33 protein-coding genes and 3 pseudogenes (2 of these 36 running past the window's edge) are annotated in these 57671 nt (G+C 35.2%); 22 read left to right on the forward strand and 14 right to left on the reverse strand.

Going from position 1 to position 57671, the window contains the following annotated elements; translation table 11 throughout:
- The 7 genes in view from UABHE_RS11315 to UABHE_RS11345 are tightly spaced (at most 47 nt apart) and all read left to right on the forward strand, a layout consistent with a single transcriptional unit that may run on beyond the window.
- Positions 1–1504, forward strand: partial view of a transglutaminase family protein gene (locus UABHE_RS11315; RefSeq protein WP_372370390.1) — the 3' portion only. Its footprint begins 221 nt before the window's first position; only the last 1504 of its 1725 coding nucleotides appear in the window; its start codon lies beyond the left edge, outside the window; it ends in the stop codon at positions 1502–1504.
- Between the two features lie 3 nt (positions 1505–1507).
- Positions 1508–6538 carry a protein kinase gene (locus tag UABHE_RS11320; RefSeq protein WP_372370391.1) on the forward strand — a complete coding sequence of 1677 codons (5031 nt, stop codon included), beginning with the start codon at positions 1508–1510 and terminating at the stop codon, positions 6536–6538.
- Positions 6535–8442: an ATP-dependent helicase gene (locus tag UABHE_RS11325; protein WP_372370393.1), complete on the forward strand. Its 1908-nt coding sequence runs from the start codon at positions 6535–6537 to the stop codon at positions 8440–8442. Before UABHE_RS11320 ends, UABHE_RS11325 begins: the two co-directional genes overlap by 4 nt.
- Positions 8429–11071 (forward strand): DEAD/DEAH box helicase, encoded by a 2643-nt coding sequence (locus UABHE_RS11330; protein ID WP_372370394.1) that lies wholly within the window; start codon positions 8429–8431, stop codon positions 11069–11071. The genes UABHE_RS11325 and UABHE_RS11330 overlap by 14 nt, the downstream gene beginning before the upstream one ends.
- 6 nt (positions 11072–11077) lie before the next feature.
- A complete protein-coding gene (locus UABHE_RS11335) occupies positions 11078–14479 on the forward strand; it encodes a protein kinase (protein ID WP_372370395.1) in 3402 nt (1133 codons plus the stop codon).
- Between the two features lie 47 nt (positions 14480–14526).
- The gene (locus UABHE_RS11340) at positions 14527–15744 is read left to right on the forward strand and encodes a metallophosphoesterase (RefSeq protein WP_372370396.1); all 1218 of its coding nucleotides are present in this window, start codon (positions 14527–14529) and stop codon (positions 15742–15744) included.
- A complete protein-coding gene (locus UABHE_RS11345; RefSeq protein WP_372370397.1) occupies positions 15741–16817 on the forward strand; it encodes a hypothetical protein in 1077 nt (358 codons plus the stop codon). Before UABHE_RS11340 ends, UABHE_RS11345 begins: the two co-directional genes overlap by 4 nt.
- A gap of 90 nt (positions 16818–16907) precedes the next feature.
- Here UABHE_RS11345 and UABHE_RS11350 read toward each other — a convergent pair whose 3' ends face one another.
- A complete protein-coding gene (locus UABHE_RS11350; protein ID WP_372370398.1) occupies positions 16908–17513 on the reverse strand; it encodes a leucine-rich repeat domain-containing protein in 606 nt (201 codons plus the stop codon).
- Positions 17514–18625: 1112 nt separating this feature from the next.
- Between UABHE_RS11350 and UABHE_RS11355 the strand changes: the two genes are divergently transcribed.
- Positions 18626–19225, forward strand: a complete 600-nt coding sequence (locus UABHE_RS11355) for a hypothetical protein (RefSeq protein ID WP_372370399.1) — start codon at positions 18626–18628, stop codon at positions 19223–19225.
- Positions 19226–19596: 371 nt separating this feature from the next.
- On the opposite strand, the gene UABHE_RS11360 is transcribed toward UABHE_RS11355, so the two are convergent.
- Positions 19597–20550: a hypothetical protein gene (locus UABHE_RS11360; RefSeq protein ID WP_372370400.1), complete on the reverse strand. Its 954-nt coding sequence runs from the start codon at positions 20548–20550 to the stop codon at positions 19597–19599.
- A gap of 873 nt (positions 20551–21423) precedes the next feature.
- On the opposite strand from UABHE_RS11360, the gene UABHE_RS11365 reads away from it, so the two are divergent.
- The 7 genes and pseudogenes from UABHE_RS11365 (at position 21424) to UABHE_RS11395 (ending at position 31157) form a co-directional block, all read left to right on the forward strand.
- Positions 21424–23796, forward strand: coding sequence for an adenylate/guanylate cyclase domain-containing protein (locus UABHE_RS11365; RefSeq protein WP_372370401.1), 2373 nt, complete (start codon positions 21424–21426; stop codon positions 23794–23796).
- Positions 23796–24887, forward strand: a complete 1092-nt coding sequence (locus UABHE_RS11370) for an ABC transporter substrate-binding protein (RefSeq protein WP_372370402.1) — start codon at positions 23796–23798, stop codon at positions 24885–24887. The genes UABHE_RS11365 and UABHE_RS11370 overlap by 1 nt, the downstream gene beginning before the upstream one ends.
- 1419 nt (positions 24888–26306) lie before the next feature.
- Entirely contained in the window at positions 26307–27131 is an 825-nt protein-coding gene (locus tag UABHE_RS11375) for a hypothetical protein (protein ID WP_372370403.1), read from the forward strand.
- A 294-nt stretch (positions 27132–27425) separates the two neighbouring features.
- On the forward strand, positions 27426–28142 hold the full coding sequence (locus tag UABHE_RS11380; protein ID WP_372370404.1) for a pentapeptide repeat-containing protein: 717 nt from the start codon (positions 27426–27428) through the stop codon (positions 28140–28142).
- 658 nt (positions 28143–28800) lie between these two features.
- Positions 28801–29517, forward strand: coding sequence for a transposase (locus tag UABHE_RS11385; RefSeq protein ID WP_372370405.1), 717 nt, complete (start codon positions 28801–28803; stop codon positions 29515–29517).
- A gap of 330 nt (positions 29518–29847) precedes the next feature.
- Positions 29848–30690: pseudogene (locus UABHE_RS11390) on the forward strand (RHS repeat-associated core domain-containing protein); the annotation flags it as partial.
- A gap of 104 nt (positions 30691–30794) precedes the next feature.
- Positions 30795–31157, forward strand: a complete 363-nt coding sequence (locus UABHE_RS11395; protein WP_372370406.1) for a hypothetical protein — start codon at positions 30795–30797, stop codon at positions 31155–31157.
- Between the two features lie 619 nt (positions 31158–31776).
- Here UABHE_RS11395 and UABHE_RS11400 read toward each other — a convergent pair.
- The 6 genes from UABHE_RS11400 to UABHE_RS11425 form a co-directional block, all read right to left on the reverse strand.
- Positions 31777–32790, reverse strand: coding sequence for a leucine-rich repeat domain-containing protein (locus UABHE_RS11400; RefSeq protein ID WP_372370407.1), 1014 nt, complete (start codon positions 32788–32790; stop codon positions 31777–31779).
- The gene (locus UABHE_RS11405) at positions 32787–33848 is read right to left on the reverse strand and encodes an RHS repeat domain-containing protein (RefSeq protein WP_372370408.1); all 1062 of its coding nucleotides are present in this window, start codon (positions 33846–33848) and stop codon (positions 32787–32789) included. The genes UABHE_RS11400 and UABHE_RS11405 overlap by 4 nt, the downstream gene beginning before the upstream one ends.
- Before the next feature lie 152 nt (positions 33849–34000).
- Complete coding sequence (locus UABHE_RS11410; protein WP_372370409.1) at positions 34001–34897, reverse strand: tyrosine-type recombinase/integrase; 897 nt, start codon at positions 34895–34897, stop codon at positions 34001–34003.
- Positions 34882–35817 (reverse strand): tyrosine-type recombinase/integrase, encoded by a 936-nt coding sequence (locus UABHE_RS11415; RefSeq protein ID WP_372370410.1) that lies wholly within the window; start codon positions 35815–35817, stop codon positions 34882–34884. Before UABHE_RS11415 ends, UABHE_RS11410 begins: the two co-directional genes overlap by 16 nt.
- Before the next feature lie 344 nt (positions 35818–36161).
- Positions 36162–39215, reverse strand: coding sequence for a CHC2 zinc finger domain-containing protein (locus UABHE_RS11420; RefSeq protein ID WP_372370411.1), 3054 nt, complete (start codon positions 39213–39215; stop codon positions 36162–36164).
- 4 nt (positions 39216–39219) lie between these two features.
- Positions 39220–39483: a hypothetical protein gene (locus UABHE_RS11425; protein ID WP_372370412.1), complete on the reverse strand. Its 264-nt coding sequence runs from the start codon at positions 39481–39483 to the stop codon at positions 39220–39222.
- A gap of 191 nt (positions 39484–39674) precedes the next feature.
- Between UABHE_RS11425 and UABHE_RS11430 the strand changes: the two genes are divergently transcribed.
- Complete coding sequence (locus UABHE_RS11430) at positions 39675–39962, forward strand: helix-turn-helix domain-containing protein (protein ID WP_372370413.1); 288 nt, start codon at positions 39675–39677, stop codon at positions 39960–39962.
- A 147-nt stretch (positions 39963–40109) separates the two neighbouring features.
- Here the strand turns inward: UABHE_RS11430 and UABHE_RS11435 are convergent.
- Positions 40110–40346: pseudogene (locus tag UABHE_RS11435) on the reverse strand (IS6 family transposase); the annotation flags it as partial.
- 47 nt (positions 40347–40393) lie between these two features.
- On the opposite strand from UABHE_RS11435, the pseudogene UABHE_RS11440 reads away from it, so the two are divergent.
- Both UABHE_RS11440 and UABHE_RS11445 read left to right on the forward strand, forming a co-directional pair.
- Positions 40394–40772, forward strand: a pseudogene (locus tag UABHE_RS11440) (Tn3 family transposase).
- On the forward strand, positions 40685–41128 hold the full coding sequence (locus tag UABHE_RS11445) for a Tn3 family transposase (protein ID WP_372371604.1): 444 nt from the start codon (positions 40685–40687) through the stop codon (positions 41126–41128). Before UABHE_RS11440 ends, UABHE_RS11445 begins: the two are co-directional and overlap by 88 nt.
- A gap of 324 nt (positions 41129–41452) precedes the next feature.
- On the opposite strand, the gene UABHE_RS11450 is transcribed toward UABHE_RS11445, so the two are convergent.
- The 4 genes from UABHE_RS11450 to UABHE_RS11465 form a co-directional block, all read right to left on the reverse strand.
- Complete coding sequence (locus UABHE_RS11450; RefSeq protein ID WP_372370414.1) at positions 41453–42202, reverse strand: metallophosphoesterase; 750 nt, start codon at positions 42200–42202, stop codon at positions 41453–41455.
- A gap of 482 nt (positions 42203–42684) precedes the next feature.
- Entirely contained in the window at positions 42685–50514 is a 7830-nt protein-coding gene (locus tag UABHE_RS11455) for an RHS repeat-associated core domain-containing protein (RefSeq protein ID WP_372370415.1), read from the reverse strand.
- A complete protein-coding gene (locus UABHE_RS11460) occupies positions 50501–51181 on the reverse strand; it encodes a tetratricopeptide repeat protein (protein WP_372370416.1) in 681 nt (226 codons plus the stop codon). The genes UABHE_RS11455 and UABHE_RS11460 overlap by 14 nt, the downstream gene beginning before the upstream one ends.
- A complete protein-coding gene (locus UABHE_RS11465; protein WP_372370417.1) occupies positions 51178–51582 on the reverse strand; it encodes a tetratricopeptide repeat protein in 405 nt (134 codons plus the stop codon). The genes UABHE_RS11460 and UABHE_RS11465 overlap by 4 nt, the downstream gene beginning before the upstream one ends.
- A gap of 365 nt (positions 51583–51947) precedes the next feature.
- Between UABHE_RS11465 and UABHE_RS11470 the strand changes: the two genes are divergently transcribed.
- The 4 genes from UABHE_RS11470 (at position 51948) to UABHE_RS11485 (ending at position 57328) form a co-directional block, all read left to right on the forward strand.
- Positions 51948–53009 (forward strand): NAD-dependent epimerase/dehydratase family protein, encoded by a 1062-nt coding sequence (locus UABHE_RS11470; protein WP_372370418.1) that lies wholly within the window; start codon positions 51948–51950, stop codon positions 53007–53009.
- Positions 53010–53030: 21 nt separating this feature from the next.
- On the forward strand, positions 53031–53678 hold the full coding sequence (locus UABHE_RS11475; protein ID WP_372370419.1) for a TetR family transcriptional regulator: 648 nt from the start codon (positions 53031–53033) through the stop codon (positions 53676–53678).
- A gap of 591 nt (positions 53679–54269) precedes the next feature.
- Positions 54270–55667, forward strand: coding sequence for a protein kinase (locus tag UABHE_RS11480; protein WP_372370420.1), 1398 nt, complete (start codon positions 54270–54272; stop codon positions 55665–55667).
- Positions 55668–55762: 95 nt separating this feature from the next.
- Complete coding sequence (locus tag UABHE_RS11485) at positions 55763–57328, forward strand: alpha/beta fold hydrolase (protein WP_372370421.1); 1566 nt, start codon at positions 55763–55765, stop codon at positions 57326–57328.
- Positions 57329–57396: 68 nt separating this feature from the next.
- On the opposite strand, the gene UABHE_RS11490 is transcribed toward UABHE_RS11485, so the two are convergent.
- Positions 57397–57671, reverse strand: the final stretch of a protein-coding gene (locus tag UABHE_RS11490; RefSeq protein WP_372370423.1) for a metallophosphatase domain-containing protein. It continues 388 nt past the right edge of the window; the window shows 275 of its 663 coding nt (coding positions 389–663); the start codon falls outside the window, past its right edge; the stop codon is at positions 57397–57399.

Below are 57671 nucleotides of genomic sequence, written 5' to 3' on the forward strand. Positions count from 1 at the left end.
TTATACAGTAAGATCTCTGTATCTTTCAACAAAACAACAAAACGAAAAAAAACTAGACCAACATTTTATCATTATTAATGTTGGTGAACAAATTACGATACAAACAGCAACAAAAGTTTATACATACCCCAAGAAAAGATTTTATTTACACTTAGAAGATTTTATCAAGTTCTTAGTAAAACGTTCACCTAAAGTGGGTACTTACTACCAAACAGCACTTCTCTCTTCTGATCACTTGCGTCTTATAAAAGCAACAGCAAGGTATAAAGGAATTACCACCATTTATAATGGTACAAAAGTACATGAATTCGAAGTAACTAGCGATGAACTACAAAAAAATTGGTCTATCGCTCGGCTTTCACTTCGCGGCGCTTTACTCAGTTATCGCATTGCAAATTTATCCGTAATGCGTACTACAGAAAATAGCGCATTAGGTTTGTTTCGTAAAGGCAAACGCATTCTAGCACCTTATATCCAAGACGTAAATAAAATTGACTTTATGAAGATTTTATATAAATATACTGATGAGACAGGTAAAGATCAAACTCAGCAGCAATCTGTTAGCAAAATTTCTTTGCCTCAGAAATTAAAATTTTCGCAAATAAAAAAACAGTTTTCTTACACAGAAAATACCGAGCTATACCCTCTAAATCATAACTACATCAAGCAATATGCAGTTACTGCGCGCTATGGCGCAGATGAACCAGTTAGCATAGTTAGGAATATTGCACGATGGACTCACTACCACTTGAATAGTTCTACAAGTGAGTATGGCAATATACTACGTCAAATATGGAAGATGCGTAAAGATGCAGCGGCATTTTCGGTAGCAACTCTATGTCGTAGAAATAATATTCCTGCAAGAGTAGTTAGTGGATGGGTGTATCATTCCGGCTTTTTCGAGTTTAAAAGTTGGTGTGAGGTATATTTGCAAAATTGGTTTCCGATATACAATGGAAAAATAAATACCGGAGCTCGTTTTTTTCCTGGCAACAAAAAAAATAACACGTCATTACATATCATAAATTTAACAAAAAATACAAAAAAAATTACCTTAAGTGATGCAAAAAGCTATTTATACTACAATCAAAATACGATTGAAGATCATTTACTTGGGATAAAAGCTGTGAGGCCAAATGACTGGGTTTTGCTACCCAAGAATACATTTACAAATATTTTAGTACTGCGCTCTTTAAAAGGAAAAGGGCCAGCTATTTTAATAAAAGTACTGCATTCTTCTAAAAAGCTAGAAGATATTTTACAGAGTCTGCCGTCAAAGCTTGTGAATGATCGCCTGCAAATTTTATGGACAAAAAAGAGAAAATTTCAAAATATCCACGGATTAGAAGGAGCTTTACAGTCAAAAGAATTTATCTACCGAGCTTTTATTGGTCAGAGGCAGGATAAATTTATACTAGTACTTCTTTTTGTCCCTAAAACTGAATTTTCAAATATAGAAAAAGAATTTTTTGCATTTATATCCTCCTTGAAATTTACGGAGTAAAATATGTCTGATAAGAATATACAAACACAAAACACTCGTTTAGCACAAGTTTTAGTAGACAAGGGACACTTGTCAGAAGAGCAAGTTCAGTTTGCCCTCAAAGACGCCAAGCGTAGTGGTGCTCAACATTTAGCACAGTATCTTATAAAAAATAAATGGGTAGATACACAAGTTGTTATAGGGGAAATGCAAAGCATAAATAGTGGCAACCCTTCTACACAACGCAACTATAAAACAACAATAAATAAATCAAAATCGTCACAAAATACAGCACCTAATTTGCCTAGTGTTGGTCCAGGGCAACATTTTGGTAACTGTGTCATTATCCGAGAAATTGCGCGCGGTGGAATGGGAATTGTGTACTTAGCTCAAGATGCAAGCAAACGCAACTTTGCTCTTAAGATATTGCTCTCAGCAAATGCCGGCGAAACAGATAATCGTCGCTTTTTGCGCGAAGGTAAAGCCATTTCAGAGTTAAACCACCCAAATATTGTTAAAATTTACGCAATGGGAGAAGAAAATAGCTGCCGCTTTTTTACTATGGATTATATTGATGGTGGCACATTTTCAGATACGATTGAAAATAAAAGTACACGTGAATGTATAAGTATCTTAGCCAAAATTGCGCGAGCGCTTGCCGCAGCACATAGCAAAAAAATTATCCACCGCGATATAAAACCTGCCAATATTCTTATGGACAAAGACAACGAACCATATATCACTGACTTCGGGTTAGCTAAAATTGTAGGTGACAAAACAATGACGCGTAGTGGCGCAACATTAGGTACTCCGCAATATATGGCTCCAGAACAGGCGATGGGGGAAACGAGAAAGATAGACTATCGCACTGATATTTATGCTTTAGGTGTTATACTCTACAAGTGTTTAACAAAGCAATTACCTTTTGAAAGCGATACTTTGATGTCGCTATACAAAAAAATAGCTTTAGACGCACCGGTCTTGCCAAGAAAAATCAACGAAAAAATCCCTAAATACTTAGAACGTGTATGTTTACGTGCCATGGAAAAAGATCGTAAACATCGCTACCAAAACGCAATGGAGTTTGCTCGTGATTTAGAAAAATTCGTGCAAGGTCGCCACGGGAAAGCAAAAAAGAAAACATTTTATATTCAAAATACCAGTAAATGGTTGACAAAAAATGCGCTACTGCTTTTCGGAGTTATTGGTGGTGTGGTCTTGTTACTAGCACTCAAAACTGTGTTTTTTCCTTCAACGCAAAAAGTAGTGCGTAGTGAGAACTACCAACAAGCAAACAATATTTATCGCAAAGCCCATACATTCTTGGAAAACGGCGAGTGGCAGCAAGCGATTATTTTATACAAAAAAGCGCTTAACACTGACAAAGGATTCACAAAAGCGTATATTGGGTATGCAAAAGCGCTCATTGAAACCAAAAAATTTACAGCAGCCCAAAAATTGCTTGATAAAGCAATTATAAATTCGAAAGAAGATAAACGCGATATCAATATGCAAAAAGTTCGTCTGCTTATAGCACAACAAAAATTCACACCCGCACTCAAATTAATGAATACAACGATCAAAGAAAATAAGTCGTACGCACCGAGTTATCGTTTACGCGCTTCTATTTTCAAAAAATTACAAAACTATATTCAAGCAAACAGAGACGAAAAAAAAGCAGAAAAGATAGAGTCTTCTAATGAAATTAATATGCAAATTGTAGAAGATTTTCTATCTAGTCACAAGTATACAGAAGCATTTTCAGCCCTAGAAAATTTACAAAGTCAGTATGGTTTCTCGGCGCAAATACTTTACATGCGTAGTAGAATTTATCACATACAACAAAATTTACCAGAAGCTCTGTCTGATATCTCGCAAGCCATTGCTAAAAATCCTTCCGCGAAATATTATTTGCATAAAGCAAAAATTTCTTTTGACGCACGTTACTACGATGATACTCAGCAAATCTTAGATGCAATGTTACTTGTAGGCGATATTCCCAAAAAGCACGAAGAGGAATACCATGCGATTAAAGCTAAACTAGCACTCGCTCGTAAAGATTATGCACAAGCATATCAATACTACCGTCTGGTGCTAAATAACTCTTCTACAGCAGAAAATAATTTGTATTTTGCGCAGTCAGCGTATTATTTACAAAAATACGAAACAGCGCTTAAATTTCTAGATGAGGCACTAACAAAAAAGACGGTATTTAGTACAGTAATCGCTAAAAGCTATTTGTATAAAGGAATTGTCTTTCGCGACCTAGGCAAACAGCGCAAGGCTCTTTCTCAATTCAAAAAAGCCTTGCAAACAAATCAATCTCTACACTCAGCTCTAATGTATTTAGGAGCCTCTCATATAGATTTGCAAAACTATGACGAAGGATTTTCTTATTTACAAAAAGCCAAAAAACACCTTACAAACGAACCTCTTTTATATGAGTATCTAGCAAAATATTACTTACAGCAAAACAAAGTCGATACTGCATTGGTAAATCTCAACGCTTGTTTAAAGATAGTCCCATGGGAAGCCCGCTATTACTACTTATACGGAAAAGCTCTCATAAAAAGTGGTAAACATGACCAAGCGGAAAACTATCTAATTCGATCGTTGGAATTGCAACCCGGTAACTTACAAGCGTTTACTCCTCTACTTATCAACTTAATGGACCAAAGCAAGTTAGAAAAAACAATTCTTGTTCCAGGTTACTATAACTCTTATACGGCACATTTTTGGAGCAATGGCGAACCAAAAGATTTATTTCGCGATCAGTACAATGCTCTCACTCTGCAATATCGTACAATCGTACAACGAAAAAAAGGAAACTATAGTAATTTTGTTGCTATTCTCGATAACAATGACCAACATAAACTGCACGACATTGCCATCAACGCACTTTCTTATAACTACGATGATAAAAAACTGCAGCAGATGGTAAAAAAACGTATGCAAACAAGTAAACCTTGGGCCCAGTTGTCTGCGAAATTACAGCAACAAAAACAAAAAGCATACAAAGACTACATTAGACGTCTTATTGTAAGACTTCTCGTTGCGCGCGATCCTCTAACTTTTGGGATTCTCGACAAAGAAGGTGCAGCAGCAGAATCATGTATAAAAGAAATTTTATTGTCTTCTAGGGAAAACATGCTTATGCGTTTCCTTGCTTGCCGAACACTGCTTGCATTAGGAACTCCAAGTGGATACACTATTGTTCAAGATTATGTAAGACAAGAAGAAAACGACGATGTCGCAATCCTGGCAACAGTGGCTTTAAAAGAAAAAAAGTTTAGAGTAAAAGACCAAGTTCTCCACCAAGGGCTACAAAATGCGAACCCTTTGTTACGTTCATTGTGCACGCAACATATCTCTAACTCTAATATCTTATTACCTCTCCTAGAAGACCCTGATGAACGCGTTAAGGTTTATACTGCGAAGCAACTTATTAGTATTGTTGGCGATACCCAAATTCGCGAGCGTTGTTATAACATTTTGGCCGATGCAACCAAAAGTGAAAACCCTTTTGTCAAAATATATGGTTGTATGACGTTGTGGCCGAAAAAAATACACCGCGAGTATGCCGCCACACCTTCAAAAAGCTTTATAAATAAATACCAACACACTCTTATTCGTTGTATAGAAGATACACATCCTACAGTAAAAAGAGTCGCTGCTACGCGAATTGGTGCTTATTTTTTATATCATTTGGAGCCATATTTAATCAAGCTAGCCAAAGAACAGGATTCTACTGCGCGCTACCAAGCACTTATCTCTTTAGGGTGGATGGGAAAAGGCCATGACCTTATTAAGAAACTTTCTGCCAATCCAAATGAATCACTGTTAATACGTTCGACAATTATTCCAGTTCTCCATTCACAAAGAGGTGCAAAATTACCATTTGAGCTAAATGATTTAATTGCGGAAGAAGGCAAAGAAGCGGCACGCTTCGTGATGTCATTTATCGGTATTGTCGCTGGTCCATTTGGGCCATTTTTGTTAATGCCATACGTTAAACACAAAGATCCAGACATCCAAGCCAGCGCCATTTGCGGACTTATCTTTCACGGTCAATCTTCGGTAATTCCTATTTTGCAAAAACAAATCAAAAAAACTAAGTCAAAAAAAGTACGCACTTTATCTTATGCAACAATGTTGGGAATTATGTCGCGCGAACAACGCAATAAAATAAAAGTTTTTCATCGTTCACTTAAGAAAAAAAAGAGCAGCATACGTGAATCGGCAGCTTTTGGATATTATTTTTTAATATACTTCGAAACTCTTGAGAATACCGTTACCCAGATAATTAATCCCAAAGAAATTCAACAATACGATATATTTACCTACGGTAACATTTTTAAATTTTTATATGAGAAACTCTATTTAGCACAGTTTCGCAGAGCTATAAGCAATGACAAGAAACGCAAAGAGTATATGTGGCGATTATCACAGGCAATAGATTTGTTTCCTAATACTAGATACCACTACGAAAGAGCACTAATTTATCAACACGAAAAAAAGTGGCAAAAGGCTATTAGCGATATGCTTGAAGTTATACGTTTAGAACCAAAACAAAGTCGATACTATCCAGTACTTCTTGAACTTTGTCATCAAGCACAAGATGCTAAAAAAATACTTGAAATTAGCCACAAGTTTACAAAATTAAATCCGCGCTTAATTGAAGGTTGGAAATACCAAGCTGAAGTTTTACTCAAAATGAAAAGATACCCCGAAGCGTTAAATGCATACACGCGTTCTTTTGTTTTAGAACCAACTAACTGGACGTACTATATACAGATTGGTATTTGCAATTTCAATCTAAATGAATATGCACAAGCTCTTAATATTTTTCTATACGTATCAAATTACATATACCCTACATCTAAAGAACAAGTATTAAACGTTCTTCTTTGTTACGCGCGTTTAAAGAAGTACAACAAAGCAGTAGCATTTTTAAAAAGAAAATACAAACAAGTTCCCATTACAATAGCTGAGTTACGCAGGTATAAAGATCTAGATCCTCTTTTTAAAGATAACTGGATGCGTAGTTTAAAATGAAAACGCTAAATGATGAACAAAAATACGCGATCTCTCTAAACGAAAACACTATTTTAGTAAAATCTGCTGTTGGCAGTGGAAAAACAACGGTGTTAGCGCATAAAATTGAACAACTGTGCGCGACGTGTGATCCTCAGAATATTATTGTTCTTACCTTTACTCGTAGGGCTGCACGCGAAATTAATAAACGGTTATCACACACTAATTCGCAAATAGAAAAAACACCTTGTTGTGGTACTTTTCACAGCGTTGCCAATCGATTACTTCGAGATTATTTTGATATAACTGCTTTAGGATTTGATCGACATTTTTCAATCATAGAAGATAGACAACGATGCGAAATCTTAGAAGAATTGTGCTTCGATCTCAACATACGTATTAGCAAAAGAGAACTACGTAGCTTCACAGGTAACAGTGATAGTCCCAAAAAAAAACAACTCGCGGAGGAGTACCAAGCGTATAAAAAACGCACAAATATACTAGACTTCGATGATTTGATGATATATTTAAATGAAATATTATCTTTGCAGAAATCGCTATTTTCTTGGATTATCGTAGATGAATTTCAAGATTGCGATGCGATTCAATCGCAAATACTACAAAAATTTATTTCTCATGGAGCACATCTTTTTGCCGTAGGCGACCCTTACCAAACTATATATCACTGGCGAGGTAGTGACCCAATTATTTTTGATAATTTTGCAAAGTTACCAAACTGCATTACTACCGAGTTATCTCTGAACTATCGTTCTAATGCCAATATAATAAACGCTGCTAAAGAGTTATTTTCTCCTCACAATCAAGTTCGCGCACATCGTTCTCCTAGTGCACTTGTTGAAGTTAAAAAGCATCATAATGCGTTTCACGAAGCCACTCATTTAGCCTTTTCCATAAAAGCTTTAGCAACGGAAAGTATTAATTACAATGAGATAGCTATTCTATATCGTCGCCAAGTTCAGAAAGATACGATTATAAAAGTTTTTCAAGAGCACAATATCCCTTTTACCGTACAACGACAAGTGCAAATACACTCTATTCCCGTTCTCGATTGGCTTTATAATTTATTTATTCTTTGTTTAAACAAAAAAAACTTATTCGCCAAACGCATGGTATTTTCACATAAAAAATACGGAGCGAAAAAGCAAAAACGAGATTTCCTTAAAGATAAAATCGCTAATTTTAGTCAATTTGCTAAAAAAGGTATTAGTTCTCAACAAATATGGGACTATTTTACCATGGAGAAATTTTTATTGCCGACAAACGCTTCTTTCGATAAAGATCAAAAATTTGTAATGACTTTTCTTGAGGAAATTTTGCCAGAGATTTCTCGCCAAGATTTTTACGACTCTTTACAAAACAATATATTGTGCCGCGATTTCAATCTTGAGGCGATTGTTGATATTGTCGATGGTTGTTGCACAGATGGTGTTCAATTGATGACAATACACAGCTCTAAAGGACTAGAATTTTCTCATGTGTTCATTGTTGGTGCTAATGCTGGGAATATTCCCTTACAAAGGCAAAATAGCGACGAAGAAAAACGTTTATTTTATGTAGCAATAACACGTGCCAAGGAATACGTAGAAATTTCTTATACAAATACCGCGGAATTATACGGAACGACTGCTGATCCATCTCCCTACTTATTAGAATTAAATACCAGTGCTGTACACTGGCCTAAAGAACAGTTAGAGCAAGTCGATTTAAAAGAGCTAGCTCATCAATTAAAAGACCAAACAATAAAAAGCTCAGATCAACGTCGTGCTTCTCATGAAAAATATGGAACAGGTATTATTGTCAGCGAAGATCAGGATTCGATTGTCGTTGATTTCCCTGGCTATGGAGAAAAGTCATTTTCTAAAGTTTTTTGCCCTTTGAAAATAGAGGCAAATGATGAAAGCTAAACTAGACAAATATAAACACAAAATTATCAAAACTATCGACTGCAAAGGTCACCCAGGAGACCTTTGTTCTTTGCCCGAAGACTTACATACAGATTTGAAATTATTTTTGATATCGCAAAATATCAAAAAGCTATACAGTCATCAACTACAAATGTACCGCGTCGGAAAAAATGGGCAAAATGCAATTATCACTACCGCAACTGCTAGTGGTAAAACAATCTCTTTTTTACTTCCTATCTTACAAAGAATTATTGAGAATCCTGGAATACGCGTCCTTCTTTTGTATCCGACAAAAGCCCTCGCACAAGATCAAATGCGTAATCTCGAACCTATTCTAGATTATTTTGGTCGCGAGCGTATTGAGGCAGGAGTTTATGATGGAGATACGCCTCCGAATGAACGTACACGCATTAGGCAACGCGCTAACTTAATACTAACAAATCCAGAAATGGTCCATGGTTCATTTCTACCAAATCATTCGCGCTATGGATTTAATAATATTTTTAGTAAATTAACATTTGTAGTTATTGATGAACTGCATGTTTACCGAGGTGCATTTGGTTCGCATATGGCAAACGTCATGCGGCGCTTGCATCGCGTTTGTAAGTATTACAAATCAGCTCCGCAATTTTTATTGAGCTCTGCTACTATAGCGAACCCTCTGGAATTAGCAAAAAATGTTTGTCATCGTAACTTTGTTCTTATTGATAAAGATGGCTCCCCATCTTACCAACGCAAAATTTTACTCTGGCAACCACCTTTTGTTGGCGATTCACCTTATCGTAAAAAGCCCGAGGAAGAAGCAGCTACTCTAATTCCAGATCTCGTGTGTAAAGGTGATCGCTTTATTACTTTTTGCCAAAGTCGACGTCAAGTAGAGGTTGTATTAAAAGAAACGCGGGATCAGTTGCTGGCCGTTGAGGATAAGCCTTCTTTGATGAAAGATCTTGGTAGCAAAGTTTCAGGGTATCGCGGAGGTTATACAAAAAAAGAACGCAAACAAATAGAAAAAAAGCTTGCAACAGGACATCTTTACGGAGTAATTTCAACCAATGCTTTAGAGTTAGGGATAGATATTGGTGATTTAGAGGTGGTCTTGTTATGCGGTTTTCCTTCAACAAAAGCCTCTTTTTGGCAACAAGTTGGGCGTGCTGGGAGAAAAAGTAATTCCGTAGCTATTTTATTTTTAGATGTCGGTTCCGTAGATCAGTATATTGCCTTAAACAGTGATTACCTAACAGACCGCGAAGTTGAAAATGCCATCATTGATAAAAATAATTTATTTATTCAACTCGCGCATATTCGTGCAGCGGCGGCAGAGCTACCTATTACTCTTGAAGATGCTGCTATTTTTCCCGATTTGGGAGAATCTATTCCTGTGCTTTTGAAAGCACAAGAGCTAAAAAATGAACACGGAAACTTCCACTGGAATGGTAAAGAGTATCCTGCTGGAGATTTTAGTCTACGTAACACTTCACAGCACACTTATAAAGTGGTTCACCGCGACCACGGTATAATGATCACAGAGATGGACGAATCACAAGCTTTCCGCGAAGCATACCCCAAAGCAATATATATTCATGATGGTTTACAATATATGGTAGAAGATCTTGATCTCGAAAATCGCATCGTCCGCGTTTTTTCCATTGATGTTAATTACTTTACGGTACCATTTGTTGAAACAGATGTGGCTATTATAAAAGATTTTCGCAGCCTAGACTTAGCGCACACTTCTATTACTTTTGGGGATGTAAAAGTTACGGAAACAGTTGTTGCTTATAAAATGGTCCAATTTCATAACCACCAAAATTTAGGATATGAAAGTATTGATTTGCGGTTAGTCCAAGAATTAGAGACCGAAGCCATTTGGTATAAAATTCCTCAACAAGTAGTAACAATATTTGAAACACATCGTGAATTTAATTTCTATCGCGGCTTGCAACATGCACTGTTAACAGCAGCACGTATGCGTACAATGGCAACAACTGAGGATATGAGTGCCACTTTCTTCACCAACGTAAAAAACTATGGTTGCGATCAATATTCATATATATTATTGTATGATTTATACCCAAGTGGTTTAGGGTTTACAGAAAAAGCTTTTGATTTTGCAAAAGAAATACTTCTTGATGCTATTTCACTAGTTCAGAGCTGTCGTTGTGAACACGGTTGCCCAGCTTGCGTCGGTGATTATTTTCTTGATAGGGACGTTGTTTGTTGGGGTTTGAACAGTATGCAAAAACAAACGACACCTCCGGTAAAAATTAGTGGTTATGATTTACCTCCTATCCCTAAAGAAAAAAAACAATTTCAGTTAGAAGAACTTTCAGGTAAATGGCAAGAGTTTGTAGAGGTACTTTCAACTAAAGGTGAAAAACTTGGCGAATTTTTAGCACATATTAATACCATAAAAGTTGAAGGCAATGTTTTGAAGTTGAGCATTACTTCAGAGTTTCTAGCACAATGGATTTTAGAAAAAGAAAACAAGAAAAAAATTGAAAAAACTATCAGTTATTACGTAGTAGTGCCACAAAAATTTTGTATAGATGTTTTTGATGTAAAAAGCCAAGACCGTACTATTGAGAAAATTATGCGCCGCTATGACAATCTCAAGAAAATAGAAAATTGAGGAAACATGAACTGGTATGTAAAATCATCTAAGGATGGTCGTGTATTTGGTCCTTATCCCAAACAACAATTAATCGAGAAGATAAATACAAATAGTATAAATCAAAAAGAGTACTTGTTTTCTCAGGACCAGGTTCGTTGGTATGAAACCTTTTTAGAAAAAAAGCAAAGCATGCTCGGAAAGTACAAGATTCTTAGAGAATTAGGCCGAGGCGGTATGGGTGTTGTTTATCATGCTATAGATACAAGCTTAAATCGCGAATGCGCTTTAAAAGTTTTATCAAATAATCACAACAGTAGCGCCGCCGTAGAACGATTTTTTAACGAAGCGCGAGCAATCGCTCAAATCAATCATCCCAATATCATTAAAATACACGAAATTCATACACAACCTACGCATTTTTTTGCGATGGAGTATATTCCAGGGCAAACTCTTTCTGTTTACTTATCAACACGTAGATTCAAACAAAACGAAAAGCTTCAACTGTTTCTCAATATTTGCGACGCGATTTCTCACGCCCACAGCCACAAGATAATTCATCGTGACCTAAAGCCCGATAATATTCTAATTCGCGAAAATGGCATTCCCGTTATTTTAGATTTTGGTATTGCTAAAGACTCAAAAGCCACGAGCAATTTAACACAACAAGGTGAGATTATGGGAACACCAAGATATATTGCCCCCGAAATAGTTCTAGAACAGCCCGTAGATCATCGTTCAGACATTTACTCACTGGGAGTAATTTTGTACCAAATGCTTACTGGACGTCCACCTTTTGACGTCGATAATTTTTTCTCTTTAGTGCATGTCTTGACAACCAAAGAGCCTCTTCCACTATCGCAACTAAACACTGCGATTCCCAAAAACAGCGATATAGAAATACTTTGCCTTAAAACTTTGGAGAAAAAACCACTAAAGCGTATTCAAAGCGCTGAGTATTTGAAGTCACAATTACAAAAAATCATTGATGGTCAACCTATTTCTCTACGCAAACCTACAATAATTGAGCAAGTAGTGCGTTGGTACCGTGGAAGCGGAATTGTCGGACGCATTGTCGTTATGTTAATCATAGCCACAGTAATTTTACTAACCACAACCTTCCTAGCATTTCGTTCTGTTGAAAAAGCAAAACAACAAGCTCTAAAAACAATTGCTTCCGTACAACAAAAGAAAAAAGAGGCCAACGATACCATTATTGAAATAGCCCAAAGAGTACCGCAAATAATACGCACAGGTCAATTACAGCAAGCATTACTTAATTTACAGCGAGCTTTCACTGCTTTAGACGATTCTTTTACAGAGAGAACTACAAAGAAAAACAAAGAAATCTATCGTCGCTTGACAAATACTTTACAGTTTTCTGTTTTGACAAATTTACCTCAGGTATTCCAAGCAGAGATAAAAGGTCAAGACGGGCCTTTACATATTTCAAAAGGCGGCAAGTTTATTTGGGGAATCCAAGATGGATTTCTACACATGTGGAAAACTTCGCATATACAAAAAAATACGAACTTATCGAACAGCAGCAAACTTAAAATCGGTTCAGCAAAGCTAGTGCAATTTTCTCCTAATGACAGTTTTATCGTCTATACACAGGAACAAAAAATCTATTTTTATGACTTCAATAACCAAAAAAAATATTTTATACAAAATAGTGCAGGTCCCGTAATTCTTTATATTTCAGAAAATTCGCGTTTTCTAGCATATAATATCGGGCAAACTAAAATATGTGTATACGACTTGAAACTTCAAAAACATATCGCTCGGTTTAGAGTGGCTTCTATCACTGGGGGTATAAAAGTATCAAATGACGGCGAATCTGTAGCGATACTTGGAGAACAAAGTTTTTCTTTATATAGTGTAAAAAAGGCAAAATTATACACTATGCAAGATCCTAATTCCTTTAGTTTTGGCTGTAAATTTATATTTGATAATAAACGTTACCTCTACATACTAAGTGCTTTTGGGCTGACCATTTACGATTGTAAAAACTACACAAAAAAATTCGTGGCCAATCCATATGGTAGCACCTTTATAAAATCAGAACCGGTAACTGTTGATGATCGTCTGATTTTTGGTACAGATCAAGGTAATATGATTTCCTATTTTCGCGAAAAAGATCTACGTCCACATCGTTTTATTAAGTTTCCATCTCTTTTACGAGAAGTAGTAAAAAAAATACGATCTACAACAAAATTTCTTTGTGTTCATAAGGGCAATATTCTACAAATTCGCAATATATTGTCACTAGAAACCACCTTTTCAACTCCTTACCAAGGAAACTCTATTCATTTTGAGCAAAAAAGCAGTGGTCATGTACTAAAAACAATACATAAAAATAATTATATAGAGTATCGGTTTTCTTCGCAAATACTGCACTCTACAAAAGAGGTATCAACTGTTCTAAAAAAGCTACACTATGCCTCTGATGAGTTAAAACAAATTATGCGCAAAATAGAAATTGCTTCAAACAAAAATACTATTATTCTGCCTCATCAATTAGGTTTTTTAGCTTGGTCTGATAACCAATTTTCGATTCAATATGATCTCAAAAAAGGCATGCCTTTGAGTTTTGGATTTAACAAACAAAAATCAAAAATAGCTCTTGTGTACGATAACTTTAAAATAGATATTCTTCATACTCAAAATTTGTCTTTGTACAAAAGCATACTTATTTCTATTCCTAATGCAGCAGGAAGGCCTAGAAATGCTAATTTTATTGACGAAGAGAATCTTTTAATCACAACTACAATGAGAAATGTATTGCTCTGTAATATTCCTTCTAAAATTTGTAAAACTTACGCTCTAAAAGTAAACGCAAAGGCCATTTTTTTACGTAAATTTATGGACTATATTTTTATAGGAACTAAACATGGATTTGACATATTCGATATACAAAAAGAAACCCTCACTACAAAATTTAGAATTACTTTACCCCTATTTTATTGTTTTGCCGTAGCAGAAACTAAATCCATTTTTGCCTCTGGCGATGTCAACGGTGAAATAGCGATTTGGAAAAACTTCAAAAAAATTAAATCATTCAAAGTTCCTGGCCGTGTTAATAGTCTATCTTTTTCTCCTAATGGAGAGTACTTGGCTATTTTTACTCCTGACAGCTTTTTCATTTACGACTTAAAATTACAACAACTATCAGAAGCGTATATCGGCTATTTCAAAAGTAATATTAGTAATATTAGTGATGATTGGAGTAGTATTTACTTTCCTGTGGACCTAGGTGATATAATTGTTTTTGATCAAAATTACTTTTTTAACTATTCTCAACAGAAAAAACGTATAAAAGACTATAGTTCTATCAACGATAAGTACAATCCTGCATCGCTTATAAACGTTATGGATAGAATACGTAAAAAATTAAATTTACACAATGAACCTGACAAAAGGAGATAAGGCAAAAGTTGGAATTAACTTAAAGTATCAACTTTACTTATAATACAATGAAAAAAATTACCGTACTCATTTTATTACTAGGATCTCTATGGGGAGAATCTTATACTTATTTAACTTGGCAAAAACATAATATTCATAACCACATTGTTATTCATTTTTTTTCTCCACAAAAGCGATTCTCCTCTTTATTTGTTGATTATAATTCAGGCGAAAAACAACAACGAAAAACGTTTTCTGAATCTCATATTGCTTTTACCGATAGTGTTTATATCAAGTCAACTTCGGGGAAATCAATTCCTCGCGTTAAAAAAAAATACTTATACGTTTATCACGCACTACTCGAAAACTTAAACCCTGGAAGCGAATATAAATTTACTATACGCGATGATTCTGTAAATTTTTTGCGTTCTCAACAGAAATTCTTTGTTCCTCCATTACACAAACTGCGTATTATCGCAGGTGGAGATATGGGTTATCGGAGCAAAGATCTAGTATCTATCTTACAGTATGCTGCCGCCAAAAATCCTCACTTGGCACTTATTGGTGGTGACATTGCTTATGCTAATGGAAAAAAACAAAATTTAAAACGTTGGATTTCTTGGTTTAGTTATTGGCAAGAAAACATGATCACTTCATCTGGACATCTTATTCCAATGATTTTGGCGATAGGTAACCATGAAGTACACAACTTACTAATTTTTAAACAAGCACCTTTCTATTTTGGTTTTTTTCACCAAGGCGGCAAACCCTACTTTACAAGAAAGTTAGGCCAAAACACACAGCTTATTGTACTTGATACAGATCATATTTATTCCTATTCTTCACAGCGAAACTGGCTTAAAAAACAATTACAAAAATACCAAAAAAGTAAATTCAAAATAGCAATGTACCACGTCCCGATGTATCCTGCACATCGCGAATTTAACAATAGCGATAGTATTACCGCCAGACAATTGTGGTTACCATTATTTGATCGCTATAGTCTCGATCTTGGTTTAGAACACCATGATCATGTTTTTAAGAGAACAAAACGTTTAAAGAACAACCAGGTAGTCAAAACCGGCGGAACAATCTATTTGGGCGATGGTAGTTTTGGTCGATCACCTCGTTCTGTAACAAAGCACTACTATATTGAAAAAGCATCAAAAACAAAACATTTTTGGTTCCTAGAGATAAACACAAACAAAATATTTATTCAAGCAATTGACGACGCTGGGAAAATTCTAGATGAGTTTTCACTATACGAAAAAAGGAAAAACCAATGAATCCACAAGATAAAATCTTATGCACGCGTTTACTACAAACCTTAGATTCAGAGGAACGTTTTGGAGTTCCTTACGGAACAGTATCTCCTTTTCATTTTGGATTTAGAGATTTTGCTTTTTCCCACCCTGGAAGCCGTAGTTACAAATACTATGTTGATTTGCGTTCATATCGTAGCGTAAGAGGCTATCGGCATGCAGCTGTAGAATTGTATAAAGATGATAAAATAGAAATTGAAGTAAATGGAGAAAGACATAAGTTTCCTATTCAAATTATTTCCATCCCTTTAGAAGACCAAAAAAATATAGCACAAATAGCTTCTAAAAATGGCTACAAAAGTGATATTTTAGAGCAACAACAAGAAGAGTTAGTTTTTCTATCAAGCTTACCCTCTCCACGCTTGTTAGCAACCCCTCCCCAAGGAAAAAATCGTTCAGACTATATGATTCTAAAAACAAATAAAGTTATTGATATAGCTCTAATTACAACTCAAAAAGACATTAATGAAGGTAAAAAAGCTCTAGCCCAAGAAATTTCAAAATGTTTGGCTCCTGTAGAACCAACACTCGCTTTTGCCTCCAAAACAGCACAATATTTAGCAAATTCTATTTCAAAGCCCGTGGGAATTTCACTGCGCGGAACAATTGCTGACAACCCAGTAGTCTTTGAAGACTCATTCCGTGTGCCTGTTTCAGGAAAAAACTTTTATGAAATTTCGAAGGAAAAATCTTGGCCAACGCTAGACATTGACTTAGATATTTTTTGCGGCGAGGAAGATTTTGAAGAAGTATATAAAACATTGAGTGACGAAAGCTTATTTTTTGAAGTTAACGCCGAAATAAAAGGCTCAAATTTGCAAAACACCAAGCCGCAATTGCTATTTTACAAAGAAGAAAATTTACGTAGTATAGACATTTATTTAATGACAGAAGAATGGGTAATGAAAAGCGTTGAACGCCATTTAAATCTAGGATTTGAACAACCATGGGCTTACTACTACTTTAATTCACACTCATTACTATTTGATGACTGGCCGCATTTTTTGAAATCTCTAAACCGTCATATTTTTAATTGAGGTATGTCATGACCATAAATTCGGACACAACGTTAGCATCGAAAAAAACTAGTTTTGCAAAGTTCGTAACATGCAAGCTACTTTCCTCTTTTATCCAATCCAAGTAGTTGGATTATCGTTGGAAAAATTTGAACGCGGATTTGTGTTAGTTATTTTACAGTTTGGTAGGTATTTTTCTATCATTTTTAGATTTTCAAATTTGTTACCGCTCAAGTACAACTCTCTAAGATTAGAAAGCTTTCCTATTTCAGGTGGTAACTTTATGAATTTGTTATAACTCAAATTCAACGAAGTAAGACTGGATAGTCCTCCTATTTCAGGTGGTAATTCTGTCAATTCATTATAACTTAAACTTAATGAAGTAACATTAGACAGCAAATTTATTTTAGACGGTAACTTTGTCAAGAGGTTGCTACTTAAATTTAAAAAAGTAAGATTAGGTAGCTGCCATATTTCGGTCGGTAACTCTTTTAGATACTGACTACATAAAATAACTTCCAATTCTCCAGAAAACCCACAGTTATCGAACTTGCAACCTTCTAAACTACAAAAAGCAACGTTGGATCTAAAACTACAGTGCTCAAACGAAGAGCCTTTTGTTTCATAACAATAATCTTCGCGAAAATAAAAAGAGCAACCCTTATACAGAGTAAAACTTTCTATTTTCCCTAAAGATTTACCTTTAACGACTTTCATTTTTATACCTTTTTTTACTCACGAATCATATAAAAATACATGGTATTGTAATCAATTTTTACTTATAAATATAAAATTTTTTCTGTTAAACATAATGCGACCAAAGGCAACTCATATCAATTTATTCACTTAAAAGTGAGGTATTAAGCATACATATAATGTGAAGTGCCACCGTTTGTCAATACCATTTTTTAAGTCAAAATAAGAAAGAAAAAAACAGTGCTCTGATCTCTTCTGGCTAGTGATAGTTTTGGTTTAGGGTATAACGCTTTAACTCCCAACTGCTTTCTTAAGCGTCACAATGTGACTTCCATTTCATTTCTTTTTAGAAGTTCTGTTGTTTTGCGATCTCGTAAAATGGATGTTTTAATCCTACCCACCTTATTTTTTCGATTAATACTGCCTCATCTTCAGCACACTTGCGCTTGTAATAGACTCTGCCTCTACTAACATTTCACATTGCTTGCGTACTGAATATACTGTGTCGTTTTTGTCTACCAAGTCATAGCGTTGTTGCTTACTCAATTTCGCCAAGCTTTTTTTAGTCAGTTGTGTTCTGCTTGCAACTTACTCAGTTCTCTGTAGAGTTTTTCTATTGTTTATTGTTGTTCCTTCTCTTCATCCGTCTTGCCTTGTCGAAAGGTATCTGCATACTCTCTTTTGTTTGTTTCTTCCACTTCGATATTAGTATTGCTGATCACTGTATTTACTATTTAGTTATTGTAATGTACTTTCCTCTTTTAGGGCTTCCAGTGCTAATTTGGCTTTGAACTCTTTACTGTAAGTATTGCGTTTTCTCGCCATTTTTGTTTACCCTTTATTTTTAGCACTGTATTATACTTTATTTACCCTTCTTTTTCGGTTCTATTTTCCGGTGACATTGTACATTATAAATATAAAAAATGGCGTTAATAAAGTATTTTTCATTCAAATCTCTCTAAAATTATTTAAAATCATTTTTGTTGTTTTGGTTTAAACTTGGTATCAATTAAGTAAAATACCTCTCCAAAATTATGATATAATGACTGCGAATCAAAGTATAGTCAATATACATTGTAGTTTTACCTTCTCGATGAAACTTACAAATATAAAATCAATAGAAAGAAAGAAATATGAAAAGTGACTTTGAAGAAAGACTTATTGCAATGCTTGCTATTGAACATGGTCTAATGTCAGAAAAAAACTACACAAAATGTTTAAATATCAGAGATTTTTTTCGGCAAAATAATTCACTACTAGACATTCTTATCGAAGAAGAAATATTGACGCCAAACCAAATTAAAAATATACGAAGTAAAATCGATAAAAACTATAACTTTCTGCCACCTTCAAGTATCAATACAATTAAATTTGGTGAAATCGCTCAAGAAATGGGAATGATTTCACAAAAATCTTTAGAAGAGGCTCTAATCAGTCAACAAGAGTTTCTTACACGCGGTATACAAGTACCTATTGGCCAGATACTCTATTCAAAAGGCCTGATTACATTCGTACAAATTTATCAAATAATATCCAAGCAAAACATAACTACTTTTTATTGCAAAAAATGTGATACAACACTCACTACTAGTGAAAAATATACAAATATTCCCAGTTGCCAAAAATGTGGTGGAGACTTAGAAAAGTGCCACCAAAACAAAAAAGTAGAGAAAGCTCTAACCACAGGACGTGATGACTCAGAGCCAGGACTAGGTAATCTTATACCAAGCTAAAGTTTAAGATGTATTAGTTAGAATTCCCTCTGACAACTTTTGTATAACGAAATAAAACTTGAAATATGTGACCTACCATAAACTAAATTTTCCCTCCCTATACACAATATGATAAAACTACTCAAACTTTTTAAGAACTATTTACTTGGCTTCTTGTTATCTTACTTCATTGAATGAGGACACACCCTAGACTTTATAATTTAGATTTTGATTTCATTTGGTATCTGAACTAATTTATTTCTATGTTTTGTAGCGATTTTTTTTTATTGTAAATTTTTATTGTATGGAATCTTCTAACGAAACATCTTAGCTACTTTCGTAAATCTGGCATCTTTCAAACAGGCATTCAAGTTTGTTATGAATGTCATTCATCATAAAAGCTTTTGGTGATAGAATGCTGCGAGATTTTGCAATAATCCTTTTGCTTGCCAAATAACGCTTGTGTGATCTCCGCTGATAGTTCTGTAATTAACATTTTCTCCCCAAGCATCCACCAGAGCCTTTGTTGAAAAAATGGGGATGGCCTTATCTTGATCAGCTCCATAAATAAGTACATCTGATGCTTTGTTAGTGTCAACGTGGTTACAAGGTTCTATGGCTGCGACATATTTTCTTACCGCGTCTTCATCCATGTCCATATCCTTTGCACAACTACGCAAGTAGAGAGGCAATTTATCTTCTGAATGAAAGATGAGAAGGGTTAAGTCACCACCACCCAAAAAGGAGCAAGCAGCTTTGGTACGCTCACTTGTTCCATGCAAAAGACTTGCATACTGTGCTCCAAGACTAACTCCAAAACAGCCGATATGTTTTTCAGTAGCAATTTGATTAATAATACCATGACCCTCATTAACTGCTTGAAAGTAAGTTTGTTCCACCTGCTTAAAACTTAACCGCGCACTTTTAATACCACTTTTCCTTTTTCCCTTTTTCTTTAGTGCACCTCGTTGTCCCAAGAAAGGAGGAATTACTTCATATGCTGTGATCCCCTGACTATAAAGAAAAGCACTTACTGCTCGCGCACCGCTATAAGCCCCACTGCGCTGAGGAAATACAATAACTGCCTTGTCTGATCCAGTATCAAATTTATAAACATGTCCTCTGTTATTATCAGGATACCCCTCAATTACGATAGGTGAATCAAAAGCGTAATGCGTTACTTCTTTTGGAAACGTTGCGCCCAAATAGAAACCAATAAGCTTTTCCATAACAGCGATTCCTCGTAAACCTACTGCTGTCCAAGGACCATGTCCAAGGTTAACAGGAGGAGGGAGTTTGATTGTTTCTTTAGTTAGATTTTTAAGGGTGGTATTTGAATTGTACATGGATGTATTTTTACTTTGGGTTAATAAACGGCGCGTACGTTGTCAACTTCGCCAAAATTTTTAAGCCGTCTGTAGGATTGTGGCCTACTAACTGCTCGTTAAAATATCTGTCTTAATTGATATAAAAGACTAGAATACCTAATAGTTTCCACGAAGACACAGGGAAGAAGCAAAGATTGGATAGTGATTTGCTTTAGTTTAACAAAACTAAGTCTAAATTCAAATAAATAAAATTAAGGTATAAAAGCAGGTGCCAGACAGGAATGTCATTCAGTTAAGGTTCAACATAACGCTTAGCTCCAACATCATGAATTTACACAACTAAATGCACCATACTACGAACAGCGTCTTCGTCAAGTATTTTTGGATCAACATCATAAGGCTTAGGGATCCTCCATAATTTATCGATAATAGGTCTTAAATCATATTGAGCCTAAGCTTAACCTTGTTTTATTTATTTTTTAGAAAAATCAGTTCCAATTTCTGTAGAATTTGATTTTAACACATTTGGCACATTTAGCGTTGACACTCTTGTTGATTCTAGTATATAGAATGGTTATTACGAGTCTGGCATAAATGCCCTCCTCTATAGAATCAACATCATTAAATTTCTTTAAAACCCAAATTCTATTATGTTTGGTGTACTTCGATTTCTTATAATGTTTCAGAACGCAGAAAGAAAGAATTTACCATTTTACTTGTATTTTATCCATTAACGTCGTTATTTTTCATTTACAGAACCACACTTACACATTCAAAATGTCTAGCTAATGAATAAAATTTCTGTGCAAAATTGGGTAGATGATTTCTTCCAGTCTCTTATTGCATTTACAAATCTTGAATTTGAAAGCGAACTATCATAAAGGTAGATTGATGAAAAGGCACCTGTCATTAAGAAACAAGATTATCTTGACAATATGCGTAATTATTACTCTTATTGTTGTTACTGCAAATATATTCTCACTTATGAACAATAATCAGTATCGTTACGAAGCGCTGTTAACAAGAGCAGAAATGGTAGCGGAATCCCAGGCTTCTGCTATGGCTAGTTCTATCTGGGAATATGACCAAGATTCTGCAGAATTATCTTTAAAAGGGTTACTCAAAGATCCAGAGTTTGTAACAGCAGTTATTTTTGATGATGCAGGGAAATTATTCGCGAAAATAGAAAAAACTAGCGAAGATATAAACTCTGGCGTTATTGTTATTGAGAAGGACGTGTATTTTCAAACTACGGCTAACACACGTAGAAAAATAGGACAGGTTCGCATTACAATGACAACAACTAAACTACAACGCCAACTTAGAAAACAAAGTATACAAGGTATTTTAGAAGTGTTTTTATTGCTACTTCTTGTTGTTCCGAATCTGATTTACGCAATACGTAAGTTTACCAAACCTATTGAAGACATGACAAGAATTATGCGCATGAGTGCCGAAGGAAAACGTCCGCCAGAAATTAATTCTAAGTATTTGAAGCGTGAAGATGAAATAGGTGCTATCGCAAATTCTTTAAAACAAGATCAGCAACAAAGACAAGATGAAATGAAACTACTTAAGATTGCAACTTCTATTTCAAATGAACTAAATCTAACAAAGTTACTCAAGCAAATTATTACGGCAACAACAGAGCTCTTAGAATCGGAAAGAAGTTCGCTATTTCTCTATGATGAAGAAAGTGATACGCTTTGGTCTCTCATTGCAGAAGGAGTTAAAGATCAAGTGATTCGTGTAAAATCTAACACAGGAATTGTTGGAGAAACTTTTACAACAAAGAAATCACTTATTGTCCAAAATACACAAAATCGAAACAATTTTCACAAATCTGTTGATAAAAAAACAGGGTTTATAACAAAGAGCATTCTTTCTACGCCAATGATTGACAAAAAAGGAAACTGCATAGGTGTTTTGCAAATTTTGAACAAAAGAGATGGTTCATTCTGCGAGCGCGATCTGCGCCGAGCTGTTTCATTAGCATCTCAAGCTGCTATTTCTATAGACAACGCGCGTTTATTTGAAGAAACGCTTAATTTAAAAAACTATCAACAGGCGATTTTAGAAAGTCTTAGTAATGGTGTTATGACTTTTGATCAAAGAGAAAGTTTGACCGTTGCGAATGATGCAGCAATGAAAATATTGCAGCTTCGAAATATACTTGAGAAAAAGAATGGTGAGATCTTTGTTGAAAATAATAAGTGGGTAGCTGATAGTATTCACGAAGTCCTTACCAACGGAAGTAATGATTTAGCAATGGATACAGAACTTGAAACTTCGAATGGCAGTGTATCTGTAAATCTAACAACGGTTCCACTTGAAGATATTCACAATAATCGTATTGGTGCTGTTTTGGCGATCGAAGATATTACCAAGGAAAAGCGTATACGTAACACCATGTCTCGTTATATGAGCAAAACAGTTCTTGATCGCGTTTTAGAAGATGACCCTGATATCCTAAACGGATCGCAGCAAGTCTGCTCTATTTTATTTTCTGATATTCGCAAATTTACCACCATTTCAGAAACAATAGGTGCACGCAATACTGTAACGCTCTTAAATAGTTATTTTGAAGAAATGGTATCTTGTATTATGGATCGCGGTGGTATTTTGGATAAATACATTGGCGATGCAATTATGGCTAGTTTTGGTGCACCATTTACTAAACCGCAAGATGCACAAAATGCTGTTTTGGCAGCAGTCGAAATGATGAAGAAACTAGTTCCTTTTAACAAAAAACAACAAGAACTTGGAGCACCTACAGTTGATATTGGCATAGGAATTAATACCGGCGATGCTATTGCTGGTAATATTGGTTCTAGTAAACGCGTAGAATATACAGTTATTGGAGATACTGTTAATCTTGCTTCGCGGCTTGAAGGTGTCACAAAGTTCTACGGTGCTCCTATTGTTATTAGCGAGTACACCCATAAGCATCTTAAAGATAATCTGTTCATACGCCCTTTGGATTATATTCGTGTAAAAGGAAAAAATAAACCAGTGCTCATTCTAGAGGTAATGGATCATTACTGTGATTCATTCGAAATTAATCAATTCATAGAATTTTTCATACAAGGCTTTGACAGCTACAGAGAGCGTAATTTTTCCGCGTGCATAGAGCAATTTGCGAAAGCCCTAGAAGTAAAACCTGGGGATATTACAAGTAAAATGTTAATGGAAAGAGCAAGATATTATGTGATGGAAGCTCCACCTGAAAATTGGGATGGAGTATGGGTTATGAAAGAGAAATAATGAATAAAGTACTCTTTATATTCTTATTATTTGTAAGTGTATATAGCGAAGAATTTCGCGTAACTTTTGTCAATCCAGGAAAGCAGGGAGAAATATTTTGGGATCAAGTGTGCGATTTCATGAAGGCCGCTGCTGAAGATTTGGATATAGATCTTGAAATTTTATACAGTGAACGTGATCATCTGCGTATGATAGAGCTTGCTGCCGAAGTATGTAAAAGACAAAACAAACCAAGCTATCTTATTATTGTTAATGAAAAACAAGCTGCTGGTAAAATGCTACAACATGCAAAAAAGTACAATGTAAAAACATTTCTACTTTTAAATATTTTAACAAAAGAACAAAAAAAGGTACATAGTACACCACGAAAAAAATATTCGCATTGGATAGGATCATTGAGGCCTGATAACGAAAAAGCAGGTTTTGACATTGCAAAATCTCTGTGTGTACGCGCTACAAAAATAATTGATGGAAAGATTGATGCAATAGGAGTTGCTGGAGATTACGTAACACCAGCTTCAATGAGGAGAATATTGGGTTTAAAGCGCCTTATGAAACGCTATCCTCAAATAAAATTAAAACAAGTTATTCACAGTCACTGGCAACAACGCAAAGCATATCGACAGTTAAAAGGTCTGCTACGTCGTTATCCAAAAACAAAAATTATTTGGACCGCAAATGATCCCATGGCACTAGGTGCTATTCAGGCAGCCAAAGAACAAGGATTAAAACCAGGAAGAAATATTTTTGTCGGTGGTTTAAACTGGTCAAAAGAAGCATTAGAAAAAATTGTTACCGGAGATTTGATCACAAGTGTAGGTGGACATTTCATGGCAGGAGGATGGGCCTTAGTTATGCTTCGCGATTATCATGAGGGTAGAGATTTTGCCAAAATTGGCCTACAACAACTTGTTTATATGGGAACTATTGATCGTAGTAATGTAAAAAAATACCTATTTTATTTTGGTGACCAAAACTGGAATAAAATAAATTTTAGAAAATTTCTGCGCAAAAAACCACAACAGAAATATCAATTTACCATTCAAAAATTATTTAAAGTTGTGCGAGAAAATAAAGACAAATTTGAATAGGGCATGTAGATATCTAATTTTTTTGAAATACGAGTAGTTTGAGGTATAGCAAGACGTTTTGAAGGCGCATAATGTTGTTGCGTAACTAGAAAACAACGAAGCTAGTGCCTCAAAACTCTGAATTTACTTGAAAGGTAAATCTTCACACGTCCTAAAAAAATTGGATTATACAAGACGCGTTTATATGTAAAACAGATCCTTCCTACATTCATACTTTATTATCCAACGAAAATTTGCTATTTACATTTTTAGACCTGTCAAACAGTAAGAATGTGTTAATTAATATTTGCCAGAAGAAAATGAGTGTCAGACTGAAATGTCATTTTAAATTCTTCCTTTATTATTTTGGGGCACTTGTTTTTTGCAATAGTATTTGTTGGCAATAGATTTGGAGTTCAATAATGTTACCTATATCTATAAAGATTTTTTTTTATTTTGCATTTTTATTCTGATATTAATTGTTTATTTTTTATCCAAACTCAATAAGAAGAAAAAACGTGAAGAATTTCAACTTTTAGCTCAAGAGATGGGATGTCAATATTTTGAAAAAGGAGAAAGAAAAGATCACTATAAAAGTTTTCAAAATTTTCAAAGAGGGCTGAATTTGAAATTCTTAAATATAATAGAAGGTAAAAACAAAGGATACTACATCGAAGTTATGGAGTGTGAAGATGAGTGTTTGTCAACTGAAGGAGGGTATAGCCTTTGTTTTACAGCATGTATTTTGACAAAAAGGATTTGTCTTTGCCTGTTAGCTATTTGCGAGATAAATCCTTTTGTTCTGATTTTCTGAAACTAAACGTTATGAAAAAAATTAATTTTAAAAATGATCATTCGTTTTCGAATCGCTTTGTCCTTATGGGAGAAAGTGACAATGTAAAGAAAATGTTTTCAAATTCTCTACGTATGGAATTTGTGGATGTAGTAAACGTTTTTTAAAAAAAATTAGCCTCCTCAACTCAAGTCTAATGGAGTGGTGGGATGGTGAAGACAGAACTGATTATGAGCTTTGGTACGAAATGATGAAAGAGCATTACCATTAAACAGCATATCTAAAAAGCAACGAAACAACGATAATTATAATATCCTCAACTCCAGCTTACTTTGTAAATTTTTTTAAATATAGCAGAAGGCGCTTTTTACGAATTGTAGTAATACTTACACCTTTGGTCAAAGTTCAAACAAAACGTAAGACTTAAATTCCTAGACGAGATCGGGATCGCAAGCGGGCTCGAAAAAATAGACAATACTTTGAATCATGACAGGACCGAATGACAGGTCCTAAAAAATTTTTTTTTACTGGCAATTACTGTTCATAAGACTTTACAATTAATATTCAATTACGCACCTACTTCAAGATTGAAAACTATACCCAAAACAACAGTTTTCATTCGTTCGCAAAATTTAAGGTACTATTATTTGAAAATATATTCATTGATACTTATATTGTGTACATTTTGCTTCACCCAGCAAGCTTTTTATATCGAAAATGACAGTGCGATAGGTCATTTTCACAATAGTAAAAATGCACAAAATATTTTGATTTCCGGTGATCAAAATTCGCAGTTAGAAACACTGGCTGTTGATCATACAAATCAGAAAATATATTGGAATTCTTACTCTGAAGCCAAAAATACATCTACGATTTACAAAGCAAATTTAGATGGTTCGCAAATCGAAACAGTGTTTAGCGACGTTTCTTCTATCCGCGATTTGTGTGTTGATGGCAAAAACGACAGATTGATTTGGGTTATGTCATACGATCAAGTTTTTTTTGCTGACTTGGATGGGAATTTACAACAAATAGTAGATGTTGATTTTGTTGACGATATTGTCATCAATTCCAAAACATTGGAAATCTATTGGCGCTATCACGATGGCAAAACCTCAACGACTCATATTCAAAGAAGAGACTGGCATGGACGTTTGATTGAGAATATTCATAGTGAATCAGATCTAAACAATCATATTGTCGATATCGCCATTGACAATAACGGCAATATTTATTGGTCTGAGGATATCGATTTCGATACCAACCCGACTTATCGTCTCAAGCGTAAAACAGCAAAAGGCGTAGAAACTGTTGTCAAAAAATCGTCAAGAGTATTGTCAAGCCTAAGCATTCGCGACAATAAGATTTATTGGAGCAACGGCAAAGCAATAAAAAAGGCGAATTTAGACGGTTCGCAAATCGAATATTTTCACATAAACAATAATGGTATTAGTAGTATCAACATCCGCTAGTTTCGGAGAAAATTGAGCGTAATCAAAATCTAATAAGACTAGAAGATTGTAAAAGTTAAACAATTCTTGAACAACTCCTTTATTGGAGTTGTTCTTTTCAATAACTTTACAAATCCCTTTTCATAGTACAATTAGGAATTACGAGTCGTTTACATTGTAAATCAAATATTCATAGACGATCGACTTTAACGGTATACAAATAAGTATATGCTAAAACCAGGACGAGGTATGGGTTTTACTGATATAATCATTTTCTAAAAATTAACCCAACCTACGCAGCATAAGGAAATTTTTATGTTCAAAAAGTTTTTCACAACAACGAAAAACAATAAAATCTCAATAGAAGAGTGCCTAAACATTATTAGTAAGGAAACTCAATCAACAAAAAAAGAACGCCAAAAAGCTATAAATAAACTTTTACAAACCAATCATCGAGATTTTTCCAACGTCGATTTAAGTGAATTAGAACTTTGCTCCCAAAATTTTAGCGATATGACTTTATCCAACATAAACTTTGCAAGAGCTGATCTATCCTCATGTTGTTTTAACAACACCAAAATATTCTTAGTTAACTTTACCGCAGCTGATTTACATTCTGCTCGCTTTGAATCAACATATTTAGAAAGAGTCCGTTTCAATAATGCTAAAATGTCCAAATGTCAATTTACAAGGTCGGAATTGCATCGCGTTAACTTAGAGTCCGCTTGTTTAGTAAGTGCTATTCTCGAAGACACATCTTTTAAAAAAACGACTCTTAAGAATTCTATAATGAGTTTTGCCTGTTTTCGCTGTCCGATATCGTATCGCCAATTAGCGGAATGCAAAGATCTTCTTGGAATCCGTGGATTTAATGTAGATTTTCTTAGAAAAATTCGCAAGCTAAACCCAAAACTGATGGAATGGTGGGATGGGTTATCGAGAATCAACTATGAATTATGGCATGAATGGAGGAAAGAACATCCGGAAGCCGACTATGAGTCATGGTATGAATGGATGAAAGAATACTACTAGGCGATCATTGTGGTTAATTAGTGTTAGCGGTAGCTAATGAGGCATTAGTTTTTTTTGACATGAAACTGAATCACAATAGAATAGTTAGTGCAAAGTACCTCGCTGTATTGTTAAAATTTAAATTTTAACCCATAAAATATAAGCGAGGTACAACTATGAATCCTACAAAAAAAGTAAGAGAGAAAAAAGCTAAAAGCATAGAGACATTTGATATTATTAATCCTGATGCGGCAGGAATAGACATAGTTAAATGGAGTTGATGTTTTTTAAAAATTTTGGGTCACGGTTTCTTGAGTCTGTCACCGTTTTTTGACTATTGTTCAGTCTGATACAAATTAACAAAAAAGTGTGCAAAATTATACGCTTTTTGAGTCTAATATTCAGTTATATTCAGTTTTTTTCATCTTGTCTTTTGGATGCACTTGTATTTCGAATAAAAATAAAGACCATACACACAACTACTAAAGTAATTAAATCCACCCACTTGCTATTTTGTCGTTGACTAAGTACTTACAAATTAGTGCCAGACTCAAGCGCGAATACCATAAAATACTCCATAACAATAACTTAATAGATTAATCAATGATGTAATTAGGATATTTTGTCGAAAGAATCGGTAAAATGATAGGATCAAAAGTCATTTTACAAAGGAGAACAAATGCGTCCGATTCGTATATCTATGGTCAATGGTTTATTTCATATAACAACAAGATGTAATAATAAAAACTTCTATTTTAAAGAAGATGAGGACTTCATAGAATATTTAAAGGTAATAGAAAAAGCCCGCGAAAAATACTCTTTTAAGCTACACGCTTACTGCATAACCAGCAACCACACCCATTTGTTAATATCAACTCCAATAGAAGACAATCTGTCAAAGATAATGCAATATATCAATGGAGAGTACGCAAAAAACTACAACCGTAGACACAAACGCACAGGACATTTTTGGGGCGAAAGGTTCTATTCGACTATTATTGACTCCGAAAATCAGCTACTTAATACAATATTTTATATTGAACTTAACATGACAAGGAACAACGTTACCAAACATCCAAAAGAGTGGAAATGGAGTAGCTACAGTCAGCACACAACAGGTGAAGGGCTTATCGATGTTGACTATCATGAAATTTATATGAATCTTGGTAAAACCATGAAGCAAAGGCAAAAAAAGTACATTGAAATGATGGAGGAAAGAATGAAAGAGAGAGGGTTACTTACCAAAAAACCTCAAATGACATATGGTTTAATTTTTGGCTCAGAGTCTTTTATAAAAGATGTTATTAGTAAATATACCTCTCATAAATACTACCAAAAACGTAAATGCTGCACTTTAGATCAGAGTACATCTTGTTTGAGAAGATTTAAAACCTAAATCCAGTTTAAATTCAATACTTGATATTTAGATTTTTATAACGATAGGAATCGACTACAACCAAAGTCTGCCTTCATTTCTCAAGTGAGAAAAACACTTCACACTTACTTGCTTTAATTGCAATTTTTTCCGTACAACAGTCTTTTATTTCAAATACTTTTTTTATCACAATTCCAAAATTTCACCTATATCGAAATATCATTGCTTTTTAGACCGTAATGAGTCTGTCACTGAATACTTTCTTTAATACTTTTGTCATCTTGCTACATTTCTAAACTAGATTGTCGTCCACGCTAAGTCTGACACCAAAACTAGGTATATGGTTTTCAAGGGCGAAGAATAGATGAAGAGACTTCGCTTATGTATTTTCGAAATCGGTTTTACAATCAAGAGCTTGGTAGGTTTTTGCAGCGCGATCCATTGGGATATATCGATAGCTTCGGGCTTTATGAAGCTTTTGGTAGTAATCCTTATGCTTTTAGAGATCCATCTGGAAAAGTAGAAATTGTTATGGATGGAAATAGAGCTATGAATAAATGCCCAGCTTGCGGCGAACACGAGATTTTTATTCAAAAAGAAAAAGGTGAAACTATCAAAGATTTAGCAAAAGCATTAAATGTTGATGTTAAAGAAATATCAAATAACACTAAAAAATTATTCCAAGAAGGACAGTTAACACCTATAAAAAGTTTCCTGCCAAAAACTGTAAAAAAACCTTTAAAAAGACAGTATGAAGCTGATAAGAAAGGATATGCATCTCCCTTCTTTAAAACAACAGAAGAAATATTAAAGAACGCTAAAAAAATAAAAAATGAAGAAGGACCAGTAGAATTTGATTGTACTGGAAGCAGTTTAAATCAGCTCGGCTTTAGAAACGAAAATTATGATCTTTCTGGTGGTGGAAATTTTATGAAACAAATTTATGATGCTCTAAGCTCGAAAAAAATAGTTCCATCTAGAAGAAAAGATGCAAAAATGGGTGATATAATTATTTTTGCTACTTCAAAAAATGAATTTAAACATACAGCAACCTATCTATTTACTAATAAAAAAGGAGATGGATATGTCGCATCACAAAATGGTATAGGCTCGCACTTTACAATTGCAAAAAGTGAATATATTCATCGCAAGTATAAAACAAAAAATGATGTTTATCTTCGAAGAAAAAAATAAATTTCAACACATCATAAAGTATAAACTGATAATTATGTTTGTACTTTATGATGTATTGAAAATGAGTAGTAAAATTCATTTATGTTTAATTTTGGGAATTCATAATGTTTAATAAAATATTTTTACCTCTTATTGCCGTGATGTCCATTATCTTTTTTTGTAGTTGTTCTTATTTTGCTCTTTACTACAAGGCATACTGTGATGTCGTTAAAGAAATACCTCCTAGCATCGATGAAAAAATTGAATATAAACAACTTACATTTTCTAAAGATCATCTTCTTGTAATCAAGTTTTTGTATAAATACAATATCAAATCTGAAAAAAATTACCAATTTTCGAGCGTTATATGGTGCTTGAAACCCTTTGGTTCTATTTATTCCAGTGTATCTCGTTCTTCTTTGTCTAGCTCTCAAGAAAGTATTCCTTTACTGGAACATATATTTACTAAATCTGAAGATATTGATTAAAACCGGCGGTAGTCCATATCATGTAGTGATTAGTGTAGCTGCTCACAATCATAAATGGGAATGCTCAGAATCATAGCGTTTTTGTGCTCAAATTATAGCGCGATTTCAAAAACGCTATGCTCACATTACAGGTTCACTATGGGGTACCGCCAGGATTTCGCAGCAATCCTGGCGGTACCCCATAAAACTTGCAATGGGTTCTTGGTCATGTTGACGCTCCTTCAAAATGGTTGTTTTATTATATGGGTGAAATTAAACATTTAGGGCAGATCAGTCACGAGAATTTGAAAATCCTTATTTTTGTTGACTGAAAAAGAGCTTTTTATGGCAAATACTTTTAAACCAAAAAGGTTTTTAAACAGTATCAAATATTTATACTCTTAATCGTAAATTTACGTTAAGAGTATAAATGCCAGTATCTAAGGCTATTTTATTGTAAATAGCACGGCTACGAAAAATAACCAGCGTGACTGTTTTACTCTAAATGTTTAATTTCACCCTATATCCATTTTTTCAAAAGTGTCAGATTAAATCATAACTAATTCAAGTTATTTCTCTGAGCTATATTTTAACCCCCACCTTTTGTTACATGCGCCCGTCTGGCACCAACAATTCCAAACTACCAGTAGATAGTACACTTATTCAACAACAACTTTATTACCTCTTTTTTTTTATTGCTTATGCTATTTCCACGTAAATTAATTCTCGATAGTTTAGTAAGCTGATTTATTTTAGAAGGTAACATATTTATTCTATTATTACTTAAATCTAGGGTAATAAGCTTTTTAAGCTTGCCTATCTCAGGTGGTAATTCATTTATTTTATTACCACCTAGATTAAAATGATTCAAATTCTCAAGTTGTCCTATCTCGGGTGGTAATTCATTTATTTGACAGTCACTTATTGCAAGCACTTGGATTTTTTTGAGATATTTAATTTTCGAAGGAAGTATCTTTATCTTATTCATGCTCACAGTCAAAGAAATAAGGTTTTTAAGATTGAATATTTCAACTGGTAATGTCTGTACCCTATTAAACATAAAACTAAGTTTAGATAAGTTTTTCAATTGTTCTATTTCTCGCGGAATTTTTGCTATTTTGTTATGATCGATATCTAGTATCGAAAGTTTTTTTAACTCGCAAATTTCTAACGGAAATACGCTAATTTGATTCTTTTGTAAATTTAGAGTAGAAAGATTTTGCAAACTTACAATTTCCATGGGAAGCGTTACTATTTTATTACCAACTAAACGTAGATGAGTCAAACTTTTCAGATAAAATATATCTTGAGGTAATTGAGTAATACCAGCCTCAGATAGATTCAAAAAAGTAATTCCTTTTAAAAATATTAAATATTCAAAGTCCTGTTTGGTAAATTTCACAGATTTCCACTGATTAATACTCCAAATAACAGGTTCTTGTTCAAATGTAGAGTTTTTTGTATTAAAAAAAGTTACAGTACTATATATTTTCAGGGAATTAATGGAAAATGCACGAATTTGGCATTTTCCTGTTGTATATTTTTTTAAAATAGATTTTTTCGCTGCAAAAAGTATTATTATTGTAATAATAAAAAAAACGATACAGCAAGAAAGAAAAAATATACACAACTTTACTATCCGATTCTTATTCACTTTGCTCTCCTACCTCCTCCAGAAGATGCTCGAACTGTAATTTCCCAGTTCGTACTGGGATTTTTAGCTGCAGATATAACTCGTGCTGCACGGTAATCTTGATTATATATTTCCCATGTTCCAGCATCTGGGTTTCGAAAATCTAAAGAATGTCGTAAATCCATGAATGCTAACTTCCCAAATTGATGTGGATCTTTATATGAGTTAGGATCAAGGTCAATAGTTTCCGCTGCCGCATGAGATATTTCATGAAATATAGAATCTAATTTAGTATTTTCATTTGTGTTTAGAAAAAAGTTCATATTTCTAGGGCCAGGTATTTTACTTTTAGGAGAAACATTAACCTCTATTGAATCATAAAATTCCATTCCAAAAGCATTACTTACTCTAACTCTTCGTGCAAATACCCCTTGTCCTAACATACTCTTGCCCAAGGTTAATTTTTCAGTTTTACTATTTAATTCTTTTGACATTTTTTGTAAAATGTTTTCCAAAAAAGTTAGTTGGTTATATAACTCTTTTGCACAAGGATCAGTTGCGCCAACCCTAGCAAGATATATTTTTTCTCGTTCTATACTTGGAAGTAAGAACGTATCAATTCTTGTTTTTGTTTTCGCAAAATAATCTTTAATCGTCTTCTTTTCTACAGCAGTCCAAGCCCCATTCCAAATTATTTTATACAGACCAAAAGGGTCTAAATGATTGTAAGAACTTCCTCCAAAAGCTTCATAAAGCCCGAAGCTATCGATATATCCCAATGGATCGCGCTGCAAAAACCTACCAAGCTCTTGATTGTAAAACCGATTTCGAAAATACATAAGCGAAGTCTCTTCATCTATTCTTCGCCCTTGAAAACCATAAACTACACTCTCAAAATCACCGAATTCCTCAAGTTCTCCAGCGTCATCGACAACATACGGTACGCCATAGCTACTGTATTCCAACGCCAGTGCAATATCACCAACATCGTTCGTCAAAGCAACAACGTCCCCGCGCGCGTTTTCGTGAAAATATAGCTCTTCGAATTCTCCTGTATTCTCGTCGTTAAAAACCCGCATTTGGAGGTGTTCATCTATTCCAACTATCGCGTTGCAATTTTCGTTTTAAAAAAACAAATGTAGAAAAAATAAGGCTCAGCGAGTTTTACTTCGCGAGCCTTTTCCTGATTTCTCAACTTTTTTTTGCGTAGATGAACGTCTTGGATTTATGCTTAATTTATGTCGATTTTGTCTCTAGGATGAGCTTTTACGTATTGCTTTCTAAGTAAGACGTTATCGACGCTTAAGTATCTTTGCGTTGTGGCTAAATTCTGATGCCCTAGTAATCGTTGTATGTAGACTATGTTTAGCTCTTGTTGTAATAAATGTGTCGCACAGCTGTGTCTTAGAGCGTGTATGGAAATTCCTGGTATTTTTGTTTTTTCTCTTAGGCGTTTCATTAGTCTGTCTATGTAGGATGCGCTTATTCTTCCTCCTGCTTTTCCTATGAAGAGAGCTGGGCATTTTTCTTTTTTTATTAGCTTTGCTCTTGCTTTAGCTAGGTATTTTCTTAGCCAAGCTACGGCTGTGGCGATTAGTGGTAGTATTCTTTGTTTGTTGCCTTTGCCGTGTTTTATGATTATTCTTCTACTCTCTAGGTCTATGTCTTCGGTGTTTAGTTGTATTAGTTCGTTGATTCTTATGGCTGTTGCGTAAGATAATTCTACTATGCATCTGTTTTGTATGCCATAAAAATCTTCTGTTGTGATTTGGTTTATTATTGTTGCTATTTGTTGCTTAGTTAGTGCTCTATTTTTTATTGTTGTTGTGGTTGTTATTTTTATTTTGTCGATGGGAGAGCTTATTAGATGGTTGTTTTCTATGCACCATTTGAAAAACGATTTTAGGTAGTAGTATTCTATTTCTTTTGTTGCTTGGGATTTAAAATTGTTTGTGAAGTATTTTGTCATTACCTTTTTTGTTAGCTTTTGTAATGTAGTTATTTTGTGGTTTTGCTTCATATAATTTACGAACCTTGTTATCCAGTTTAGGATTTTTTTTAGAGAGAGTTTGGTTCTTTTGCCTTGGGATCGTTGTTCTAAGGCCCATTTTTCTAGTTTTCGCTGCATTCCATGTCCTCCCGTGGATGATGTTTGTCTATTGCTTTTGTTAGGTCGGAGATGTCTATGTGGGTGTAGATTTGTGTTGATGATAGTGAGGTATGTCCTAGTATTTGTTGGATCACTCTTATGTTTGCTTTTCCTTTTAACAGATGAGTGGCACAACTGTGGCGAAGTCCGTGGCAGTGGCCTTCTATTCCTAGCATTTTGAAGTATTTTGCTATGATGTAATGCATGCGGTAGCCGCGCATTGGGCCGCCTTTGTCGCCTACTATTAGGAAGTCGTGGGTTTTTTGTTTTACTAGTTTTGGCCTAATGTTTTTTAAGTATTTTTTTAGTATGTTGGTGATTTTTTTACCTAGTGGAACCCAGCGTTGTTTGTTTCCTTTGCCTTTATTTATAAAGAGTTGCCTTTCTTTTAGATAGCAGTCCTTTATTGTTACATGTTCTAATTCTTGGCGACGTATTCCGGTGGCGTAGAATGTTTCCATGATCACTCTGTCGCGGTAGCCTTTTAGGGTTTTGATGTCGGGAGCTTTTAGTAGCTTTTTTATTTGTTGTTTACTTAGTACTCCCTTTGGTAGTTTTTTGGGGATTTTGGGTAGTACTACTATTTCAGCATAGTTACGTACTGTATAGTTTTGTTCGCTGCAATAGTTAAAGAACGATTTTAGGCAGGTTAGGTTTTGGCATCTGGTGCTTGTTGCTAGGTTTTTTCCTGTTTTACCGATGTATTCAGCTTGTAAGTAATGTTGGTAATTGCTTATTGTTTTTTTGTTGATATCACTTACTTCCTCAATGCCTTGTTGTTTGGTGTATTCTTGGAATCTTTTCATCGACGATTTGTATGAGAGTATTGTTCTTTTGGAGAAGCTTTTTACTTGGCATTCTATTAAAAAGTCTACGACTGCATCGTTTATACTTATCATTTTTTTCCCTTTTTTGTTGGTTGTGAGGTATAGGGGTATCTCTCGGGAGAAATTCTTTCCACTTTTTTTTAGTGAGTAGAGTGGTCGTTTTGAAATGCCACTTCCAGTCCGACTACTCTACTACTTATCTGTAACCCTTGTAGTTTCTAACGAAAAGTAGAAATCACCACTTTTCTACCACTTGGTTATTTTGAGTAGAATTGTGTGCTAGGGGTATCTCTCGGGAGAAATTCTTTCCACTTTTTTTTAGCGGGTAGAGTCGCCGTTTTGAAATGCCACTTCCAGTCCGACTACTCTACTACTTATCTATAACCCTTGTAATTTCTAGCAAAAAGTAGAAACTACTAGTTTTCTACCACTTGGCTTTCTTGTGTCGTTTCGACAGTGTTTTGTAATTTGTCAGGTGGTATTAGCCAGGTCATTGGGTTACCTTCGTCGGGAACTTGGTAGTTACGTTGATACTTGTGCGTCGCGCCTTTTTGCATACTTCCTACTACTAACAGGTATTCCATCTCTACTAATCTCGGTAGATAGCTTTTTATTTGATGGATTTGCCACTTCATCGTGCGCACGATCTCTGAGCGCGTAAAGATGACATCTGTTTTTAGTTTTCGCTCTGCTGTGGCTCTGTGATCTACGTAATCGTTGATTCCTTTTAGAAGTTCGTGGTGTTTGTCGGTTAGGTCACTTACCGATGGTCTTAGTACCAAAGGTGCTAGTTTGTAGGCGATTTCGTAGTCTTCCAGTTCTGAGACCACGACTAGGTCGTTTTTTTCTACATAAGTTTTGCGTTGGTATTGATGTAAGTAAGCTATTGTTGACAGTAACCACAAGAATTTCTGGTGGTCGCGTCTCGTTCTACACCAGGTTATGGGAAAGGTTAAATGATTGACATAGGGGATGTCTACTAGGCATGGTTTTAGCAATTTTTGCGCTACTTTGTGGCGCTGGATTACCTCTTTTGATTGGCGCTGTTTTTCTCGGCCCTCGGCGGTGAAGCATTGGCGCTGTGCTTGGTGAATGCGCTTGTTTTGTTGTGGTGAGTCATCGAGATATAGTGTTAAACAGCGGTTTTCATTTTCAGGGTGGATATTTACGTCTGTCGTCGATTCCATATAGCTTATCGGGCCGTGTAGTTCTTTGATTACGGTGCGAATCTCGCCGTCTACTTCTCGTGATGGCACCGCTTTTCTTAGTATTCCGCGCGATAATAATGTTCTGATGCTGTAATCCGCATCTTCACTTCCTTTTCTTTCATCGATAATTACTAGCTTGTGTTGGATTTTGTCGGTGGTCATATAATAGAGTGCTTGTTTGGATATTTCAGATAAATACAGCGCATCTTCGTCGGGCATTAACTTGGCTGTTGCGTCCATCAAGGCGCTTTTTCCTCCGGCTGAGGTAGCGCGAATTATTAGTGGTATTGGATTACTCAGTTTGCGTGATGACGCTGATAAATAGGCTATCTGCTTCGCTTCTTTCTCGCCGATATAGCCTATCAAATCGTAGTCGTAGGGAATTGTTTCGAAAAAGCCTTTGCTTGCCAGCCACTGTTGTGCTTGTTTACGTTCCTTAGCTGTGTAAGTGGTAACGTATTCCTCCATCGACGCCGATTTGCCCAACGCTTCGCCTGGTAGTTTTCTTAGGTAAAGCAGTATTTGTTCGAGCTCGTTTTCTACTTGCGCGCTTGCCACATCAAAACGTCGTGCGGCGCTGTTGGCAAAGCTTGCCCTTGCTTGGCTGCGGAATAGATCTAGCTTATCTGTATGTGAGTTATTGTTGTGGGTTGCGATTATTAAAACGCGCATCGCTCCTCGTTCGCGTGCGATAAGTTCTATCTCGTAATCCAAACAGCCTGTTGCCCTGCCTTGGCGTTTGCTCCACTGAATTTGCAAGTTACTCCCAGCGTTTTGTTTTTGTGGTGGGATGTTTTCTTTTTTTACCAGTGGTTTGGCTTTTTCTAGTAAAGAGGAAAAAATCTCAGCGGTTTTGGGTTTGCCGTATTTTACCAACAGTTCATTGGCATCTTTAATTCCCTCTGGAAACTCGATGCGCATAACTTCTATCGAAAAAGCTTGCAGCTTTTGTTGTAGATTTATGCAAGCTTTATTGCCGCAAGAATCATTGTCGAAGGCTAGATATACTCTTCGAATTTGGTGTTTTACTAGCTGATCTATTAGCAAGTTTGGGATATTTGAAGCAGAGAAAATACAACTAACGTTTTCAAAACCAAGCGTCCACAGCGAAAGAGCGTCGATCACACCTTCGGTCAAAATCACTTCGCTCACTGCCTTAAAAACAGTAGCGTTGAACAAACCAGAAAAATTGCCTTTGCAAAATTGATGTTTACCGCTTGTTTTTGTTTGCTGTATTCTTCTGCCGTAGATACTAACAACATTACCCTCAGCGTCCCACAATGGCACTGTTAGTGAGCGATAAAAACGGCATTTTTCGTTGCCGTTTATGATACCAACTTCGCTTAAAGTGGTGACATGTTCTGGTTGTAGTAGTTGATTAATCGCGCCATCGTCATAGCCGATAGAAAAATATTGCGCCATGTTGCCATCGAATATTCCTCTGTCACGTAAGAAAGTTTGCGCTTGCTGGTTTTGTTGTAGGGTTTGCTCGAAGATATTTACGCAGCGTTTTATTAATTGTGATTTGCTTATTGTACGAAAAACGGTTGCTTTTTGAGCTAGAGGAATTGGATCTAGTAGGTTTAGTGCTTCTTTGAATGAGCAGTTTTTGTATTGTTGCACGAAACTAATTACATCACCGTTTTTACTGCAACCAAAACAATTGAATACGCCTTTTTTATCGTTGACGCTAAACGAAGGAGTTTTGTCTTCGTGGTCTGGAAACGGGCAGCGGCATAGTATTGCGTTTCCTGTTTTTTTGAATGACGCATTTGTGTACTTTGTTACGATGTCGCTTATTTTGTTTTGTTGTTTGGTTTTTTGTATGCGTTCTTTGTTACTTGATCGAATTGGGATGTTTGTTTTTGGAATTGAGATTGGAGTTGGTTTTGTTTCGAGGTTTGGCTTTGTTGTTGGTTGTGTCTTAGCTGTTTTTTCTTTTGCTAGGTTTTCAATATAAGCAATTGCTTTCCAATCAGAAATACCGAGTGTAAGTTTGACCAGCTTTATTGTGTGGCCTTTTTGTTTGCAGGATTTGCATTTGAATTCGTGTTTACCGATTGTTAACGTATCTCGTTGTTTGCATTTTGGACAGAGAGCTTTGCTATCTCTTTGTAATTGTAAGCGTTTCACTAGTTCGTTAATCGAAAAAGCTGTTAACGCCACCTGACGACGTTTTTCACGGACTACAGCAGCTTTATTTACTGAACTTTTTGTTGCTTTTTTCGCTTGTGTTTTGTATACTTTCTTCGTCTCTGACATATCTCTATCTCCCTATTTTTCGTTGTCTACGGGATTCGAATATTATGTCACGAAGGAAGTTGAGTTTGTTACGCAGTTCTGCTACATTTGCTAAAGCTTCTTGTTTGTAGTACGACTTTGTTAACTCACTTAGATTTTCTCCTTGTAAGTTGAAAAGTATACTTTCTCTTCCTTCAAATGATACTTGTACGTCCTTTAGCTCGGCGTCTGATTCACTCAGAATATAGCCTCCTAGCCAAAGGTCGCTTGTATTTAATGTTTCTAACATTATACAGCTCCTTTTAGTGCCTTTTCTTTCTGGGGAGTCGCCAAACTTTAACCAGATTGAAAAGGTTATTTCTTGCTATTTAATTCAATTTTAAAACGATTTTTGGTTTAAATATTGAGTTTATTATAAATTTATTTACCTATTTGTCAATTTAAAATCGAAAAAAAAATTATAAAATGAATGAGGCGGGTATGAGTCAACTAAATCTAGGTAAATTAATAAAGCAGGCAAGAATAGATAAAAATATATCGCAAAAAGAATTGGCCGATGAGTTCGGAGTTACCTCTTCTGCAATTTCTGCTTGGGAAAGAAATAAAACTACACCGCCTGCTTATGTTTTGATAGAGCTAACTAAAAAATTAGAAATTGTAGATGAAATTTTTGGCAGGTCGAAAATGCAAAGGAAAAAAGATGAGATTGCGGACCTTTGGGAAGCAATTAAGGAAATTCGTGAAAAAGTAGGCATACAACATAACTAAGTATATAAAATAATAAAACAGACTGAATTTATACAAATTCAGTCTGTCACCAAAATTTCGACAGCCGCTTACGGTGGTTTGTAACCTATTCCTGCAAATCGATTACGAGGGACCTACCCTCATCTCTTACGCTGCTTGCAACGGCGCACTTTCGTCGATGCGCCAGCTATCATTGAGGGGGTTTTTCGTGTGCCATTTCAAGCGTTTATGGATTTCAGGAGCATAATTTTGAACCCATCTGTATATCGTTGTATGATCGACTTTGATTCCTCGTTCTTCAAGCATCTCTTCCAGTTCGCAGTAGCTAATACCGTATTTACAGTACCATCGCACTGCCCATAATATTATTTCACCTTGAAAGTGACGCCATTTAAAGTCGCTCATTATTGCTCCATTTATTTTTTATTGTGAATTATACAAAAAAACTTAAAATGAATGGAGAATTTATTTTTTGCAACAGCACCCTCCTAGAAAATAAAACCAATCTGAAAATAGATTCCCACACAACAGATACTCACGGCTACACTGAAATAATTTTCGCTCTATGTTATCTTCTTGGTTACTTTTTTATGCCTCGCATTAGATCTCAAAGACCAACAGCTTTATCGCACAAACAAGAATTTCGATTATGGTGTTTTCAATTCATTGCTCAACAAATTAGCTAATCTTTCCATTATCGAAGAGCAATGGGAACCAATGATACAAGTTGCAGTGTCTCTGAAATTGAAAACGGCACCTGCGCATGTTGTAGTACAGAGACTTACTGTGGTTCTCCATCAGACAGGTTATCCAAAGCTTTTACGAACTTAGGGCGCATTATAAAAACTCGATATATACTACGTTATTTGTCTGATTCAAATTTGAGAAAAACTGTGCAGTTGCAACTTAACAAAGGAGAATATCGCCATAAATTGCCGCGAAGAATATTTTTTGCTGATCAAGGTGAGTTTACTACTGGTGATTACGAGGCCATTATAAATAAAGCAAGCTGTTTAAGTCTTGTTTCAAATGTTATTCTCTATTGGAATACAATCAAAATTCATGACATTGTTCAAAAAATTAGAAAAAAAAGTGAGAACATTTCAGATGAAACTCTTTCGCATATTTCTTTATTGCCTTTTAAGCATGTAATTCCGAATGGCACTTACTTTATTGATGAATTTTAGTTACACAAACAGAAACCTACTGTCTCGGAACAAAATTTACTTCAAAAGCGTAGGTTTCTGTTCAAATGCTCCCGCTGGTCCTGATACAAAAACTTTTACAATTCCCAAAACACTTTATTAGTAAAATCTTCTGCGAAACTAATATTACAAATAAAAAAGCGCGCAATTTGATTTGCACGCTTTTTGTTAGTTCAAAAATTTAATACTAATACATATTTTTTTTAGAAATAGCCGCACTAAACCTAATGCGGTATTCCTTATAAGTGATTACAAAATAAATTCTTATAGTTGCCCGACGCTGAGTCTGACACTAGAATTCACAGCTTAACGTCCCTCCAATAAGCGTAAACCTAAAATATTAGATAAAGCACTGCATTCTTTAATTTTGGCGACGGTTTTTTCTACTTCATAATTTACTCTTCGCCAAATAATTAAATCATTTGAAAATATAGTATAACAAGCTCTAGCATCGCCATCTTGAGGACGTCCAACTGAGCCAACACTTATGACGGTTTTTAAATTATTTAGATTATATTTATTGTTTATTTTTAATGCTAATTTTCCAACATTCTCTTCTGTAAAAAACCATGAACAACCATTACCTCCAATGAATAAGGTTTTCTCAAAATATGAGAAAAATCCTGGCAGCTCATCTCGATGTAAAATGTTTTTCAATATAATAGGTTTATATTCTTCCCCTCTTGGATCCGTATGTGCAGCAGTAAAACGGTCTTCTCTGTAAATATTCTCTAAACTTAATAGCCAATTCCAACAGTCTGGATTTGCTTGTAATTGCGATCGAGTCCAGTCAATCATTTCTTTGCCATGTGCATTAAATTTTCCATTAGCATACTTTTTTTCAAAAATAGAATATTCAATGTGTCCATGAAGACAAACGTTTGAAATTCTCTTTAATATTTTTACACACGGTAGCGGATCAGGTCCATAACCTAATAAATTACCTAAGCAAAAGATTTTTTGCACATCTTGTTTCTTTATATCTTCTATAACAGCATTCAAAGCTTCTAGGTTAGCACTAACATCACTAAGAACTGCATATCGAAAATGTTTCATATTTGCTTATCCTTGTTTGTATAAACATAATATCTGACATGGAGCGACCGATCTAACTTTTACTAAAAACTTATTCATAATTGCATCTTGCTGTGTTTTTTATAAGTAGATATTACACTTTCCCTATGTGTCTATAAAAGTAGGACACCTTTTTTTCTAAATTAAGCTAACAAATTTACTCTGAAGGCCTTATTGAAAAAGACTTTTCTTACCAAAAGTTTCCATCTCTTGAGCTTGCAGATGAAGCTCCGATCAATTCTTAGCTTAATTTCAAAAATTAAGGTCGCACGTTTTATTGGCAACTACCGTTGTACGATCTTATATTTAAAGCTATTCTCTATTTTTATTATCTTTTTACTTATGTAGAACTTAAGTTGCAACTTCTGGAAATGGCGAACATTCAGAATATCACAACAATATACCAAGTGCAATAAAGTGCGATTCTAACCGCCAATATCGCACTTTATTTTTTTTCAAATCACTTATTTCGGATTAAGCTGACGAATTACTGGCATCTTACCCTTTACAAAGCTAAAAACTTGCGTATGATAGTCAGAATAATCATGGTTGAAAATACTCCAACTTTCCATATGCTCTCCTCCAACGCCGCCAACCTCATGTAGCATGTCAAATAAAGCATCTGCTTGTGGATGGTCCTTATCGTATATAAAATCAATATCACTTCGAGTACCAGGACCTTTACCTGATGGTAATTCAGGATTATGAGTGTTACGTCCTTTTCCTGTAGCTCGACTTCCTCCAACTTCTATTCTAGTATTAAAATGGTCTGCTATTTTTTGTATATCAATAGCCTCTTGATGTGTTAATTTACCAAGTCCAACGACATCTGTATCCGCAAGAGATTTATATGCTTTTCCTGCATCACTAAAATTATCTAAAGGGCTAGCTAAACTAAATAATGCCCAACCAAATCCAGCATAAGCTATTAGGTTCATTGGATTATTGAATATAGATTGCGCGCCAGATCCAACATCCCGAACATCGGCAAATGGACTAATTTCAAATGCAAATTGTCCTGTTGTTTGAACTCCTTTTGCTCCTAAGGAGAACAGCCTATTTCCAGGAGTACCTATAGGCATTCCTGTGAGTGTATATCTCAATTCACAATTAGTATCTATTGTCTTTGGAAGGTTTGCAAATTTTAGCTCTTTAAGAATTTGTTTTATCATTTCTGCTCGTCGAGTTAACTGGTTACGAGCATCTATCTTAGCCTGAGCTTCGCGTCTTTCTTTGTTCCTAAAAGCTTGTGTTGTTTGAAGTATACTATGATCTAAACCGTAAGGATCACTATAATTAAATGGATTTCCACCAAAAGCCTCATAAAGCCCGTAACTGTCAACATAACCCAGCGGATCTCGTTGCAACCAACGCCCTGCTTCAGGATTATAAAACCTATTACGAAAGTACATAAGCGAAGTCTCTTCGTCTATTCTTCGCCCTTGAAAACCATAGACTACACTCTCAAAATCCGCAAATTCCTCCAGCTCTCCAGCATCATCGACAACATACGGTACGCCATAGCTACTGTATTCCAACGCCAGTGCAATATCACCAACATCGTTCGTCAAAGCAACAACGTCCCCGCGCGCGTTTTCATGAAAATAGAGTTCTTCGAATTCACTTGCATTCTCACCGTTAAAAACCCGCAATTGGAGGTGTTCATCTATTCCGTTGCCATCAACAAACTGGCGCGAAACAATTTCATCTCCAAGTTGCTGCCCAACTTCTCCGGTTTGCTGTCTTTGTTCGATTACTCGCCAATCGCTATAAAAGAAATTACGTCGAATATCTCGAGTAACAATTTCGCCAGGATCACAACCAATACGGGCAACATTTGAAATGCGTGTTTCCTCTAGCAATCCAAAAAACTTGCCATTTGCCAAACGCGTTTTAATAGTTGGGTCAATAGCAATATTTCCAGTAACGTTTTTCACTTTTTGTTGTTCAACACCGTTTACAAATAATTTTACGGTTTGTCCATCATAAATACCAGCGAGATGTACCCAAGTGCGTAGCGGAATTTCAATATCTCCACGAACTCTTGTTCTTGTTGTAGTCCCATCTAGATTTACAGTGTCTATAACAAATACTGGTTTACGCGAATTTCTGTTTATCTTTAAACGGTAACTCTGTCTACGTTTTACTAATGCTCCACCCAATTCATCCTCTTGTTCTGGAGTTGTTGGATCGAGAAAAACGAATGTTTCTACAGTCAATTGATCTTGGATATTGTCTATTGGACTCGATGATGGCACAGTCAAGCGTTTGCCATTAAAACGCAAAGATCTGGTGTTAAATAATCCATCATCACGACTGGTGTTTCTAGTTTTAGTTATATCTAAACCATTACCAGAACTATCGACGATTGGTCCTGTTTCATTGTTGTAGTGGTACAAAAGAAGTGTATTTGCGTCAGGCGTTAGTTCACCTTGATCCTCGTTACACTCTCCCGCAGTTTTCGTTTGGAAGTTCTTTTCAATGCGACGATTTGAGTAATCGTATTTGTATGTAGCGATTACACTGTTGTCTTCTTTACTTCTTATTTCGATTATTCTGTTTAATGCGTCATAAGCAAAGAGCCTTTCACCATCGTCTGCTAGATTTCCATTATCATCATGAACAAAGGTAACTCCATTGAACGAATTATATTCATTCATATTGTTGACAGATTGCGTTTGTTGTGTTCCGTCAACAGCTGTATTCGCCCAGTTGCCAACACCATCTAATTGCCAGTCTTGGGTTTGGGTTGCTGTTCCATTTATCGCGTCATTTCCAGCAGCAAGAGTTCCACGTTTGAAATCTACTACACGATAAAGCGAATCGAGCTCGTATAACTCACTAAACTGTGGGTTTTTCAAGTTTACTTTATGCTCTTTGAAGTTGACACGGTTGTAACCATAAGCATAACCAGTGATAAGCTCATTGCTACCGTTTCTTAAGTGGCGCATTTGTGCTAATCGTGGTAGATTGTCGTAACCGATATTCGCGTCACCAGTGTCGTTGAGCGTCGTGAGTCTTGTATTGTTCTTGTATACGCGTTCTAAAACGCGACTACCAATGTAATCAAACGAGGCAATTGTCGTTGAATCTTCTTCGTTAATTGAAATAAGACGGTCAATTTTATCATAATTGTAGCTGATTTTACGATTATTTGGATAGATACATTCGGCGAGATCACCTTCTTCGCGCCAGTTCATCGATATCACTTTGCCGTTTTGCGTTTCTTCTAACATGCGGCTCAGGGAATCGTAGTTGCGTGTTACGGTGCTGTCATCATTTGTATCACTTGGATTATTATTGTCGATTGCGACTATAAGTCTCGATAAGCCATCATACTCAAATGTTTGTTGCGTTGTGCCCCCAATATTACTAACTACAGAACGCGCTATGTTTTTTTCTAAAACGCGATTTATACCATCGTAAATGTAAGAACAGACATTACCATTATTATCAGTGTGGCTAGTAACATTGTGGTCTTTACTGTAGGTGTTTGTTGTAAATTTTCCATCAGCAAATATTGTTTTTATTTGACGATTGAGGCTATCATATTCGTAACTTGTCGTGTTGAGATTATCGTCCTGAACAGAAATCAAACGAGAATTATCATCCCAAATATTTGTTTCCGTTATCTTACCGTCAATATTACTTGGGTTACTTACATCAAGAGGATTTCCACCTTGACCATCAACAGCAAGTTCTTTTATTGTTTGTATTGTACGTCCAATACCATCCTGAATAAACTCGTTGATATTGCCTAAGTCATTAATATTTCCAGAAAACAATCCTAATGGATCAGCAATTTCTGGCCCTTGAGAATCCGCTACTTTTATGAGCATATTTCGGCTATCATAAAACAAATAACTGGTTTGCCCGATATTATCTGTTACCCGAATTTTACGGTTTAGAGAATCAAAAACGCTAATGGTTGTAAAACTTTCAGGTATAATGCGACCTGCAGAGTTGACTTCAGTTGTGGTTATTCTAATTGGATTGTTACTCTTATCGTACTCGGTCTGAACAATATTATTTTCAGAGTCTTCCGCGCGAATGGCACGGCTTGCGCCATCGTATTCTATCTTACTTATCTCTTGCGCGTTATTTGGACTTGCTGAAGTCGCAAAAGTTGTTCGCGAGTTGCGATCATAATCGATAAAACTTGTTATGCGCCCATCTCCTGGGTTTGCGTCATCTTCGTTGAGAACTGCTGCTCTTTGTAGATTAATTCCTTCAGAGATGAATAATTCGCTTTCTGTCTTGAAAACGCGAGATAGCTCATCGTGAAAAATATGAGAACGACTTAAGAGAACATTACCTGTGGTGTCATTTCCCGTACGGCTTGCACCGCCAACAAGACCAAAAGTTGATGTTTCAATTACATTTGATGCAGGATCATACTTCTGGTCGGTAACATTTCCAACAGAATCAACGCTACGGACACTTCGGTCGAACCCATCATAAATAATGATTGTTTTCTCATTTTCTCCATCACCGTCGGTATCTTCTGCATCAATTACTTCAACAATATTTCCGTTCAAATCATAATTGGAAGTTACGATGCTCTCTTCAGTAGTTCCAGGCGATTGAATTACTCGATGAATAAGATCGCGCTCATCATATTCTGTTCGTTTTATATTATTTGGGTCTATTCCAGAAGCAGCTAACGGACTTCTTATTTCTACAAGATTGTCATTTTCATCATAAACCATCTCTGTAGTAAGTATTTTGGTATTATCAACCCTTTGTGTTGTACTTATTGGATTATCGAGAATATCATAAGTTGTTGTTGTTTCTATGAAATCTGGTAAATCAGGATTGTTACCATCACGGTACTCAACTTCTGTTCTAACAACATTGTTGTTTTCGTCATAAAACAATCTACTTTTATAAGCAAACGCCACTAAGTTCGGCTCTACTGCTTCGCTAATATCCGTTGCTGCAACAGCTTCAACTAATTGATTTAGCTCATTATATATAAATTGCGATTTTATACCTCGTGGGTCAATCACAAAAGTTTTATTACCTACGCGATCATAACCGAATTTTGTAGATAGTTTTGTAGGGGCTACATTGCCGCGATACCTCGAAGAATGAGCGCTATCGACAATCACTTCTCTCAGGTAACCACCTTGTGGATCAAATTGTTCATCTAAATGATTTAGTCCATCAAGAATATCAGCACCATCACCATCAGGATCATTTGCTGGATAGTAAAAATATTCTGTTATTTCTCCTTCTGCTGTTTCTGTTTTTAAAATTTGTCCAAATTTTCCGTATGAGATACGCGTTTCGATAACTTGTGTTGCGCTTCCTTCTACAGAGGCTTGTAAGCTATTGTCTAACAATTTCACATTCGGAGATTTTGTTACAATGATATTGCCACAAATATTAAATAAATTGTCTTCGTTAATATCCCCTAAACCTAGCTTGTCTTCAATTGATGAGATATCAATAGCAAATGTTTCGGTGATTTCACGCAAGGTAAAACCGCATCCACATCCTGGTGTGTCCAAGTCACCTTCAAAATAATCAGGAATTAAGGTTGTTTTATATCTGTCTGGGGTTACCGCTCCTCCATTTGCCGGTATAAAGCCTGAAGTTAGTGACCTTTGTTCTGTTTGGCTAATGACTTGATTGAAAATCGGTTCATACTCCATTGCGACTTTCAAAAACTGTTGATCACCACCTCGTGCATCTGGAAAATGAGTCACAGATATAACATTACCACGCTGAAAAATATTTGCGGCATTTTCGTCATATTCGGTAACTATTCGTCCACCTTCGGGTCTTATTTCTTCTATTTGTAATCCAGAATCGTTGTATTTGTAAGTGGTGACAAATTCTTGTGGATCACCTTGTCGTATTCCACGCGTTTTTACTTGTTTTTTGATTAAATTTTTAGCGATGTTATATGAGAGTAAGACTTCATTTCCGCGACGATCAATTGTCGTTACAACTTCGCGAGGTAAATCCAAATTAGAAAGATCAACACCTTCATTCACAATTTCTCTTGAATAAAAAATTGTTCCACCTGCAACAACTCCACTTGCATTTGTTCCGCCCCATTCTTGCCTGAATATACGATCCTCGGCATCATAGAAGTTTTTGATTTTTGCAATATTGGAATTTACTTCATTCGGAGAAATAATCTCCACAAGATTATGATTTAAAGTATCATCTTCAAAACCTGAAGAGTATACATACTCTGTTAATTTGCCATTTGGAAAATCATTACCATTTGGTGTTGTAGTTACAATTGGCGATCTTGTTGAAATCAATTGTCCCAAATTATTATACTCAAAAACAATTTCGCGATTGATAAAGTCGCGTATTTTTACAATACGATTGTTTTCATATTCGTATGTAATTGGACGAGATAACGAATCGAACACTGTATCTAAAAGCCCTTCTGAGCTGTAAGTAAAAGTAAGTGCGTTTCCACATTTATTTTTAATTTCAGCTAAATGTCCAGCTTCGTTAGACGAACTATCAAGAGGAAAAAACTTACATACGGTTCCATTTGCTTCTCTAAGTAACAAAAATCCTTCTTCATTTTCAATCATAAGATTAAAATGAGTTGCTGGGGAAATAATGGAACCTGCGGCAATTACTGGATATTCATCTCCGCGACTACCTCTATATAAAATAACACTGCCAGGATTCTCTGGATGCAAAACGACACGCATATTATAATTGTGGTCCCAATTTTTACCTAAAGAACTGTCAAAATTTATTCTCGATCTATAAGTTCTTTCAAATTTATATGAAATTCCGCGTCCTGCTATTTCTAAATCTACAGCTGTTAAGGTGAATTCCAAGTTATTTAGATTTACAGGATCTCCTTGATCTTCTCCTACTAATGCTGTTTGAACTTTTCCACCATCTTCGCCACTGCAAGGACAAATATCACATATGTTGTTACTCGGATTACCACTTGTAGGTAGTATGCTACCGTCAATTTTTATTTCACTAATTGTCGGATTGTTAAAAGGTATCTCTTTTGTGACAGGATCACCATCATTTTCTCTTTGAATATCGCGATCATCTCCTTCAGAATTAGGATTAAATTCTGCTCTAAAAAAACGCGGAACATCCCCAACTCCTTCTATCAAACCTTGTAATACAATTTTTCCATCTTCTACGCGCGCAATCGCTGAACTAATACCCTGCCAATCATTATTAACAAAATCAATTGTTATATCAAGAGGACCGCGAATTTGACTGCTACTATCAAATGTAAAAGAAGTTACTGCGGTAAGCGAAGTGCTTGCTGAACCGCTAAGATTGAATATTTGGTCTTTGGTTGTTATAAAATCCGCATTTTCTGGAGTATCATCGCTAATATTAATCGTTTCTTCCAAGACTATTTCATCGTTAACATCCAAGAATTCAAATTTCCATTCACCCGTTAAATTCCGACGATTATAAACACCACAAAATCGTTTTTGAACACTAAGATGTTCAAAATTATTGGGATTCACAAAAATCAAAGGGAGATCTGAAACATAAGAAAATCGTCCCTCTATTTGAAAACTGCTGTAACCAAGAAAAGGAATTGTTGCCAATGGACTTCTTTGAGTAAGAGGAGAACCATTAAAAGTGAGATTTGTACCCAAAGGTTCAAAAGAAAGTGAACTTCCTAAACCTCCTGAAAAAGAATTTACGCTTAGTGTATTAAGATTTGTTTCTATATCATAAGTAAATTGTAAGTCATTTCTAGAAATTGTTACTCCGGGATCTGAGGGGTTCGGAGTTGAAAATCGAAAAATTTCCCCCCAATTTTCTCCTGATTCTTGTACTTGTAATTTTCCAGGAAAAAATTTAAGATTCATCGTATTACTAGCAAAAAGAGTTTCATTTGTTACAGTCGTTGTTATAGAACCGTCAGGATTGGTTGTTCTCCTTCTTATTTCAACTTCTCCTTGAACTAACAAATTAACAACAACACTCTGTCCCGATAAAGGCAAATCTTGAGCAAAAGACTCCGATAAAACATAATCAAAGCTCGCTCTTGACTGTAAAAAGGAACCTCCCACTTCATTTCCAGTAAAAGCAGATAATTGACCATTGGACATAGAAGCAGATAAAATGGCAAATTCAACTGTATAAGACTCATCAGGCTGCTCATTCGTTAAAAGGAGTTCCCACTCCACAGAACATATGCCATTTAAACCTATTGGAGATACAACATGCTGATGATCTTGAGTTAGAACATCAAGTAATAAGTCAACAGCGTATAAATTTATGCTTGTAATTAAGTATAAAACCAAATACAAATACTTATTTTTGTTCACTTTTGCTCTCTTTCTTTAAATCATCAACTTTATTTTTAAAAATCGCATCCAACTTAATTGCTTGTTCAAAGTATAATTTTGCTTTAGGAGGCCATATTTTCATTTGGGTTTTTCCACACTCAAAGTAATATTCTGCATTTTTGGGCTGTAATTTTATAGCAGTTTCATATTCTATTCTGGCCATGTCATATGACTTTTTATTGTAGTATGCTTTCCCTTTCAAAGCATGATGTTTTGCAACTTCAATTTTATCATTTTGATTTTTGATTTTATGATTAATATCTATTTGATATTTGGACTTTCGCTGCTTTATCGCTTCTGGATTTTTATTTTTTATTTTCAGAAATCTAATTTGCATTTCGATATATTTTTTATCGCTGCGATTTGGATCTTTTTTTAGCATTCTCTGTAAATGTAGTATTGCATTTTTGTAATCTTTGCTTGCTTTATATTGTTTTAAAGTCGCATATCCAGAGTTTATGCTTACTGTGCCTTTTGTTTTGGTTTCTGTTTGTAAATTCGAAACTTCTTTACTGTGTCTTTTTACTGAAATATCACTCGATACCTTATTTTTTTTCTGTTCAAACTCAAAGTGCAATCCCCATAAATAGAAAGACTCTGCTACAATTAAAATTGCTAAGACTGCACAAGTGTATTTTGTAATCACTGGCTATTCCTTAACTTTTTTATCCACAATTCGATTATCTTTTTTTGCGGGTGTTTATTGTTGAGTTCTATTGTTTTTTGTAGATGACGCAATGCTTTTTGTTGTGTGCTTTTGTTTTGCATATATGACTGTGCCAGTGTGAAATGCGCATCTGCATCTTCTGGAGTTTTTTGTAACTTTGTTTCAAGTTTTTTTACTTCGTTTTCATGTTCTTGTTTGTTGTATTTGGTTTTGGACTTGTTTGTACCTTTTGGATATTTTGTTTTATTTTCTGCCATTAATTGTTGATCAACAACTTTGATTTTTTCTTTATAAATAAAAATTAAAGTCGTTAAAACAACATAAATTAACAGCAGAGCTCCAAGAAGTAATCTCCATAAAATTTTGTTATCGCTTTTCATACCACTCCTGTTGTTAAATTAGTAAATAAAAATATTCTGTAGAATATAGTATCTATACATAGATACTCTCCAAAATAGAAAAACGGCAATAAATAATATTTTGCAAAATTTATCCCACTATATTTTAGCATAAGTTTCGACAAAATAGGTTTTGCAAGTTTACGGTTTTGTTATTCTGATACTATCAGCTATACCTTCCATTATTTTACAAAAAACATTTGACAAGAGACACGACGTCTCATAAAATAGAAGACGCCGTATCTTTTATACTTAAGCGACACGCTCAGTACAGAGCTTTTAACGGTAATTACTCCTAGTGAGTCACTTAAAATATTTTCTTACAACAAAATTTAAAGGGAACTAAAATGAATATTGATAAAAGTCAACCTGTATTAGTAACAGGTGCTACTGGATATGTTGCCGGATGGGTGGTTAAGAGGTTATTGGAAGAAGGGTTAACTGTACATGCTGCGGTAAGGCAGCCAGAGAACAAAGAGAAAACTAAATACTTAGATGCTCTTGCTGAAAATAGCTCTGGAAGCATAAAGTATTTTAAAGCAGATTTACTTTCTTCTGGTTCATATGCAGAGGCAATGCAAGGATGCCAAGCGGTTTTCCATACAGCGTCTCCATTCTCCATGGACGTAAAAGATCCGCAAAAAGAGCTCGTCGAACCCGCAAAGTTGGGAACGCGAAATGTACTTGAAGATGTCGATAAAACCGATTCTGTTAAACGCGTTGTTTTAACAAGTAGTTGTGCAGCTATTTATGGTGATAATCGCGATATTCACAGTACTCCAAATAAAAAATTTACAGAGGAAATGTGGAATACCAGTTCTTCACTTAAACATCAACCGTACTCTTACTCAAAAACATTAGCAGAAAAAGAAGCTTGGGATCTTTGCAAAAAGCAACAACGGTGGGACCTTGTGGTTGTAAATCCTTCTTTTGTAGTTGGACCGGGAGTAAATCCATTTGGAACTTCTGAAAGTTTTTCTTTGATTAAACAAATGGGCGATGGTACTTTTAAAAGTGGCGCACCAAATTGGTCTTTGGGCGTTATTGATGTGCGTGATTTAGCTGAAGCGCATCTAAAATGTGCTTTTGTACCTGAAGCACAAGGAAGGTATATTATATCTGCACAATCGTCAAGCTTCCCAGGAATCTCGGCGATATTACGAGATCATTTTGGAAAAAAATATCCTTTTCCAAAAGCTACTTTACCAAAACCCTTGGTTTGGTTAGTAGGACCAATTGTCAATCCAGCGCTCACAAGAAAAGCTGTTAGTTATAACGTAAATCATCCTTGGGAGGCCGATCATGGTAAGAGTGTTGATGAATTGGGGATGACATATCGGCCGCTAAAAGAATCTTTAGTTGATTTTTTTCAGCAAATGATAGATAACGATTATTTTACAAAAAAATAACCTTAACCTCTGGAAAAAAATATGACGTGGGAACGAGCAAGAACTGAAAAACAAAAACAACAACGCATCGATGAGATTATTGATGCTACAGCGAGACTGTATCAAAAATATAATTTCGAAGAAATCACTTTTGCTCTTATTGCTAAAGAAGCAGCGTTTACCCGTTCTAATTTGTATAAGTATTTTAATTCAAAAGAAGAAATATTTTTCGAGTTTCTGAAAAGCGATATTGTGGTGTGGCGTCAAGATATTGTAAGAAGCACGGAAAGTAAATCTTTTACGATTACTGAATTCGCTGAATTTTGGCTGGAAGTCCAGCAACGTCATTTGCGAATGCAAAGTCTAATTTCTATACTTTACGCGCACTTAGAAAAGAAATCGTCTTTTGAAACTCTGGTAAATTTCAAAAAAATGGTGGTCGCAGAGTTTGAAACTTTATGCACACTTTTGCAAAAAATATTTCCAAAACTATCAATAGAAAATGCTACCAAATTTATTCAAATACAATTAGCTCTTTCTATTGGTCTTTACACAATGACCGATTTATCACCTGAGCAACAAAAAGTATTTGAGGTAAAAGAATTTGCGTACTTAAAGATGGACTATGAGCAATATTTTAAACAATCGTTGGTATATGTATTGCAAGGTTTGATAAAAGATAGCGTTTAATAAGCTTTACTGTGAAAATCTATTGTAAATTGTTCGCTTCCTAGAAATTTTATAAATAAAAATTTGTCTCAACAGAAGCTTCATCCGGCTACCGTTGACTTAAGGAATCGCCTATTACACATCGGGATAGATAGGCCCTCACGGGCTTTCTCTCCCACACCACCTGACACACAGATCTGTACCAAGGTCAGCATATTAAAATATTTAGATATGATTCCAATCGAAGCCCAGTCCACAGAGATAGTTATTATTCAGGGCTGCCGCTCCTTTATCTGGTGTTGTTACCAGTCTACTAGTATTCCTGACTTCAAGTATCTTCTTATTAGTCTCAATATCCTTCTTTTATGTACTTTTGTGCATGCTTTATTGCTTCTTTTGCTGATTGCTTGGGCCTAAATCCATAGCTATGTTCTGAAAATTTATTGTCCCATTTACTTTGCAATATTAAAGGATTTGTATACTAATTTAGCTTTTTCAACTGGAACAAGTCGTAAATTATAAAGAAAATCAATGTGGACATGTCCCAAATTTTCGTGTACTCTTTTAAGGCGTTTTGGAATTCTTTATGTGCTTCTTTAGACAGGAACTGTTATGCAAATTTTATTAAATAATAAATATAAAATAGAATCGGCACTTGGTCAAGGAGCAATGGGAAGAGTTTATCTTGCCAAAAACATAGAGAATAATTGTTACTTTGCTATAAAAGAGTGTATTTCACAAAATCCTAAAATTCTAGAACGCATACGCCGAGAATTTTACTTTTTAACGCGTTTAAACCATCCAAATATTGTAAGAGGTGTTGATTTTTTCTACGAAAAACAGCGTTATTTTATCGTAATGGACTACATTCAAGGCGTTACAATTCAAGATCTACTCAAGCGAAACTTATATGCTGTTGATTTCAATAAAAAATTAGAAATTGCTACGCAAATTTGTCATGCCGTCTCCACATTAAACAAAGCACAAATTATCCATCGCGATATTAAACCTTCAAACATAATGTTAGAAGGAAACAATCTCGTGCCTAAACTACTAGATTTAGGTATCGCTAAAATGCAGAGCCTGCAACAACTTACTCAGCCGGGTAAAGTGATTGGAACTCCGCAATACATGAGTCCTGAACAAATAGAAGATCAAGTTGCGCACAACTCTGATGTATTTTCGTTGGCAGTGGTTTTATATCAGTTATTTGCAGGGATGGAACACTCACCTTTCCACGATAGTAGCGTAACTAATATTTTTAAAAATGTACTTAGAATGACGTTACCACCTCTTCATGAATTTATTGGTGAAAACACTCCACAAATAAAATACATTTCAAAAATTTTAGATCAGTCGTTGCTAAAAGACCCACAAAAACGAACCGCTTGCTCTGAAACAATGTATAATTTACTACTAAACTGTCTCCAAAATTCTCTTACAGAAAAGTCTTCTCCTATAGACAAAAAGTATTCTCCTACAGACAAAACTCCCCAGCAAGAATACTTTCCTGCAAACGTAAAAGAAAAAACTTTGCCAAAACGCTTTATATTTATTCCTATTTTACTAGCTATTATTATTTCAATTGGTTTATATTCTTTAGGTTCTGGTCATTCTATTTCAAAAAAACGTCAAAATACAAAACGTCAAAATACAATTACAAAAAAAAGTCCACAAAAAACAGCTTTACCCAAAAAAGCGGCAAAAAAAATACAGTCATCTGAAAAAAACAAATCTATACAGAGAAATAAAATGATAGTCGCATACTATACTTTAGGTCATAGCTACTTAAAAGTTGATAACTACGAAAAAGCTCTTCCTCATTTTTCGAAAGCTATAGAACTAGATAATAATTATATTGAAGCATATAAATCACGTGGACTTTGTTATTTCTATACAGCAAAATACAATCACGCAATTCACGATTTCCAAAAAGTTGTACGCTTGGCTCCGCATCTCGAAGAAAAAGTTCGTTCTTATATCAATAAAGCCAAAAAACTAAGAAAGTAAGCACAGCTTCAATTTATTCCGTTTGTCTCTCAATAAACTTATGAGAGCTAGCAAGTTGTAACTGTAATCCATTAATAATTACTTGGGGGCTATTCATGAGCGCAAAAAACGATGACGACCCTAACCCTCCTTTCGACAAAAAAACAGCACCTAAAAAGATAACACAATCTACGAAAAAGCAGATAAATAAAGCTGGTAACTATGTGTTTACCAAGTATCAACAAACAAAAAGCCAAGTAAAAAAAACAAGTGGACATGTAGGAGGTAAGGTAAAAAAAACGACGCAAAACGTTAGTGAAAAAATGAAAAAGACGACGCAAAACGTCAGTGATAAAGTAAAAAAAACCACCCAAAATGTAGGTGGCAAGGTAAAGAAAACAACGAAAAATGTGGGCGGCAAGGTAAAAAAACCTTTTGATGTCGTTAAAAATGCTTTGGAAACCCGCGAAAACGAAGTGCGATTTTATTTTAACAACTACATGCACACTGGTAATATCCAATACGAAAATGATCCAACAGCAAATCTTGAATATCTAAGGGCACAGAGCGATTATTTACAAGCACAAACTCCGCAACTAAGTGATGACATCAGCCAAGGTTATTATGGACAAAAGCTAAGCGATTTAGGGATAGCTATAAAATCAGCGTTTGCTAAAAATGATTGGCATTACTCGTTTATGGAGTTTTTACCACAGCGGGTGCGTATAGAAAAAGTGATTGTGCTATGGCACGGCATTGGTTCTTGGTGCGGAGACTTATGCCATATTAGACAAGTTACTAGAAATGGAATCTATGTTATTGCTGTTGATTTACTAGGACATGGTGCGTCAAATTCAGACGCACAGCCTCAAAAAATTGCTATCCCCAAAGGCCATATTGATTCATTTGCAAGTTGGACAGAACAAATAGGAAAAGTCACTATTGCCATCGAAGAAATAGTAAATACCTATCTCAATGTTGAAGTTATTATTGCGGGTATAAGCCTTAGTGGTATGCTGACAACCAAAGCAATTTATGATTATAAAGATCACTTACCACAGCGCACAATACTTATATCTCCAGGCTATGCCGCTGCAGGGGGTTTATGGCTTGGCAATATACCTATCTTAAAAAAGTGGAGAGGTTTGGTTAATTTTTCCAAACGTTATATTCCTTCTTTAAACCGGAATAGTCCTTTTTACATAGGTGAAGTGCTTCGCATTATTAAAAATGCCAATTTTAGTAAAGACCTTCATTATAATAATCTTTACACTGGACACATGACAAAAGAACACGAAGAATATGTTGACCGCTATTATGACGAGTTAGATTTAAATAGAGGTTATATAACAACAGAGGTCACAGATAAACTCTATAAAGAAGTATGTAAAGTTTCTCTTCTTGTTGAAAAGCTAATTAAAAAAGGAGAAATTCGCGATAGCAACTTTTTTATTATTACAACGGGAGAAAATGAAATCGATGACAAAATTATTTGCAAACATATCATTCGTCAATATATGCGACACTTATCTACTCACAACAACAATGTTTCTCATGTAAATCTAAATGAAGTTGATGATCACGAACCTATTTTTAATTATGGGCGCGTAGTTAATCGTCCGGATAGCCAAGATATCATGAAAATTATTTCTAGTTATGTTCATGAAAATTTGTACTTATAATTCAAATTATGCGATGTTTTAAAGAAAACATGGGTATGATAAAATTTACAAATTTGATAACTTACCTTTTAGTAGTCAACCTCTGTTGGCAAAGAAACAACTTTTACAACCAAGCTATCGGAATCAACATCAAAAACAGTAGGCATGCGCTCAGATTCCCAAGTAGTTACATTTCCAAAACACGTTTTTTGATGAAACCAAACTCCTCCTGCGTGGTGAATGTGGCCAAACAAATGTAGTTGTGGAGCGACTTCTACAACGCGCTTTCGCAAATCTTCGCAGCCAACCCGCTGTTCAAAACATTCATCACCTATTCCTAAGGGCGGACCGTGAGTAATAAGGA

Origin of the sequence: Candidatus Uabimicrobium helgolandensis (assembly GCF_041508025.1) — a bacterium.
GTDB lineage: Bacteria > Planctomycetota > Uabimicrobiia > Uabimicrobiales > Uabimicrobiaceae > Uabimicrobium > Uabimicrobium helgolandensis.

What these genes read in the sequence shown, in the direction of transcription:
- UABHE_RS11320 (WP_372370391.1), top strand. Translation starts at nt 1,508, where the DNA reads ATGTCTGATAAGAATATACAAACACAAAACACTCGTTTAGCACAAGTT.
- UABHE_RS11325 (WP_372370393.1), top strand. Translation starts at nt 6,535, where the DNA reads ATGAAAACGCTAAATGATGAACAAAAATACGCGATCTCTCTAAACGAA.
- UABHE_RS11330 (WP_372370394.1), top strand. Translation starts at nt 8,429, where the DNA reads ATGATGAAAGCTAAACTAGACAAATATAAACACAAAATTATCAAAACT.
- UABHE_RS11335 (WP_372370395.1), top strand. Translation starts at nt 11,078, where the DNA reads ATGAACTGGTATGTAAAATCATCTAAGGATGGTCGTGTATTTGGTCCT.
- UABHE_RS11340 (WP_372370396.1), top strand. Translation starts at nt 14,527, where the DNA reads ATGAAAAAAATTACCGTACTCATTTTATTACTAGGATCTCTATGGGGA.
- UABHE_RS11345 (WP_372370397.1), top strand. Translation starts at nt 15,741, where the DNA reads ATGAATCCACAAGATAAAATCTTATGCACGCGTTTACTACAAACCTTA.
- UABHE_RS11350 (WP_372370398.1), bottom strand. Translation starts at nt 17,513, where the DNA reads ATGAAAGTCGTTAAAGGTAAATCTTTAGGGAAAATAGAAAGTTTTACT.
- UABHE_RS11355 (WP_372370399.1), top strand. Translation starts at nt 18,626, where the DNA reads ATGAAAAGTGACTTTGAAGAAAGACTTATTGCAATGCTTGCTATTGAA.
- UABHE_RS11360 (WP_372370400.1), bottom strand. Translation starts at nt 20,550, where the DNA reads ATGTACAATTCAAATACCACCCTTAAAAATCTAACTAAAGAAACAATC.
- UABHE_RS11365 (WP_372370401.1), top strand. Translation starts at nt 21,424, where the DNA reads ATGAAAAGGCACCTGTCATTAAGAAACAAGATTATCTTGACAATATGC.
- UABHE_RS11370 (WP_372370402.1), top strand. Translation starts at nt 23,796, where the DNA reads ATGAATAAAGTACTCTTTATATTCTTATTATTTGTAAGTGTATATAGC.
- UABHE_RS11380 (WP_372370404.1), top strand. Translation starts at nt 27,426, where the DNA reads ATGTTCAAAAAGTTTTTCACAACAACGAAAAACAATAAAATCTCAATA.
- UABHE_RS11385 (WP_372370405.1), top strand. Translation starts at nt 28,801, where the DNA reads ATGCGTCCGATTCGTATATCTATGGTCAATGGTTTATTTCATATAACA.
- UABHE_RS11395 (WP_372370406.1), top strand. Translation starts at nt 30,795, where the DNA reads ATGTTTAATAAAATATTTTTACCTCTTATTGCCGTGATGTCCATTATC.
- UABHE_RS11405 (WP_372370408.1), bottom strand. Translation starts at nt 33,848, where the DNA reads ATGCGGGTTTTTAACGACGAGAATACAGGAGAATTCGAAGAGCTATAT.
- UABHE_RS11410 (WP_372370409.1), bottom strand. Translation starts at nt 34,897, where the DNA reads ATGCAGCGAAAACTAGAAAAATGGGCCTTAGAACAACGATCCCAAGGC.
- UABHE_RS11415 (WP_372370410.1), bottom strand. Translation starts at nt 35,817, where the DNA reads ATGATAAGTATAAACGATGCAGTCGTAGACTTTTTAATAGAATGCCAA.
- UABHE_RS11420 (WP_372370411.1), bottom strand. Translation starts at nt 39,215, where the DNA reads ATGTCAGAGACGAAGAAAGTATACAAAACACAAGCGAAAAAAGCAACA.
- UABHE_RS11425 (WP_372370412.1), bottom strand. Translation starts at nt 39,483, where the DNA reads ATGTTAGAAACATTAAATACAAGCGACCTTTGGCTAGGAGGCTATATT.
- UABHE_RS11430 (WP_372370413.1), top strand. Translation starts at nt 39,675, where the DNA reads ATGAGTCAACTAAATCTAGGTAAATTAATAAAGCAGGCAAGAATAGAT.
- UABHE_RS11450 (WP_372370414.1), bottom strand. Translation starts at nt 42,202, where the DNA reads ATGAAACATTTTCGATATGCAGTTCTTAGTGATGTTAGTGCTAACCTA.
- UABHE_RS11465 (WP_372370417.1), bottom strand. Translation starts at nt 51,582, where the DNA reads ATGAAAAGCGATAACAAAATTTTATGGAGATTACTTCTTGGAGCTCTG.
- UABHE_RS11470 (WP_372370418.1), top strand. Translation starts at nt 51,948, where the DNA reads ATGAATATTGATAAAAGTCAACCTGTATTAGTAACAGGTGCTACTGGA.
- UABHE_RS11475 (WP_372370419.1), top strand. Translation starts at nt 53,031, where the DNA reads ATGACGTGGGAACGAGCAAGAACTGAAAAACAAAAACAACAACGCATC.
- UABHE_RS11480 (WP_372370420.1), top strand. Translation starts at nt 54,270, where the DNA reads ATGCAAATTTTATTAAATAATAAATATAAAATAGAATCGGCACTTGGT.
- UABHE_RS11485 (WP_372370421.1), top strand. Translation starts at nt 55,763, where the DNA reads ATGAGCGCAAAAAACGATGACGACCCTAACCCTCCTTTCGACAAAAAA.